The following is a 55886-nucleotide window of genomic DNA, read 5'->3' as shown; positions in this document are numbered from 1 at the left end:
AGAGAGGCGCAGCCGGAACTCTCCGGCGCCCTCGACTCCGGCTCGCCGCCCCCGGCCGCGGATCCGCTCGATGTGGCGGCCGCGGCCTACGTACTGCGGCCCGCGGGCTGGGTGAAGCTGGTGACCGCGGCCGGCGAGGAGGCGCAGCGCGCCGACGCCGAGCGGGCCGACGAGGAGAGCCGCGCCGAACTCGAGCGGCTGCGCGCGGAGCTGGACCAGGCCCGCGAGCAGACCCGTACCGAGACCGAACGGCTGCGCGCCGAGGCGGAGTCGGCCAAGCGGGAGGCGGAGTCGCTGCACCGCAAGCTGCGGGCCGCGCTCAGCGACGTCAAGCGCGGCGAGGCCGCGTTGCGCAAGGTCCGCGGCGAGATCGACGCCGTGCGCGCCGAGGGGCACGCGCAGCTCTCGGCCGCGGAGAGCGAGTCCCGGCGGCTCAAGGCGCGCCTGGGCGAGGCGGAGGCGGCGCTGGAGGCCACCCGCCGGGCCGCCCGCGAGGGCCGCAGCGTGGAGGACATGCGGGTCCGGCTGCTGCTGGACACCCTGCTGGACGCCGCCCAGGGGCTCCGGCGCGAACTCGCCCTGCCGCCGGTCTCCGTGCGCCCGGCCGAGACCGTGGACGCGGTCGAACCGGGACGGATGACCCCGAAGGACATCGCGGCCCGGGCGCTGTCCGAGAACGACCCGGCGATCCTCGACCAGTTGCTGGCGCTGCCGCAGGCCCATCTGGTGGTCGACGGCTACAACGTCACCAAGACCGGCTATCCGCAGATGCCGCTGGAGAAGCAGCGGCTGCGTCTGCTGGGCCAGCTCTCGGCGCTCGCCGCGCAGACCGGCGCCGAGGTGACCTGTGTCTTCGACGGGGCCGAACTGGCCGCGCCGGTGCTGCTCGCGCCGCCCCGCGGAGTGCGGGTGCTGTTCTCCAAGCCGGGCGTCACGGCGGACGAGCTGATCCGCCAGCTCGTGCGCGCCGAGCCGCCGGGCCGTCCGGTCATCGTCGCCTCGACCGACCGGGAGGTGGCCGACGGGGTGGCCCGCGCCGGGGCCCGGCCCGTCGCCTCTGCGGTACTTCTGAAGCGACTGTCCTGAACGTGCAACGCGCATATGCATTGCCCGAATTGGCCGTATCGTCACGCAACGTAGCGTCAATCGGGCATCACCGCACGTGAGTTGTGTGCAAAGAATGCGTTGCGTCACCGGATTTTTCGCCGCGGGGATTTGAACTGATCACAACTGGGTCACTAAGGTCTGGGCTCGAACCTCCGAACGGGTGATCACTCACAAGAAGGAGATCGTCCCTCGTGGCGTCCCATCGTCGACCCAAGCAGCCCAGCCGCACGCGTGTCACCGTGCTGACCACCGCGGCCGCCGCCGCCGTCGTGCTGAGCGCGAACGCCGCCAACGCCGCTCCGAGCGAGAAGCTCGGCAAGGACGAGGTCAAGGCGAAGGTCGACAAGCTCTACGAGCAGGCGGAGCAGGCCACCGAGAAGTACAACGGGGCCAAGGAGAAGCAGCAGAAGCTGCAGAAGGAAATCTCCACCATCCAGGACAACGTGGCCCGCGGCCAGGAGGAGCTCAACAAGCTCCGCGACGGCCTGGGTTCGCTGGCCACCGCGCAGTACCGCTCCGGCGGCATCGACCCCTCGGTCCAGCTCTTCCTGTCCGCCGACCCGGACGACTACCTCGACAAGGCCTCCACGCTCGACCAGTTGAGCGGCCAGCAGGTCGAGGCGCTGAAGAAGATCCAGGACAAGCAGCGCGAACTCGCCCAGGAGCGGGCCGAGGCCACGGAGAAGCTCAAGGACCTGGCCTCCACCCGTACCGAGCTGGGCAACAAGAAGCAGGAAGTCCAGGGCAAGCTCGCCGAGGCGCAGAAGCTGCTCAACACCCTGACGGCCAAGGAGAAGGCGGCCCTCGCCGCCGAGCAGCAGCGGGCCAACCGCTCCTCCACCGACCGGGTGGACCTGGGCAACGACTCCTCCGCCTCCGGCCGGGCCGCCGCGGCCTTCTCCGCCGCGCAGAGCAGGATCGGCTCGCCGTACGTCTACGGCGCCACCGGTCCGTCCTCCTTCGACTGCTCGGGCCTGACCTCCTGGGCCTACGCCCAGGCCGGCGTCTCCATACCGCGCACCTCCCAGGCCCAGGCGGGCTACGGCGCCCACCTGTCGCAGAGCCAGCTCCAGGTCGGCGACCTGGTGTTCTTCTACGGCGACCTGCACCACGTCGGCCTCTACGCCGGCAACGGCCAGGTGCTGCACGCCCCGCACACCGGCGCCGTGGTCCGCTACGAGTCGATCAACAACATGCCGTTCCAGTTCGGCGTCCGCGTCTGACCCCGCCCGGCGCCGGTCCCGGAGCGCCCGAACGGGCGAATCCCGAGTACCGCGACTGACCCTCCGCCCCGCCCTGACCTGCGTCAGCGGCGGGGTGCGGTGGTTGTGGGGCCGTTGACGGCCTTTGGCCGCCGTCCTCCCGCACGGTTACTGTCTGCCGCGTTTCCCCGGCGCGGGGGTCTCCCCGTCCCCCGCGCCGGAGAGACCGCTCCTGTCCGCCAGCAGAAGGACCGCCGTGGGTTCCCATCGCCGTCTCGCACCGTCCGGGTTCGACCGGGGCGCCTCGGTCGCCCTGTGCGCGCTGTCGGCCGCTGCCGCCGCCCTCGGGGCCGCACCGGCCGGCGCGGCGCCGCACCACGACACCCGTGCCGAGGTGGACCGCCTCTACGAGGAGGCGGAGAAGGCGACCCAGGCCTACGACAAGGCCGACGAGCGGGCCGACGCGCTGCGCCGCGAGGTCCGGGACGCGCAGGAGCACATCGCGCGCCGGCAGCAGCGTGTCAACACCATGCGGGAGCGGCTGGGTTCGCTGGCCGGCGCCCAGTACCGCTCCGGCGGCCTCGACCCGGCCGTCGCCCTCCTCCTGTCCGACGACCCGGACGACTACCTCGACCGGGCCGCCACCCTCGACCGCATCGGCGTCCAGCAGGCCGGACAGCTCCGGGAGTTGCGCGGCGAGATGCGGCGACTCGCCCAGGAGCGGGCCGAGGCCGCCGGGAAGCTCGCCGAGCTGGAGCGCAGCCGCAAGGCCGTCGGCACCCACAAGCGGATCGTGGAGCGCAAGCTCGCCCGGGCCCGGCAGCTGCTCAACTCCCTGCCCGCCGCCGAACGCGCCGCCTACGACCGCGCCTCCCGCGCCGGCCGCGCCGATCTGCCCGGACTGCCGGACCTGGCCGGCGCCGTCGCCCCCGACGCCCGCGCCGCGGCCGCCGTCGCCGCCGCCCGCTCCGCCCTCGGCCGCCCCTACGTGTGGGGCGCCAGCGGCCCCTCCGGCTTCGACTGCTCGGGCCTGATGCAGTGGTCGTACGCCCGGGCCGGCGTCCATCTGCCGCGCACCTCCCAGGACCAGCGGCACGCCGGCCGGCAGATCCCGCTGTCCCAGATGCGCCCCGGCGACCTGGTCGTCTACCGCTCCGACGCCAGCCACGTGGGGATGTACGTCGGCGACGGCCGGGTGATCCACGCGCCCTACCCGGGCGCGCCGGTGCGCTACGACCCGGTCGGCATGATGCCGATCTCCTCCGTCACCCGGCCCTGACCCTCCGGGGCCCCGGCCCGATCCGTGGGACGCACCCCGTGTCACGCGCCGTACGATCGGCGGGTGACTGTTCGTGGACGGGCCCGGCGGACGTGGCGCGCCGCGGCGGCGGGGCTCTGCCTGCTGCTCCTGCCACCCCTGGCCGGGTGCGCCGGACGGACGGCCGCCGACCCGGTCACCGCCGAGGTGCAGCGGGTCCTCGACAAGCGGTCGGCGGCCCTGCTCGGGCACGACGAGAAGGCCTTCGGCGCGACCGGCGCCCGCACCGCCTACGTCCGGCTGCGCGCGCTCCCCCTGGCCTCCTGGGCGTACCGGGTGACGGACCTGCGCCGCCGCGGCGGCGGCGCCACCGCCGACGCCGAGCTGCGCTACCGGGTCGCCGGCTACGACCGGGCTCCGGTCAGCGTCCGCCGCACCCTCACCCTGCGCCGCGCCGACGGCGCCCGGTGGTACGTCACCGGCGACCGGCCCGCTGGGAAGTCCGGTCAGCAGCTCTGGGACCAGGGCCCGGTCACCGCCGTCAGGGGCGCCCGCAGCCTGGTCCTCGGAACCGGCCAGGGCGCCGCCGAGCTGCGCCGCTACGCCCGGCTCGCCGACCGCGCCGTACCGGCCGTCTCCGCGGCGTGGGGGACGTCCTGGCCCCGGCGGCTCGTCGTCCTGGTCCCGCGCAGCCTGGAGGGCATGGCGGGACTCCTCGGCTCGCCCGCCTCCGGCTACCGGGGCATCGCCGCGGTCACCACCGGCGAGGCCGGCAGCCCGGGGAGCGCGCCTGCGGACCGCGTGGTGGTGAACCCGGAGGCGTACGCGGTGCTGGGGGAGACCGGCAAGCAGGTGGTGCTCACGCACGAGACCACCCATGTGGCCACCCGGGCGCACACCACCGCCGCCACCCCGCTCTGGCTTTCCGAGGGCTACGCCGACTGGATCGGCTACCTCGGCACCGGCCGCACACCGGCCGAGGCCGCTCCGGAACTGAGCCGCGCGGTCCGGGACGGCAAGGTGCCGGCCGCCCTGCCCACCGACGGCGACTTCGCCTTCAGCGGCGACCCCGACCGCCTCGCGCAGGCCTACGAGGGCGGCTGGCTGGCCTGCCGGATGATCGCCGCCCACTGGGGCGAGAGCCGCCTCGGCGCCTTCTACCGTGCCGTGGGCGCCCACGGCGAGCGCGCCGGCGCCCTCGACGAGGCCCTGCGCAAGACCCTCGGCACCACCCCGAAGGCGTTCACCGCCCAGTGGCGCGACTACGTGCGGGATCAGCTGGGCTGACCGGCACCGGCGCGGCGCCCGCCGGGACGGTGGACCGCCACAGGGTGCGGGCCGCCGAGAGGGCCGCGGTGACGAGCAGGGCGTTGCGCAGCAGGAGCAGGGCCACGCCGTAGGCGTCGCTCTGGATGACGTGGACGAAGCCGACGGGGAACTCCAGCAGCGTGACGAGGGCGGCCGCCAGGACCAGGGCGGCGGGCCGGCCCGTCCGGCTCGCCGGGAAGCACCCGCAGACGGCGGCCAGCCCGATCAGCCACACCAGGTACTGCGGGCTGAGCACCCGGCTGGTGACGGTGAGGAGCAGCACCGCGGTGAAGGCCGCGTCGGCGAGTGTGTGCGGCTCGAACCGGACCGCCCGCAGCCGCCACAGCAGCAGCCAGCACAGGGCGCCGGCGCTCAGCGCCACCGCGGCCTTGCCGATCAGCCCGGCGTACGGGCCGAGGAACTCCACCGAGCCGTAGTTCAGCACCACTTCGCCCGGCCAGCCGAAGCGCCGGGCCACATGGAGGACCAGGCCGCCCAGCGACTCCACCTCGGTGCCCCGGTCCCGCTGGAAGGCCAGGAAGGCGAAGGCGCCCGGCATCGTCACCGCGAACAGCGCCGCGCCCCCGCCCGCGGTCACCGCCGCCGAGAGCCACGCCCGCAGCCGGGTGGCGCCCACCAGCAGCAGTACGGGCCACACCTTCAGCAGCGCCCCGAACGCCGCCAGCGCGCCCAGCACCCGCGGGTGGCGGGTCCCGGCGAGCAGCGCCGCCACGGCCACCGCCGTCACCATCAGGTCGTACCGGGCGTACGCCGTCGGGCCGAGCAGCGGCAGGCCCGCCACCCAGATCCACGCGCCGCGCGACGACCGCCCGGGCCGCCGGCCGGCGTACGCCAGCAGCCCGGACACGGCCAGGTCGGCGAGGCAGGTCAGCACGAAGAAGGCGGGCGCGTAGCCGAGGAACGGCAGCAGGGCGGGGGACAGGATCGCCAGCGCGGCCGCGGGCGGGTACTGCCAGGTCACGTCGTTCAGCGGGAACGAGCCCTGGCGCAGCACCTCGGACCAGCCCTGGTAGATCACCGACACATCGGTGGTGACGTCCGCGCCGGGCAGGGAGACCACCCGGAAGACCAGCAGCAGCAGCGCCAGCCGGGTGGCGCACCAGGTCCACGGCAGCGCCGCCGGCCACCCGCCCGTCCTCTTCACCCGCGCTCCCGTCCGTCCGCCGTCCAGGGTCAGGGAACCATGATTCCCCAGCGGGCCGCGGGCGCGCGGTAGGGTCGGCGGCGATGCACAAGACCCTCATCGTGACCAACGACTTCCCGCCCCGGCCGGGCGGCATCCAGGCCTTCCTGCACAACATGGCCCTCCGGCTGGACCCCGAGCGGCTCGTCGTCCACGCCTCCACCTGGAAGCGCGGCGAGGAAGGCGCCCGAGCCACGGCCGCCTTCGACGAGGAGCAGCCCTTCACCGTCGTACGCGACCGTACGACCATGCTGCTGCCGACGCCCGGGGCGACCCGGCGGGCGGCCGGGCTGCTGCGGGAGCACGGCTGCACCTCGGTGTGGTTCGGGGCGGCGGCGCCGCTCGGCCTGATGGCGCCGGCCCTCACGAAGGCGGGCGCCCGGCGGCTGGTGGCGACCACCCACGGGCACGAGGCGGGCTGGGCCCAGCTGCCCGCCGCCCGGCAGCTCCTGCGCCGCATCGGCGAGTCCACGGACACCCTCACCTACCTCGGCGAGTACACCCGCTCCCGGATCGCCGCCGCCCTCACCGAGGACGCGGCCCGGCGCATGACGCAGCTGCCGCCCGGGGTCGACGAGAAGACCTTCCACCCGGACTCCGGCGGTGACGAGGTGCGGGCGCGGCTCGGGCTCACCGAGCGGCCGGTGGTGGTGTGCGTCTCGCGGCTGGTGCCGCGCAAGGGCCAGGACACCCTCATCCAGGCCATGCCCCGGATCCTGGCCGCCGAGCCGGACGCCGTGCTGCTGATCGTCGGCGGCGGGCCCTACGAGCGGGACCTGCGGCGGCTGGCCCGGGAGACCGGCGTGGAGGCCTCGGTCCGCTTCACCGGCGCCGTGCCCTGGGCCGAGCTGCCCGCGCACTACGGCGCGGGCGACGTCTTCGCCATGCCGTGCCGCACCCGGCGCGGCGGACTGGACGTGGAGGGGCTCGGCATCGTCTACCTGGAGGCCTCCGCCACCGGGCTGCCGGTCGTCGCCGGCGACTCGGGCGGCGCGCCCGACGCGGTGCTGGACGGCGAGACCGGCTGGGTCGTCCGGGGCGGCGAGCCCGCCGAGGCGGCCGAGCGGATCACCGCTTTGCTCGGCGACGCGGGGCTGCGCCGCCGGATGGGCGAGCGCGGCCGCCAGTGGGTCGAGGAGAAGTGGCGCTGGGACCTGCTCGCGGAGCGGCTCAAGGCGCTGCTCTAGCCGAACCGCCGCGCACGGCGCGGGCCCTTACCGGACCACCGCGCACGCGCGGGCTTTCCCCAACCACCACGCACGGCGCGGGCCCTCACAGGAGGACCCGCGCCGTGACGCTCGTTCAGCAGGCGGTCTACTTCGCGTAGATCGCCTCGATCTCGTCCGCGTAGTCCTTCGCCACCACGTTCCGCTTCAGCTTCAGCGACGGGGTGAGGTGGCCCGACTCCTCGGTGAACTGGGCGGGCAGGATGCGGAACTTGCGCACCGACTCGGCCTTCGACACCGCGGCGTTGCCGTCGTCGATCGCCGCCTGGATCGCCGCCCGCAGGTCCGGGTCCTCGCTCAGCGACGCCGCGGTGCAGCCGGCCGGCTTGCCGTGCTCCGCGGCCCAGCGGCCCAGGAACTCCTCGTCGATGGTGACCAGCGCGCCGACGAACGGCCGCCCGTCGCCCACCACCATGCACTCGGCGACCAGCGCGTGCGCCCGGATGCGGTCCTCTATCACGGCCGGGGCCACGTTCTTGCCGCCCGCCGTGACGATGATCTCCTTCTTGCGGCCGGTGATCCGCAGATAGCCGTCCTCGTCGAGGGTGCCTATGTCACCGGTGTGGAACCAGCCGTCCGCCAGCGCCTCGGCGGTCGCGCCCGGGTTGTTCCAGTACTCCTTGAACAGGTGCTCGCCGTGCAGCAGCACCTCGCCGTCGTCCGCTATCCGGACCACCGAGCCGGGCAGCGGCTGGCCGACCGTGCCGATCTTCTGCCGGTCCCAGGGGTTGAACGCGGTGGCCGCGCAGGACTCGGTCAGGCCGTAGCCCTCCAGCACCGTGAAGCCGATGCCCCGGAAGAAGTGGCCGAGCCGCTCGCCCAGCGGGGCGCCGCCGGAGATCGCGTACTCGCCGCGGCCGCCGAGGACCGCGCGCAGCTTGCCGTAGACCAGCCGGTCGAAGACCTTGTGCTTGATCTTCAGGCCGAGGGACGGGCCCGAGGGGGCGTCCAGCGCCTTGCTGTAGGCGATCGCGGTGTCGGCCGCCTTGTCGAAGATCGCGCCCTTGCCGTCCGCCTGCGCCTTGGCGCGGGCCGTGTTGTAGACCTTCTCGAAGACCCGGGGCACGCCGAGGACCAGGGTCGGCCGGAACGCGGCCAGTTCGTCGGTGAGGTTCTTGATGTCCGGGACGCAGCCCAGCTTGATCGGCGCCATCATCGGGGCGATCTGCACCAGCCGGCCGAAGACGTGCGCGAGCGGCAGGAAGAGCAGCACCGAGCACTCGCCGGTGCGGAACAGCGGACGCAGCCGCTCGACGATGTTGCCGCACTCGGCGAAGAAGCTCCGGTGGGTGAGCACACAGCCCTTGGGGCGGCCCGTCGTGCCGGAGGTGTAGACGATGGTCGCCGGGTCGTCGGCCCGGGCGAGCGAGCTGCGCTCCTCCACGGTCGCGTCCGCGACGCCCTGGCCGAGCCGGGCCAGTTCCTCCAGGCCGCCGGCCTCGATCTGCCAGACGTGCTTCAGCGCGGGCAGCGAGGCCCGCACCGACTCCACGGCCTCGGCGTGGCCGTCCAGCTCCACGACACAGGCGGTCGCGCCCGAGTCGGACAGGATCCACTGCACCTGCTCCGGCGAACTGGTCTCGTACACCGGCACGGTCACCGCGCCCGCGCTCCAGATCGCGAAGTCCATCAGCGTCCACTCGTACCGGGTGCGGGACATCAGCCCCACCCGGTCGCCCGGCTGCACTCCGGCGGCGATGAGGCCCTTGGCGGCGGTGTGCACCTCGGCGAGGAACCGGGTCGCCGTCACGTCCTGCCAGACGCCGCCCACCTTGCGGGCGATGACGGCGACGTCGGGATGCTGCGCGGCGTTTCTGCGGACGATGTCGGTCAGGTTGCCGTCGGCAGGGACCTCGTACAAAGCCGGAAGGCTGAACTCGCGCAAGACTGCTGCTCCTCATAGGGCGCCGGCGCCACGACTCTGTGTGATGCGACGGTGCGGTCCAAGGCTCGGGAGTGCTCCGGAGATCACATGCGGATTCACATGTTGAAATCCTGAGCACGACTGGACGGCCCGGACGTTACCCGCCGGTATGGCTTCTACGACAGGGGGTCCCGGTGAGATGTTCGCTGCGTCACACAGGTTGGCGTTCCTTCGCGCACAGTAGTCCACGGCACAACCGACCGGCGAGTAACCGCAGGCCGGACCGGCACTGTTCACAAGGGCCGCGCGCCGCCTACGCTTGATCGCCATGGCACCCACACCGACCGGCGGCCGCAGGACACGGGTCCACGTGGTCAGCGACGTGCACGGCAACGCCCGCGATCTCGCCCGCGCCGGCGAGGGTGCGGACGCCCTGATCTGCCTGGGCGACCTCGTCCTCTTCCTCGACTACGCCGACCACTCGCGCGGGATCTTCCCCGACCTGTTCGGCGAGGAGAACGCGGACCGGATCGTGGAACTGCGCACCGCCCGCCGGTTCGAGGAGGCCCGGGCCTTCGGCGCCCGGCTGTGGTCCGGGATCGGCGCCGACCGGGCCGCCGCGATCGAGCGCGCGGTGCGCAAGCAGTACGCCGAGCTGTTCGCCGCGTTCCCCACACCGACGTACGCCACCTACGGCAATGTCGACATGCCGCCCCTGTGGCGGGAGTACGCCCGGCCCGGCACCACCGTGCTGGACGGCGAGCGGGTGGAGATCGGCGGCCGGACCTTCGGCTTCGTCGGCGGCGGACTGCGCACGCCGATGCGTACGCCGTACGAGATCGACGACGAGGAGTACGCGGCGAAGATCGAGGCGGTCGGCGAGGTGGACGTGCTGTGCACCCACATCCCGCCCGAGGTGCCCGAACTGGTCTACGACACGGTCGCCCGCCGCTTCGAGCGGGGGAGCCGGGCGCTGCTGGACGCCATCCGCCGCACCAGGCCGCGCTTCGCCCTGTTCGGGCACGTCCACCAGCCGCTGGTGCGCCGGATGCGGATCGGCGCGACCGAGTGCGTGAACGTGGGGCACTTCGCGGGCACCGGCCGGCCGTGGGCGCTGGAATGGTGATCGGAACGCCGACGCGGACGGGGTGAAGGCGGCAGGTCGGGGGCGCGGTAGCCTTCACGCTGCACACACGTGCGCGGCCCGCGCACGGCAAGAGTCTCTTCGGTCCGTATCTGGAGGAGCCACGGCGATGGCGGAACACACCAGTTCGAGCATCACGATCGAGGCGGCTCCGGCCGACGTCATGGCGGTGATCGCCGACTTCGCCCGCTACCCGGACTGGACCGGCGAGGTCAAGGAGGCCGAGGTGCTGGCGGCCGACGAACGGGGCCGCGCCCAGCAGGTCCGCCTCGTCATGGACGCCGGCGCCATCAAGGACGACCAGACGCTGGCCTACACGTGGACCGGCGAGAACGAGGTCTCCTGGACCCTGGTCAAGTCCCAGATGCTCCGCTCACTCGACGGCTCGTACATCCTCAAGCCGACGGGACCGGGCGCCACCGAGGTGACCTACCTGCTGACGGTGGACGTCAAGATCCCCATGCTCGGCATGATCAAGCGCAAGGCCGAGAAGGTCATCATCGACCGCGCCCTGGCGGGTCTGAAGAAGCGCGTGGAGTCGGGGGAGAAGTAGTCACCCCGTCCGGAGCCCGCGCACTCCGTTACCGTTCAGCCTCATGCGCACCCTCCTGATCACGGGCCCGGGCGGCAGCGGCCGTACGACCATCGCCGCCGCCACCGCACAGCGCGCCGCGGCCGCCGGCACCCGCACCCTGCTGCTCGGCGCCGACCACACCGACACCCTCGGCGCGGCGCTGGGCACCGGGACGGGACCGGCCCCCGCCGGGGCCGCCGAGAACCTCACCGTCTGGCGGCCCGACGCGGCCGACCGGTTCCGGCAGGACCTCACCGCCTTCCAGTCCCGGGCCGCGAACGTCCTGAACCTCCTCGGCGCCGCCCGGCTGGACGCCGAGGAGGTCACCCCGCTGCCCGGCGCCCAGGAACTCTCCTTCCTGCGGGCCCTGCGGGACGCCGCCCTCTCCGAGCGCTACGACCTCCTCGTCGTCGACCTGCCGCCGCTCCCGCAGGCCCTGCCCCTGCTCGCCCTCCCCGAGGAACTGCGCCGCTACCTGCGCCGGCTGCTGCCCCCCGAGCGGCAGGCGGCCCGCGCCCTGCGCCCGGTCCTCGGCCGGCTGGCCGGCGTGCCCATGCCCGCCGAGTGGCTGTACGAGACGGCGGCCCGCTGGGACATGGAACTGGCCGCCGTGGACGCGGTGCTCACCGACCGGCACACCTCCGTACGCCTGGTCGCCGAACCGGGCCCGGCCGGCGCCGACGCCGTACGCGCCGCCGGCCTCGGCCTCGCCCTGCGCGGCCTGCGCCTGGAGTCCGTGGTCGCCAACCGGGTGCTGCCCGACACCGTGCCCGACACCTGGCTCGCCGGACTCCTCGCCCAGCAGCTCAAGACACTCGCGGAGTGGCAGACGGAGCACGACGTCCACCGCGTCCCGCACCTCGGCCGCGACCCGCACGGCGCCGACGACCTCGACGCCCTCGCCGTGCCCGGCGTCAACCCGGCGCCCGCCCCGGTCGAGTGGCCCGTCACCGACGCCCTCGCCGCCGACGGGGTGCTGGTCTGGCACATCCCGCTGCCCGGAGCCGTCCGGGACGACCTGGACCTGATCCGCCGCGGCGACGAACTCGTGGTGACCGCGGGCCCCTTCCGGCGGATCGTTCCGCTGCCCTCCGCCCTGCGCCGCTGCACCGTCGCCGGCGCCGGGCTGCGCGAGGGCGAGCTGCGCGTCCGGTTCGCCCCCGACCCCGGGCTGTGGCCCGGCGCGGGCCGGTGAACCGGGTAGGCCGTTCGGGTAACGTCGTAGGGGCGAACCGTAGTCAGGAGTCCGCCATGAGCGAAGAGCGTCCCGCACCCGATCCCGCCGCGGAGGTCCACGAAGAAGGGGCGGCCGACGCCGACGCCTGGTCCACGGCCTGCGCCGAGGACCTCGCCGCCGAGCAGGCCCGCCGCCGCTTCGAGCAGGGCCCGCCTCCCGGCTCCGCCGCCGAGGAACTGCGCAGGCTCGTGGACACCGTGGCCGACAAGCTGTCCGGCCTGCAGTCCCCTCTCCTCGGGGGCCTCGCCGGACCCGCCGCCCAGCAGGCGGTGCGCCAGGTCGTCCAGCAGGCGAAGGCCGCCGTGGAGCCCGTCCTCGAACGCAACCCGGACGTGTTCGACCACCTCGCGGCCGCCGGCAACGAGCTGCTCGCCGCCTACCGGTCGGCCGTCCAGAACCAGGAGCGCCGCTGGACCTCCGGCTCGGCCGGCGCGAAGGACGAGTGGCCCGACGGCCCCGGCCCGGACGAGGACGGCGGTCCGGGGGAGCGCATCGACCTGGACTGAAGCCCTCCCACGGCGGGGCCTCGGGTACGGTTGGCCGTAGCGGGGCTCGACCGAACTGAGGGATTCATGGGACTCACCATCGGCGTCGACATCGGCGGCACCAAGATCGCGGCCGGCGTGGTCGACGAGGAAGGCAACATCCTCTCGACCTTCAAGGTGCCGACCCCCACCACGCCCGAGGCCATCGTGGACGCCATCGCCTCGGCGGTGGAGGGCGCGCGTGCCGGGCACGAGATCGTCGGCGTGGGCATCGGTGCGGCCGGGTACGTGAACCGGCAGCGCTCGACGGTCTACTTCGCGCCCAACATCGACTGGCGCAACGAGCCGCTCAAGGAGAAGGTCGAGGCCCGCGTGGGCCTCCCCGTCGTGGTCGAGAACGACGCCAACGCGGCGGCCTGGGGCGAGTACAAGTTCGGCGCCGGCAAGGGCCACCGCAACGTCATCTGCATCACGCTCGGCACCGGCCTCGGCGGCGGCATCATCATCGGCAACAAGCTGCGCCGCGGCCACTTCGGCGTGGCCGCCGAGTTCGGCCACATCCGGATGGTGCCGGACGGCCTGCTGTGCGGCTGCGGCTCGCAGGGCTGCTGGGAGCAGTACGCCTCCGGCCGCGCCCTGGTGCGCTACGCCAAGCAGCGCGCCAACGCCACCCCGGAGCGCGCCGAGGTGCTGCTCTCCCTGGGCGACGGCACCCCCGACGGCATCGAGGGCAAGCACATCTCCATGGCCGCCCGCCAGGGCGACCCGGTCGCCGTCGACTCCTACCGCGAGCTGGCCCGCTGGGCCGGCGCCGGTCTCGCCGACCTCGCCTCCCTCTTCGACCCCTCCGCGTTCATCGTCGGCGGCGGCCTCTCCGACGAGGGCGACCTGGTCCTGGACCCGATCCGCAAGTCCTACAAGCGGTGGCTGGTGGGCGGCAACTGGCGCCCGGTCGCCGATGTGATCGCCGCCCAGCTCGGCAACAAGGCGGGCCTGGTCGGCGCCGCCGACCTGGCCCGGGAGCCCGACCCGATCATGTGACGAGCCCGTACGACAGTGCCCGCCGAGTCCGGTCCCCGGACGGCGGGCATCGTCGTATGTTGATCGTCATGGCAACCCCGACGCTCCCCAACTCCCGCACCGAACCGGACGGTTCCGCCGTCATCCGGGTCCTCGCCTACAACGTCCGCTCGCTGCGCGACGACACCGACGCGCTCGCCCGGGTGATCACCGCCTGCGCCCCCGACCTGGTCCTCGTCCAGGAGGCCCCGCGCTTCTTCCGCTGGCGCAAGAAGCTGGCCCGGCTCGCGGCGGCCTCCGGCCTGACCGTCCTCACCGGGGGCGCGACGGCGGCGGGCCCGGCGATCCTGTGCTCGCTGCGGGCCACGGTCGAGCGCACGCAGGACGTGCTCCTGCCGCTCACCCCGGGTCTGCACCGGCGGGGTTTCGCCACGGCCGTCGTCCGGTTCGGCGACGCCCGCCTCGGCGTCCTGAGCTGCCATCTGAGCCTGCGCCAGGACGAGCGGTACGAGCAGGGCGGGATGCTCCTCGACCGCCTGGCCGCGCTGGGCGTGGAGCACGCCGTGGCGGGCGGCGACCTCAACGAGCGCCCCGACGGCCGCACCTTCCGCCGCCTCGCCGCCGCCCTGCGGGACTGCCGGGCCGTGAGCCCGTGGGGCGGCGAGTTCACCTCCCCCGCCGCCGGCCCCCACCAGCGCATCGACGCCGTCTTCGCCACCGAGGGCGTCGAGGTCCTCGGCTGCGGGGTGCCGCTCGGCCTGCCGGGCGTGCGCGAGGCCGATCTGCGGAGGGCCACGGACCACCTCCCGGTCCTGGCCGCCCTCAGGATCCCGGCGGCCTAGCGCGGGCCGGCGGGCCGGCGGTCAGACCACGGCCCCGCGCCCCGGGTCGTCCCCGTCCTCGTCCGTCCGCATCCGCGCCACCAGCGTCACGAAGCCGCCGAGGAACCCGCCGATGCCCAGGGTCGCCAGGTACCAGGTCATCTCCCAGCCGAGCAGCACGGCGAGCAGGAGCAGGACCGGTCCGCCGACCACCCCCAGCCAGGCGAACCTGGCGGTCGTGTCGGCGGTCGGCAGCGGAGGCGGCTCCGGCGGCACGAAGTGGCCCTCGTCGTCCTCGCCGAGGTCGTCGTCGGAGGGCTCGGCCACACGGTAGTCGCGCGGCCCCACCCCGGGCGCGAACGAGACCGAGCTGCCCACCGGCCGGTCGGGCCGCGGCTCGCTTTCCTCGGCGTCCTCGCCGGCGGGTTCCTTCTCGAGCAGCGCGAGATCCTCGACCGGCTTGTAGGGCCGGGCGCCCGGCGGGTCCGGCGGCTCGGCGCCGTAACCCGCGACGATCGCCTGCCAGGCGGCCTCCTCGTCGAGGGGGACCCCCTTCTCGTCCGGTTCGCGATCCCCGCGGTCGGAGTCGTGCTCAGCCAACTGCGGCCGTCCCTTCCTTGCCGGTCATGGGTGCGAGCCGGCCGATGAAGGCGAGGCTCTCCTCGAAGATCCGGTCCGCGTCGTAGTCCAACGTCGCCACATGGCGGCTCTGTTCCAGCACGATCTCGGTGACGTCCCTGGAGGACACCCGGCTCAGCACGCGCGCCGCGTCGGCCGCCGGGACCACGTGGTCGTGGGCGCCGCGCAGCAGCAGCAGCGGCTGGGTCACCTGGGGCAGCTCGCCGTCCAGCCGGCGCAGGAACCCCCGCAGGGAGTGCGCCGCGTGCAGCGGAACCCGGTCGTAACCCAGCTCAGTGACGCCTTCCTTGGCGATGTCACCGGTGACGCCCCTCGTCGTGCGCACCGCGTGCCGGGCCACCGGGAGGGCGTGCGCCGACAGCCCGTGCACCCGGTTCACCGGGTTGACGGCCACCACGCCCGCGACCTCGTCACCGTGCTTCGCGGCGAGCCGCAGCGCCAGCGCCGCGCCCATGGAGAGGCCGCCGACGAACACCCGCGAGCAGCGGCCGGCCAGCAGCCGCAGCTCGCGGTCCACCTCCGCGTACCAGTCCTGCCAGCCGGTGACCTGCAGGTCCTCCCAGCGGGTGCCGTGCCCGGGCAGCAGCGGCAGCGACACGGTCAGACCGTGTGCCGCGTGGTGCTCCGCCCAGGGGCGCAGCGACTGGGGCGAGCCGGTGAAGCCGTGACAGAGGAGGAGACCCACCTCCCCGCCCTCGTGGCGGTACGGCTCGGCTCCGGGAAGAACCGGCACCTTTCGGGCTCCTGTTCCTGAGAAAGGCGTGAAGAACTGGCGGATGTGGTTCACCGTACGCGACCGCACTGACACCGACCAGGGTCGTCGGGCCCATTGGCGGCACTCCGGGTTATGGTCTGACCGTCGGAAACAGGAGGCACGCGGGTGTTGTACGGCACGATGAAGGTCGCCATCGGAGGGCCGCTGAAGGTCGCCTTCAGGCCCTGGGTGGAGGGACTGGAGAACATTCCGCCCGAGGGCGCCGCCATCCTGGCGAGCAATCACCTCTCGTTCTCGGACTCGTTCTTCCTGCCCGCGGTCCTCGACCGCAAGGTCACCTTCATCGCGAAGGCCGAGTACTTCACCACCCCCGGCGTCAAGGGCCGCCTCACCGCGGCGTTCTTCAAGGGCGTCGGACAGCTCCCGGTGGACCGTTCCGGGGCGCGCGGCGCCGGCGAGGCGGCGATCAGGAGCGGGATAGAGGTGCTGGAGCGCGGAGAGCTGTTCGGGATCTACCCCGAGGGCACCCGCTCGCCCGACGGCCGGCTGTACCGGGGCAAGCCCGGCGGCCTCGCGCGCGTGGCGCTCGCCACCGGCGCGCCGGTGATCCCGGTCGCGATGATCGACACCGAGAAGATCCAGCCGCCCGGCCAGGTGATGCCCAAGCTGATGCGCCCGGGCATCCGCATCGGCAAGCCCCTGGACTTCAGCCGCTACCACGGCATGGAGCACGACCGGTTCGTGCTGCGCGCGGTGACCGACGAGGTCATGTACGAGATCATGAAGCTCTCCGGCCAGGAGTACGTCGACATGTACGCGACCGCCGCCAAGCGGCAGATCGCGGAAGCGGCGAAGGCGGCCAAGGAGGCCGAGAAGGCGGAGAAGAAGCAGACCGGGAGCTAGCGGGGAACCGGGGGATCGGGGGGCGGGGCCATGCCCAGGCGCGAGCGGGTCATGAGGATGTCGGTCGAACTGCCGCTGTGGCGCGCGCTCACCGGCTACCGCGTGCTGTCGATGCTGTACGCCATCGGCCTGTGCGCCACCGCGTACGACCACTTCGTACGCCCCTGGGTCGCCGTCGGCTACTACGCCGTCCTGGTCCTGTGGACCCTCGCCACCCTGCCCAGGGTGGCGAACGCGGCGAGCTGCACCCGGGGCTTCCTGGCCGCCGACCTGACGGTCGCGCTCACCGGCATCCTGCTCACCCCGCTCGCCGACAGCCACGAGCGGATCGCGGGCGGCGGACCGACCCTGCCGTCGATATGGACCGCAGGCGCGGTGCTGGCCTTCGCCATCAAGGGCGGCTGGCGCTGGGCCGCCGCGGCCTCGACGGCCGTCGCGGTCGCCAATCTGGTGGAGCGCGGCAGCCCGGCCCGGGACACCGTGCACAACGTGATCCTGGTCTGGGTCGCCTCCATCGCCATCGGCTACGTCGTGGAGGTCGCCCGCGCCTCCGAGCGCACCCTCGCCCGCGCCCTGGAGATCGAGGCGGCGACCCGCGAACGCGAGCGGCTGGCCCGGGACATCCACGACGGCGTGCTCCAGGTCCTGGCGATGGTGCAGCGGCGCGGCGTGGTCATCGGCGGCGAGGCCGCGGAGCTGGGGCGGCTGGCCGGCGAGCAGGAGGTGGCCCTGCGCACGCTGGTCTCCGGCGGTCTGCTGCCGGTGTCCCGGGTCTCGGAGGACGCCGCGGCCGGGGCCGTCGTACGCGCCGTCGACGAGCCGTACGACGACGCACCGGACGGACCCGTCGACCTGCGCGCCCTGCTCGCCCCCCACGCCGGCGCCCGGACCAGCCTCGCCGAGCCCGGCGCCCCGGTCGAACTGCCGCGGCCGGCCGCGCGGGAGCTGGCGGCGGCGGTCGGGGCGGCCCTGGACAACGTGCGCGAGCACGCCGGAGCCGAGGCCCGTGCCTGGATCCTGGTCGAGGACGAGCCGGACGAGATCGTGGTGACCGTGCGGGACGACGGCCCCGGCATCCCCGAGGGCCGGCTGGCCCAGGCCGAGGGCGAGGGCAGGCTGGGCGTGGCCCAGTCGATCCGCGGCCGGCTGCGCGACCTCGGCGGCAGCGCCGAGCTGATCTCGGTGCCCGGACAGGGCACGGAAGTCGAGTTGAAGGTACCGAAGGGCGCCGCTGGGGCGCGGGGGAAGGCGGAGCGGCGATGACGCAGGCAGAGGGTCCGATCAGGGTCATGGTGGTCGACGACCACCCCATGTGGCGCGACGCGGTCGCCCGGGACCTCGCCGAGTCCGGCTTCGAGGTGGTCGCCACCGCCGGCGACGGCGAACAGGCGGTCCGCCGCGCCAAGGCCGTGGCCCCGGACGTCCTCGTGCTGGACCTCAACCTGCCCGCCAAGCCCGGTGTGACGGTGTGCAAGGAACTGGTGGCCCACAACCCCGCGCTGCGCGTCCTGGTGCTCTCCGCCAGCGGCGAGCACGCCGACGTGCTGGAGGCGGTGAAGTCCGGCGCGACGGGCTACCTGCTGAAGTCGGCCTCCACCGCTGAGCTGCTGGACGCGGTGCGCCGTACCGCCGTCGGCGACCCGGTGTTCACGCCCGGCCTCGCCGGACTGGTCCTCGGCGAGTACCGGCGCCTGGCCGCCGAGCCCGCCCCCGCCCCGGACGCCGACTCACCCGGGGCGCCCCGGCTGACCGAGCGGGAGACCGAGGTGCTGCGGCTGGTCGCCAAGGGCCTGAGCTACAAGCAGATCGCCGAACGCCTCGTCATCTCCCACCGCACCGTCCAGAACCACGTCCAGAACACCCTCGGCAAACTCCAGCTCCACAACCGGGTCGAGCTGGTGCGGTACGCCATCGAGCGCGGCCTCGACGAGGAGTGAGACCGCCTGGCCGAACGATCGCCCGACATTTCACCGGAATCGCCCTCCCCGCCTCTCGCCGTGTGACACGCATCACCATTACCGTGAGTGAGCGTCAGGTAACCGCGGTGAAGGGACGTGTGGCATGCGGGTGGGAGTACTGACCGGAGGCGGGGACTGCCCCGGGCTCAACGCCGTCATCCGGGGCGTCGTCCGCAAGGGCGTGCAGGAGTACGGATACGACTTCGTCGGCTTCCGGGACGGCTGGCGGGGGCCGCTGGAGAACTACACGGTCCGCCTGGACATCCCCGCGGTGCGCGGCATCCTGCCCCGCGGGGGCACCGTCCTCGGCTCCTCGCGGACCAACCCCCTCAAGGTGGAGGGCGGCATCCGGCGCATCAAGGAGAACCTGGCCAAGCAGGAGGTCGACGCGCTCGTCGCGATCGGCGGCGAGGACACCCTGGGCGTCGCCGCCCGTCTCTCCGACGAGTACGGCGTGCCCTGCGTCGGCGTGCCGAAGACCATCGACAACGACCTGTCCGCCACCGACTACACCTTCGGCTTCGACACCGCGGTCGGCATCGCCACCGAGGCCATCGACCGCCTGCACACCACCGCCGAGTCCCACATGCGGGTCCTGGTCTGCGAGGTGATGGGCCGTCACGCCGGCTGGATCGCCCTGCACTCCGGACTGGCCGGCGGCGCCAACGTCATCCTCATCCCCGAGCAGCGCTTCGACCTCGACCAGGTATGCGCCTGGATCACCTCCCGCTTCAAGGCCTCGTACGCCCCGATCGTCGTCGTCGCCGAGGGCGCCATGCCCAAGGACGGCGAGATGGTCCTCAAGGACCAGTCGCTGGACTCCTTCGGGCACGTCCGGCTGTCCGGGGTCGGCGAGTGGCTGGCCAAGGAGATCGAGAAGCGCACCGGCAAGGAGGCCCGCACGACCGTGCTCGGGCACATCCAGCGCGGCGGCACCCCCAGCGCCTTCGACCGCTGGCTCGCCACCCGCTTCGGCCTGCACGCCGTCGACTGCGTGCGCGACGGCGACTTCGGCAAGATGGTCGCCCTGCGCGGCACCGACATCGTGCGCGTCCCGATCGCCGAGGCCACGGCCCGGCTGAAGACCGTGGACCCGAAGCTGTACGAGGAGGCCGGGGTGTTCTTCGGCTGACGGCATGTCAAGGCCCGCGGGCCCGGGGACCGGCCCACGGTTCCCGGGCCCCGCCCGCGGCCGTCAGCCCGCCGCGCTCACCCCGCGCAGCCCGCCGATCAGCTCCCGCACCACCGCCGCCCCGTCGAGGGTCAGCACCGACTCCGGATGGAACTGCACCCCGGCGAACCCCGGGCCCCGCAGCGCGTGCACCTCCCCGTTCGCCGCCCGGCTCACCTCCACGTGGTGCGCGGCCAGCTCCCGGGCGGCCTCGTCGTCGCAGCGCGCGGTGAAGCTGTTGTAGAAGCCGACCGTCTCCGGCCGCCCGAACAGGTCGATCGTGGTCTGCGCCCCCTGGTACGGGACCTCCTTGCGGACGATCTCGAGCCCCAGCTCCGCCGCGATCAGCTCGTGCCCCAGGCAGACCCCGAGCACGCCGTGCGGGTGCTCCCCGAGCACGGCGGCGGCCAGGTCCCGCAGGACGCGCATCTTCGGGTCGGCCGCGTCGGCCGGGTCGCCCGGGCCCGGGCCCAGCACCACCGGGCCCTCGTGGGCGAGCACGGTCCGCCGCAGCCCGGGCTCGTCGTACCGCCGGACCGTCACCTCCAGCCCGGCGGAGCGCAGCACGTGCGCCAGCATCGCCGTGAAGGTGTCCTCGCCGTCGACGACGAGCGCGTGCCCCGTGAGGGCCCCGGAGCGCTCCTGCATCCGCAGCCAGAACGGGGCGAGGGAGGCCCGGCGCCCGTCCAGCGCGGCCCGCACCCGGGGGTCGTCCGCCAGCCGGGGACGCTCGCCCTCCGTGCGCGGCGCGGACGGCCGTACCCCGAGGGCCGCGAGCACTCCCGCCGCCTTCGCGTGCGTCTCCGCCACCTCGCCCGCCGGGTCCGAGCCGCGCACCAGCGTCGCGCCGACCGCGACGCGCAGCCGCCCGGCGGCGTCGATGTCGGCGGTGCGGATCAGGATGGGGGAGTCCAGCGTCTGGGCGCCGCCGGAGTCCCGCCCGAGCAGGGCCAGCGCGCCCGCGTAGTAGCCGCGCCCGCCGGTCTCGTGCCGCTCGATCACCCGGCAGGCGTTCTGCACCGGGGACCCGGTGACCGTGGCCGCGAACATGGTCTCCCGCAGCACCTCCCGCGCGTCCAGGGAGGACTTCCCGCGCAGCTCGTACTCGGTGTGCGCGAGGTGCGCCATCTCCTTCAGACGCGGCCCGACGACCACCCCGCCCATGTCGCCGACGGTGCACATCATCTTCAGTTCCTCGTCGACGACCATGGACAGCTCCTCGATCTCCTTGCCGTCGGCGAGGAAGTCCAGCAGGTGCTCGGGCGTCGGCCCCCCGGCGGGATAGCGGTACGTGCCGCTGATCGGGTTCATCACGACCGTCCCGCCCGACATCCGCACGTGCACCTCGGGACTGGCGCCGACCAGGGTCCGCTCCGGGGTGTGCACCAGGAACGTCCAGTACGCGCCCCGCTCGCCCGCCAGCAGCCGCCGGAACAGGGCCAGCGCGTCCGCCCGCCCGAAGCCGAGGATCCCGCCCTCGTACGTCCGCCGGATCACGAAGTTGGCGCCCTCGCCCCGGCCGATCTCCTCGCGCAGCACGCGCCCGACGATCTCGCCGTACTCCTCGTCGCCGACGTCGAAGCCCCCGCCCTCGACCCTCACCTCGTGGCCGGGCAGCGACCGCAGGGCCTCGGCGAGCGGGAACTCGTACGACTCCTCGGGGGTCAGCACCAGCAGCGGTGTGCCGTCGTCCCGGACGTCGAAGCCGCGCTCGCGGATCTGCCGGAACGGGACCAGCGCCAGGCCCTCGTCGGGCAGGTCGGCCAGTCTGTCCCGGGCGGTGACGGGGCCGAGCAGCAGCTCCACCGGGTGCTCGTCCCGGCCCGGGACGCGCCGGCGCAGCAGGGCGAAGGGGCGGTGGTCGGACAACAGGTCCTGCAGGTTCACGGGTGGGGCTCCTTCTCGGTCGTCTGTCGGACGGAGAGGAACGGCCCCGGGAAACGCGGAAGGCCGCCCCTCGGGCGGCCTTCGCGAAGTCTTGCGTACGCGCAGTCAGTGGGCCGCCGGATGAGCGGTCCACCACCAGTTCTGGATCGAAAGCGCGAACATGCCGGGAACCCTACCGCACCGGTCCGGCGTCCACGGGGCAAACCGTCCGTCTCACCTTTCGAGCCGGACCGAGAGCATGCGACACGACCCCGTAATGTTTGAGGGGTGACCGTGAACGCTAAGACCAGCGCGAGCGCTGGCAACACCTGGCGAGACCTGCCCGCGGCGCAGCAGCCCGAGTACCCCGACACCGAGGCTCTGCGCGCAGTGATCGCGGACCTCGAGTCGTATCCGCCGCTCGTCTTCGCGGGCGAGTGCGACCAGCTGCGCGCCCGGATGGCGGCCGTCGCCAAGGGAGAGGCGTTCCTCCTCCAGGGCGGCGACTGCGCCGAGGCCTTCGACGCGGTGTCCGCCGACCACATCCGCAACAAGCTGAAGACGCTGCTCCAGATGGGCGCCGTCCTGACCTACGCGGCCCGTGTGCCCGTGGTGAAGGTCGGCCGGATCGCCGGCCAGTACTCCAAGCCGCGCTCCAAGCCGACCGAGACCCGCGACGGCGTGACGCTGCCCACCTACCGCGGCGACTCCGTCAACGGCTTCGACTTCACCGAGGAAGCCCGCGTCCCGGACCCCGAGCGGCTGAAGCGGATGTACAACGCCTCGGCCTCCACGCTGAACCTGGTGCGCGCCTTCACCACCGGCGGCTACGCCGACCTGCGCCAGGTGCACGCCTGGAACCAGGACTTCGTGAAGTCCTCCCCGTCCGGGCAGCGCTACGAGCAGCTCGCGCGGGAGATCGACAGCGCGCTGAACTTCATGCGGGCCTGCGGCACCGACCCGGAGGAGTTCAAGACCGTCGAGTTCTACTCCTCGCACGAGGCGCTGCTGCTGGACTACGAGTCCGCCCTGACCCGGGTCGACTCCCGCACCGGCAAGCTGTACGACGTCTCCGGGCACATGGTGTGGATCGGCGAGCGCACCCGGCAGCTCGACGGCGCGCACATCGAGTTCGCCTCGCGCATCCGCAACCCGATCGGCATCAAGCTCGGCCCGACCACCACGGCCGAGGAGGCGCTGCGGTACATCGACCGCCTCGACCCCGAGCGGGAGCCGGGCCGGCTGACCTTCATCGTCCGCATGGGCGCCGACAAGATCCGCGACCGGCTCCCCGAGCTGGTCGAGAAGGTCACGGCGTCCGGCGCCACGGTGGCCTGGGTGACCGACCCGATGCACGGCAACACCTTCGAGGCGGCCTCCGGCCACAAGACCCGCCGCTTCGACGACGTGCTCGACGAGGTCAAGGGCTTCTTCGAGGTCCACAAGGGGCTCGGCACCCACCCGGGCGGCATCCACGTGGAGCTGACCGGCGACGACGTCACGGAGTGCGTGGGCGGCGGCGACGAGATCTTCGTCGACGACCTGCACCAGCGCTACGAGACGGCCTGCGACCCGCGGCTGAACCGCAGCCAGTCCCTCGACCTGGCGTTCCTCGTCGCGGAGATGTACCGGGACCAGTGAGTGATCTGGGGCGCGGATCACACCGGATCCGCGCCCCACGTCTTTCGGCATTCCGACGCTGTGGGTAAGGTTAGGTTTGCCTCACCGGGAAACGGGACGGCATGACACCAGCGATCCCGTCGGGAGGTGAACCCGCGTGTACGTCTGCAGCTGCTTCGGCATCACCGAGGCTCAGGTCAAGCAGCACGCGGAGGACGGCGCCGGCACCCCCCGCCAGATAGCCTCCGCCTGCAAGGCGGGCACGGACTGCGGCGGCTGCGTACGGCGCATCCAGGCACTGCTCGGCCGGGGAGCCTGCCCCCGCCGCGAGCTGGTGGACCGGCGCGCGCCGGCGCTCGGCCGGCTGGACGACGCCGCCTGACACCCCGCCGGGCTCTGCCCCGCGTGGGCCGCTCAGCCGGTGGAGAAGCCCCCGGTGCCCGGTCCGGAGGAGTCGGGTTGGCTCTGCTCGATCACGGTCGACAGGTAGAGCGCCTCGCCCAGCTTGTCCACGAGTTCGAGCTGCGTGTCCAGGTAGTCGATGTGGTGCTCCTCGTCGGCCAGGATCGCCTCGAAGATGTTCGCCGACGTGATGTCGTCCTTCTCGCGCATGACCTGGACGCCGCGGCGCAGCCGGTCGATGGCCTCGACCTCGATCTGCCGGTCGGCCCGGAACATCTCGGCCACCGTCTGCCCGACCTGCACATGGAAGAGCCGCTGGTAGTTCGGCAGGCCGTCCAGCAGCAGGATGCGGTCGGTGAGGACCTCCGCGTGCCGCATCTCGTCGAACGACTCCGCCCGGGTGTACTGGGCGAGCTTCGTCCATCCCTTGTGGTCCTGCAGCTTGGCGTGCAGGAAGTACTGGTTGATCGCGGTCAGCTCGGCGGTCAGCTGCTCGTTGAGCAGTTCGATGACCTCGGGGTCGCCCTGCATCGCGATGGACTCCTTCGGGTGGTCGAGCCATGTGCTAGCGCCGCATGATTTCACCGGCCGAGAAGATCGTCCAGTAAGTGCGTACTAATAACGTAAGTGGCGTCTTGCTGGCATTTGTCCCTTGTGTGAGCGGGTGGTCAAGGGCACTGCCCGAGGTCTGTCAGGATGGATACATGGGTCATCCGGTGGAGCGAGCGTCTGGAGAAGCGGCAGGGCCCGAGCTTCCGCCGGGGCAGCGGCCGCAGCGTGGCTGGCCGGTGACGCACTACGGTCCGGTGCCCAAGTTCCGGCCCGAACGCTGGGAGTTCCGGGTCTTCGGCGCCACCGCCGACGGCGACAAGCACACCTGGGACCACGAACAGTTCACGGCGCTGCCGTACACCACCGTGGTGGCCGACCTGCACTGCGTGACGAAGTACAGCATGACCGGCGCGGAGTGGGGCGGCGTCCCGGCGGCCGCGGTCCTCGACCTCGCCCCGCCGGCCGCGGACGTCACCCATGTGATGGTGTGGGCGGAGTACGGGTTCAGCTCCAACCTGCGGCTCGCGGACTTCGCCTCCGACCGCACGATCTTCGCCACCCACAAGGACGGCGAACTGCTCACCGCCGAACACGGCTTCCCGGTCCGCCTGATCGTCCCCCACCTGTACGCCTGGAAGGGCCCCAAGTGGGTCCGCGGCGTGGAGTACATGACCGCCGACCGCCGCGGCTTCTGGGAGGAGCGCGGCTACCACAACGTCGGCGACCCCTGGAAGGAACAGCGCTACTCCTACCAGGAAGAGCCCGGGGAGGGCCCCGAGCTCTGATCCTGGCGTCCGTGCCGGGTCAGTGGTGGTACTGGTGCACCACCGCGTGCCCCTTGCCCCGGCCGATCGTCCACTTGTTGACCGGGGTGGTCACGACGAAGGCGATCACCAGGGAGACGGCCAGCGAGATCCAGAACAGCGCGTCGGCGAGCGTGGCGTCCATCGCGGCCGGCCAGACCAGGATCACCCCGTTGTCGATCAGCTCCATCACGGCGATGGACAGGGTGTCGGCGGCCAGGGCCACGCGGATCGCGGTCCGCAGGTCGACTCCGGCCCGCAGGACCCCGCGCATCGTGAGCGAGTAGCCGAAGAGGAAGGCCAGGACGATCGCGAGCAGCGTGGTCGGCAGGTTCCCCCAGCCGGCCGCGGTGCCGACGACCATGCCGAGCACCTCGCCGACGGCGCAGCCGGTGAGGCAGTGCAGAGTGGCCTGCGCGGCCATCGCCCAGCTCGCCGAGCCGTGGCCGTGACCGGCTCCGTGGTCGTGCGCCTGACCCTGCTGCCGCTCGTGGTGCTGCTGCTCGTGGTGCTGGTGCTCGGTGTGTGCCGTGTGGTCCATGAGGTCCCCCAATGCCGGACGGGCGGTTCTCGTGCACTCATCAGAACCACATACCCCGAGGGGGTATTCCCGTGGGGGTCAGGAATCCCGGAGCTTCTTCAGTCGCTCCACGTCCGCCGAGTGCCCCGCCTGGCCGCCGGGAGTCTCGATGACGAGCGGCACGCCCTCCGTCGCCGGGTGGCTCATCAGCGCGCGGAAGGGGTCCTCGCCGATGTGACCGGCGCCGATGTTCTCGTGCCGGTCCTTGTGCGCCCCGGCCACGTCCTTGGAGTCGTTGGCGTGGATCAGCTTCAGCCGGCCCTCGCCGACGGTGCCGACCAGCAGATCGAGGGTCCGGTGCATGCCGTCGGGACCGGTCAGGTCGTGCCCGGCGGCGAAGATGTGGCAGGTGTCCAGGCAGACGCCGAGCCTCGGGTGGGCGTCCAGCGCCTCGAAGTACGGCCCGAAGTCCCAGGTGCGCGAGCACAGCGACGCGCCCTGCCCCGCGGTCGACTCCAGCAGCAGGAACGGGTCGTCGTCGTGGGTCAGCTCGTCCAGCAGCGGCAGCAGCCGCTCGCGCACCTGCCTCAGCGCCACCTCGCGCGGCCGCCCGCCGGTCGCGCTGCCGGTGTGCACCACCACGCCGAGCGCCCCGATCTCCCGGGCGCGCCGCAGCGAGTGCCGCAGCGACTCCACCGAGCGCTCCACGGTCGCCTCGGTGTGCGAGCCGAAGTTGATCAGATAGGGGGCGTGCACGTACGCCGGGACCGACTCCGCGGCGCACGCCTCGCGGAACGCCTCGTCCTGCCGCGGGTTCCCGGCCGGCGTGGCCCACCCGCGCGGGTTGGCGACGAAGACCTGCACGGCCTCGGCCTTCAGTTCGCGGGCGTAGGAGAGCCCCACCGAGTGCAGACCGCCGGCCACCGGGACGTGGCCGCCGACCGGGTTGCGGGCGGGACCGGGAAGGAGCGGGGCGGCGGGACGGCACGGCTGGGATGTCACCCGTTCAGGGTGTCACGCCGTCCCCCGCCGCCGGACCGCGGTCCCGGGTGACCCCGCTCACCGGGTCAGCGGATGGTGATGGTGATCGTCGATCCCTTGGGCGCCTTCCTGCCCGCGTCCACCGACTGCTCCTTCACAGTGTCGCCGAACAGCCCGAGCAGGCCCCGGTCCTCGTCCACCTCGAAGCCGGCGGCCTCCAGCCGCTGCGTGGCGTCGTCCACGCTCGACCCGACCACGTCCGGCACCGTCACCATGACCGGGCCCTTGGACAGGGTCAGCGTCACGGTGTCGCCCTCGGCGGCCTGGCCGCCGGCGCCCGGGGTCTGCCGCGCCACCTGGCCCTTGTCGTACTCGGAGTTGACCTGCTGTGCGGCGATCCGCACCTTCAGGCCCGCGTCCTCGAGGTCCTGCCGGGCGCTGGCCTGGTCCTCACCGGTGACGTCCGGCACGTCGACCGGGCTGCCCTTGCTGACCACGAGCGCGATCGCCGAGCCCGCGTGCCGCCTGACGCCCGTCCCCGGCTCGGTGCTGATCACCGAGCCCCGGTCCACGCTGTCGCTGAAGGCGCGGCTGACCATGCCCGGCTCCAGTCCGGCCGACTTCAGGCGCGAGCGGGCCTCGCCCAGCGGCACCCCGTTCAGGTCGGGCACCTTCACGATCTCCGGGCCCCGGGAGATGACGAGGGTCACCGAGCCGTTGCCCCGGATACGGGCCCCGGCCGTCGGGTCGGAGCTGATGACCGTGCCGCTGCCGACCGTGTCGCTGTACTCGCGCCTGATCTCCTTGACGTGCAGCCCCGACGACTTCAGCCGCGCCGTCGCCTGCTCCTCGGTCTTGGCCAGCAGCGGCGGCACCTTGGTGAACTGCCCGGAGTTGATGTACCAGACCCCCGCGCCCACGCCGAGGACCACGAGCACGGCGGCGACGAGCGCGGCGAGCCGGCGTCCCGGCCGCAGCGGCGCCCGCCGGGCGGGCGCCGGCGGGCTCTGCAGCCGGCTGGTGTGCCGGACGTCCGCCGGGCCCTCGTCCTCGTTGACGGGCAGCGGCCGGGGCACGGTCAGCGAGCGCGGGATCACGCTCGTACGGTCCCCGGCGTTGTCGTGCTCCGCGGACAGCGCCTGCGGCGGCACCGCGTCGAGCTGACCGGCGCTGAGCCCGGCCCGGGCCCGCAGCACCTGCCCGAGCAGCGCGGCGGCGTCGTCCGGCCGGAGGTCCGGGACGCGCGCCGTCGCCGAGGCGACCAGCTCGTCCAGCTCCGGCGGCAGCCCCGGCACGAGCGCGGAGGGCGGCGGCACGTCCTCGTGGATGTGCTTGTACAGGATCTGCGCCGGGGAGTCCCCGGAGTGCGGCTTGCCGCCGGTCAGCATCTCGTAGAGCACGACACCGCAGGCGTACACGTCGACGCGCGGGTCGGCGGCGCCCTGCTCCATCTGCTCGGGCGCGAGGTACGACACGGTGCCGAGGACCGCGCCCGTGGTGCTGGTCACCGTGTCCACCGACCGCACCAGCCCGAAGTCGGCGACCTTGACCCGCCCGTCGTCGCCTATCAGCACGTTCTCGGGCTTCATGTCCCGGTGCACGAACCCGGCCCGGTGCGCGGCGCCGAGCGCGGCCAGCACCGGCTCCAGGATGTCCAGCGCCGCCCGGGGCTGCAGCGCCCCGCGCTCGCGCAGCACGTCCCGCAGCGTGCACCCGGCGACGTACTCCATCGCCAGGTACACGTAGGACGCGTCGGTGCCCTGGTCGAAGACCTGCACCACGTTGGGGTGGGCGAGCCGGGCGACCGACTTGGCCTCGCGGATGAACCGGTCGACGAACGACCCGTCGGCCGCCAGCGCCGGGTGCATCACCTTGAGCGCGAGCACGCGGTCCAGGCGGGTGTCCAGGGCCCGGTAGACCGTGGCCATCCCGCCGACCGCGATCCGCGCCTCCACGCGATAGCGTCCGTCGAGCACCTGCCCGACGAGCGGGTCCTGAAGGGTCGTATCCACGCAGGCGAGTGTACGAGGACCGGCCGACACCGCCGCGCGCTGCGCCGTTCCGGTGACGTACTGCAGCAGACCTGTGACTGTCCCGTCAGGCGGGCGCGGACCGGAACGCGGGCCGCTCGGGGTCCAGGTCGGCGCGGCCCCGGGCGGGGGAGGAGGCCTCGGCGAAGTGCCTGCGCGGGATCCGGCCCGCCAGCCGGGCCAGCCGTCCCGCCTCCACCGCGTGCCGCATCGCCGCGGCCATCGTCTCGGGCCGCTGGGCGCGGGTCACGGCGGAGGCGAGCATCACACCGGCGCAGCCCAGCTCCATCGCCAGCGCGACGTCCGAGGCCGTACCGGCGCCCGCGTCCAGGATCACCGGCACGCGCGCGTGCTCCACGATGAGCTGGAAGTTGTGCGGGTTGCGGATGCCCAGCCCGGAGCCGATCGGGGAGCCGAGCGGCATCACCGCCGCACAGCCCACGTCCTCCAGCTTCCGCGCGAGCACCGGATCGTCGTTGGTGTACGGCAGCACCGTGAACCCGTCGTCGACCAGCGTCTCCGCCGCCTCCAGCAGTTCCACCGGGTCCGGCAGCAGGGTGCGCTCGTCGGCGATGACCTCCAGCTTCACCAGGTCGGTGCCCAGCGCCTCGCGCGCCAGCCGCGCCGTCAGCACGGCCTCCCCGGCGGTGAAGCAGCCCGCGGTGTTCGGCAGCACCCGGATGCCCAGCCGCTCCAGCACCGACAGCACCGAGCCGTGCACCCCGGGATCGACCCGCCGCATGGCCACCGTGGTCAGCTCCGTGCCGGAGGCGACCAGCGCGCGCTCCAGCACGTCCAGGCTGGGCGCGCCGCCGGTGCCCATGATCAGCCGGGACCCGAGGGGCACCCCGCCCACCACGAAGGGATCGTCGGTCATGGTCAGCCTCCCTGCACGGCGGTCAGGACCTCGACACGGTCGCCGTCGAGGAGCGTGGTGGCCGCCCACCGCGCGCGCGGTACGACGGTCTCGTTGACGGCCGCGGCCACCCCGGAGGGCGCCGCGGTCAGGGTCCGCACCAGCGCGTCCAGCGCGGTGCCCGGGGCGATCTCCCGGCGTTCTCCGTTGACCGAGACGCGGATGTTCATACGGGCTGCTCCACGAGTGCGGCGCCGAAGCGCTCCGGGGTGAACGGACGGGCCGCCTCCGGCAGCTCGCCGCCGGCCAGCAGCTCGGCCATGACGTCCCCGGTGACCGGCGTGAGCAGCACACCGTTGCGGTAGTGCCCGGTGGCCAGCAGCAGCCCGTCGAGCCCGGACGGGCCGAGCAGCGGGGCGTTGTCCGGGGAGCCGGGGCGCAGACCCGCCCGGGTCTCGGTGAGGGGCAGCTCGGTGATCCCCGGGACCAGCTCGTGGGCGTCGCGCAGCAGCTCGTACACGCCCCCCGCGGTCACCGTGGTGTCCCAGCCCAGCTCCTCGCTGGTCGCGCCGACGACCAGCTCGCCGTTCTCCCGGGGCACCAGGTAGACCTGGCTGCCGCGCACCACGGCCCGCACGGTGCGGCTCAGGAACGGCGCGTACCGCCGGGGCACGGTCAGCCGCAGCACCTGTCCCTTCACCGGCCGCACCGGGGGCAGCAGGTCCTGCGGGACGCCCGCGAGCCGCCCGCTGAGGCTGCCGCCCGCGAGCACCACCCGTCCCGCGCCCAGCCGGGCGCCGTCCGCGGCGGTGACGCCGGTGGCCCGGCCCCCGGCGACGTCGAGCCGCTCGGCCCAGCACCGGTGGAACACCACCCCGGCCCGCTCGCACGCCGCCACCAGGGCGGACGCCAGCCGTCTGGGATCGATCTGGTGGTCGCCGTCGACCCGCAGTCCGCCCCGCACCCCGGGCGCGAGCATCGGTTCGAGGCGCCGGCACTCCCGCCCCGACAGCCACACCGAGTCCAGTCCCGAGCGCCGCTGCAGGGCGTGCAGCTCCCGCAGATGGGCGCGGTCGTCGGAGTCGAGCGCCACCGCGAGCGTCCCGCAGCGCCGGTAACCCAGGTCATGGCCGGTCAAGTCGGTCAGCTCGGCCGCGAAGTCCGGGTAGCGGCGGGCCGATTCCAGGTTGAGGGCGAGCAGTCTCTCCTCGCCGTAGTGCAGTTCGGTGACCGCGGCCAGCATCCCCGCCGCGACCCGCGCGGCCCCGCCGCCGGGCTCGGGGTCCACCACGGCCGTGGCGAGCCCGCGCTGCGCGGCCCGCCAGGCCGTGACCAGGCCGATGATCCCGCCCCCGATGACGAGGACGTCGGACGTACGTGACGGCATGGGCGTCCAGCCCCTCCCTTCGCCGGCATGACCCGGATCAGGTTCGTACGGTCGGAGGCCGCCAGCCTCCCTCTCAGCCCGGTGCGTCCGGGCTCCCGCGAGTGCTTGTACGGTGGCCACCCTAGCCTTCGGCCCCCCGACCCCGTAAGGAGCCCCGCCCCATGGCCCCCTCGCTCGACGGACTCGTCCTCGCCCCCGTCGCGGACCAGGCTCCGGGCCAAGTGGGTACGCGCACCCGCTTCGCCTACCACGAGGAGAACGGCGAGATATGGGCCGAGTACGCGGGCGGCGACGTGGTGCGCGGCCACCTGGTCGGCACCCGGGAGGGCGACCGGCTGGACTTCCGGTACGTCCAGCTCAAGCAGGACGGGACCACCTCCTCGGGGCACTGCGAGTCGACGGTCGTCGAACTGCCGGACGGCCGGGTGCGGCTGGAGGAGACCTGGGAGTGGGAGTCGCAGGAGGGCGCCGGGACCAGCGTGGTGGAGCAGGTCGCCGAGCACGCCCGCTGACTGACGCTCCGTCAGTTGTCTAAGGTGATCGGGTGAGCGAGCAGACAGCACAGCAGGGCACGCCGGAACGGCGCGTGGTGGTCGCCGGCGCGGGCATGGCCGGGGTGCAGACCGCGGTGGCCCTGCGGGAACAGGGCTTCACGGGCGCCGTCACCCTGATCGGCGCCGAGCCCCACCAGCCCTACGACCGGCCGCCGCTGTCCAAGGCCGTGCTCCTCGGCACGGCCGAGGGCTCCGCCTTCGACGTGGACTTCGAGTCCCTCGGCATCGAACTCAGGCTCGGCTGCGAGGTGCTGGGCGTGCGCCCCGCCGACCACGAACTGGACACCGAGGCCGGGCCCGTGCCGTACGACGTCCTGGTCCTCGCCACCGGCGCCGAACCGGTCACGCTGCCCGGCACCGAAGGCGTGCCCGGCGTGCACCTGCTGCGCACCCTGGACGACGCCGAGCGGCTGCGGCCGGTGCTGGCCCGGCAACACGACATCGTGGTCGTCGGCGCCGGCTGGATCGGCGCCGAGTTCGCCACCGCCGCCCGCGAGGCCGGCTGCGCCGTGACCGTCGTGGAGGCCGCCGACCGGCCGCTCGCCGGTGCGCTGCCCGCCGAGGTGGCCGCGCCCATGGCCTCCTGGTACGCCGACAGCGGAGCCGTACTGCGCACCGGCGCGCGCGTGGCGGGCGTGGAGCCCGGCGCGGTGCTGCTGGACGACGGCACCCGGCTGCCCGCCGGCGCCGTCGTGGTCGGCATCGGCGCCCGCCCCGCCACCGGCTGGCTGGCCGGCTCCGGCGTCGAGCTGGGCGAGCACGGCGAGGTGCTGGCCGACGAGCGGCTGCGCGCCTCCGCCGAGGACGTGTACGCCGTCGGCGACTGCGCCTCCTTCCCGTCCGCCCGCTACGGCGCGCGGCTGCTGGTCCACCACTGGGACAACGCCCTCCAGGGGCCGCGCACGGTCGCCGCGAACATCCTCGGCGAGATCCCCGCGGTCTACGACCCGGTGCCGTACTTCTGGTCGGAGCAGTTCGGCCGGTTCGTGCAGTACGCGGGCCACCACGCCGCCGCCGACCGCATGGTGTGGCGCGGCGGGCCGGAGGGACCGGCCTGGTCCGTCTGCTGGCTGCGCGAGGACCGGCTGGTGGCCCTGGTGGCCGTGGGCCGGCCCCGCGACCTGGCCCAGGGCCGGCGGCTGATCGAGGCCGGCCGCCGCATGGACGCCGAGGACCTGGCCGACCCGGCGCGGCCCCTGAAGACCGCCACCCTCGACTAGCGGGAGCCCCCGCGCGGACCGGCCTGGCTTCCGACTGTCGGTGGCGGATGGCAGGCTAGATCCCGTGACCGAGATTGACGCAAAGATCGATGCACTCGTCCCCGGCTGGCTCACCCTCCCCGACATCGCCGAACAGCTCGATGTCGAGGTGACGCGCGTGCGGCAGCTGGTCAAGGAGGGCCAGCTCATCGCCGTACGCCGAGGTGAGAACCGGGCGCTGCACGTCCCCGCCGCCTTCATCGACGGGGACAAGGTCGTCAAGGGCCTGTCCGGGACCCTGACGCTGCTGCGTGACGACGGCTTCACGGACGAAGAAATGATCGAGTGGCTCTTCACCCCCGACCCGACCCTGCCCGGCACGCCCGCGCAGGCCCTGAGCGAGAATCGCGGCACGGAGGTGAAGCGGCGCGCCCAGGCGCTCGCCGTCTGAACCGACCCGCACCGCGCGGGTGGCGTACCGGCCGCAGCCGCGGCGCCACCCGCACGCCCAGGACACCGACCCGGGGGGACCCACGCATGTCCGACACCGCTCGCGACCGACTCGCCGACGCCCGCCTCTACCTCTGCACGGACGCCCGCAGGCGGCAGGGCGACCTCGCCGAGTTCCTGGACGCGGTCCTGGCGGGCGGCGTCGACATCGTGCAGCTCCGCGACAAGGGCATGGAGGCCGCCGAGGAGCTGGAGCACCTCCAGGTCCTCGCGGACGCCTGCGCCCGGCACGGCAGACTGCTCGCGGTCAACGACCGGGCCGACGTCGCCCACGCCGCCCGCGCCGACGTGCTCCACCTGGGGCAGGGCGACCTCCCCGTGCCCGCCGCCCGCGCCGTCCTCGGCGACGGCGTGCTGATCGGCCGCTCCACGCACACCGAGTCCGAGGCCGCGGCGGCCGCCGTCCAGCAGGGCGTGGACTACTTCTGCACCGGCCCGTGCTGGCCCACCCCGACCAAGCCCGGCCGGCCCGCCCCGGGCCTCGGCCTGGTGCGGTACACCGCGGCCCTGGGCACCGACCGCCCCTGGTTCGCCATCGGCGGCATCGACCACGGCAACCTGGAGCAGGTGCTGGACGCGGGCGCCCGCCGGGTGGTCGTGGTCCGCGCGATCACCGAGGCCGACGACCCGGGGGACGCCGCCGCGCGGCTCGCCAAGCGGCTGCGGCAGCGGTAGCGGCGCCGCGGACGGACGCGCTCCGGGGGCCTCTGTCCGGGTTTCTGTCCGAGGGGTGGACGGGGAAGCGACAAAAAGGGCAAATGGGCGGCGTCCGGTTGGGGTACCGCCCACCCCTGACTAACCTGCGGGTATGGCCCTCGGAACCGCATCCACCAGGACTGATCGCGCACGCACCGTGCGCGACATCCTCGCCACCGGCAAGACGACGTACTCGTTCGAGTTCTACGCGCCGAAGACGCCCCAGGGCGAGCGGAACCTGTGGAACGCGCTGCGCAGGGTCGAGGCGGTGGCGCCGGACTTCGTGTCCGTCACCTACGGCGCCGGCGGCACCACCCGCACGACCACGGTCCGGGAGACCCAGCAGATCGTCGTCGACACGACGCTCACACCGGTCGCCCACCTCACCGCGGTCGACCACTCCGTCGCCGAACTGCGCAACATCATCGGCCAGTACGCGGACGCCGGCATCCGCAACATGCTCGCCGTGCGTGGCGACCCGCCCGGCGACCCGATGGGCGAGTGGGTCCCGCACCCCCAGGGCCTGGAGTACGCGGCCGAACTCGTGCAACTCATCAAGGAGTCGGGCGACTTCTGCGTGGGCGTCGCCGCGTTCCCCGAGATGCATCCGCGCTCCGCCGACTGGGACACCGACGTCCGGCACTTCGTCGACAAGTGCCGCGCGGGCGCCGACTACGCCATCACACAGATGTTCTTCCAGCCGGAGTCGTATCTGCGGCTGCGCGACCGGGTCGGGGCCGCGGGCTGCGAGACGCCCGTGATCCCCGAGATCCTGCCGGTCACCAGCGTGCGGATGCTGGAGCGGGTGCCCAAGCTCAGCACCGCCCTGTTCCCGGACGCCCTGAAAGAGCGGATCCTCACAGCGAAGGACGATCCGGCGGCGGTACGCTCCATCGGTATCGACTTCGCCACGGAGTTCTGCGCACGGCTGCTGGCCGAAGGAGTGCCCGGACTGCACTTCATCACGCTCAACAACTCCACGGCGACCCTGGAAATCTACGAGAACCTGGGCCTGCACCACCCCCCGCAGGCCTAGACCGGCCGCACCGCGATACGACACACTGCGTAGCGGCCACTGGGAGAGGGGCGTACATGGGCTGGACGGTCCTCTACATCGCGTTCGGCGTCGTCGCACTGTGGTTGCTCGGTGAGGTGCTGCTGCAGTACAAGGCGCGGCTGCGCTGGCGGCTGCTCGCCTTCGCCGGCTTCCTCGGCGTCGTCGTCGGGGTGCTGATGCCATCGGTCGTCGTCATCGGCGCGGGCGCGATCGCCTTCGCGCTCGGCCAGACCTACGTCACGCTGTCCTTCCGCCGCGGCTTCGCCGCCGGCTGGGCGGTCAAGCGTCCGGAGGACGAGGCGGTGAACGGCGGCAGCAAGCGCCGTCGCGGCAGGGCGGAGCGCCAGGACCCGACCCTCGAGGTCTCCGACCCGGAGGCGGCCGAGGGCCACGACGACGCCGGCTACGCACAGGAGCGGCTCGCCCAGAGCGACGACTACGACCACGACGACGTCTTCACCCCGGCCCGTTCCGCCGAGCCGTCCGCCGCCGAGACCACCACCGTCTACGAGCCCCAGCCGCTCCCGGACGACACCGGCTCCTACGGCGTCTACGGCGAGAACGCCTACGCGGCCGCCGCCCAGCAGCCCCAGGGCGCCGACCAGAACTACGCCTACGACTACTCGGGCTACGGCCAGCAGAACTACGGCTACGACGCCGGCGGCCAGCAGGGCTACGCCAACTACTCCGACCCGTACGTCGGCAGCCAGGGCTACGGCGGCACCGCCTACGACGCCGGCTACGGCCAGCAGCAGTACGGCCAGCAGGGCTACGCCCAGGACCAGTACGCCACCGGCGGCTACGGCGAGACCCCGGCCGGCGGGGTCTGGGTCCCGCAGCAGCGCAGCGACGAGTCCTACGGCGGCGAACTCCCGCAGGAGCAGCCGTACCCGTACCAGGGCAACGGGCAGCAGCAGCCCGGAGCCGGGTACGACGAGCAGTACCGCTTCTGACGCCCGGCTCCCGGCTCCCGCCTCACTGGGAGCCGCGGAACCCGGGCCCCTCCACGATCAGACCGGCCACCAGCGCCCCCGACATGCCGGCGTGCGGCAGCCCGCCGCCGGGATGGGACCAGCCGCCCACCCGGTACAGCCCCGGCAGACGCGTGGTGTTCCCCGGGTACAGGTAGCGGCCCCGGCCCGCGGCGAGGGCGGGAGCGGGCACGGCCCCGGACCGGGCGCCCGTCTCCCCCTCGGTGTGCACGGGTGTGCGCACCTCGTGCCACAGCAGGCGCTCCCGCAGCCCCGGCACCGCACGCTCGGCGGCTCCGAGCAGGAAGTCCGTGTAGCACCGGACGGTGCCGTCGTCCTCCCAGGCGGCCTCGGCCGACACCACGGCGGACACCACCACGGACTCGTGCGCGCCGTCCGGGGCCAGCGCGGGGTCGTCCGGGCGCATGACGGTCACCGTGGGGCACACCGGCCGGTCGCCCCCGGGCGACGCCAGGAAGTCCAGCTCGGCCTGGGCGTCCGGCGCGTGGACCACCGTGCGGTGGACGGCCCCCGGCTCGCGTCCGCCCCGCAGGGCCAGCAGGGCCGTGAACCGCCCGGGCCGAGGCAGGACCGGATCACCGGCCCGCACGTCCCCGTCCGCGTCCAGCGGACGCTCCGTCAGGGCCCGCAGCCGCGCCGGGTCCACGCCCGCCACCACGTGGTCCGCCCCGGCCGTCGAACCGTCGGCGAACTCCACCCCCGCCGCCCGGCCGTCCTTCTCCAGAATCCGGGTCACCTCGACGCCGAAGCCGAACTCGACCCGCCGCCGCAGGCACCGCTCGTACACCGCGCGAGCCAGCTCCCGCATGCCCCCGCGCACGTACCAGGTGCCGAAGGCGTGGTCCATGTACGGCAGTACGGCCGCGCTCGCCGGAACGGTCCGCGGATCGAGGCCGTAAGCGAGCACCTGGCTCTCCAGGAGGGCCGCCAGCCGCTCGTCGCGCAGCTCCCAGGCGCCGATCTCGGCCGGGGTGCCCGCCCGGCGGGTGCGCAGCAGCCGCTTGTGCGGCACCGACGGATAGGGGTCGCGCTCGGCCAGCACCTGCCAGTTCGGCCACAGCGGCTCCTCCAGCAGCGGCCGCCGGGTACGGTCCCAGGCCTCGCGGGCCCGCACCAGGAAGTCGCCCCAGCGCTGCCCGGCGCCCGCGCCCAGTGCCTCGTCCAGGGCGGCGACCACACCCGCGCGGGAGGCGTTCGGCAGGGCCACCTCGGTGCCGTCCGCGAAGACGTGCCGCGCGGAGGGGTCGACCTGGACCAGCTCGACGACGTCCTCCAGCGCCTCCTTGCCCGTCTTGACGAACAGGTCCCGGTAGACGGCGGGCAGCGGCAGCAGCCCAGGCCCGGTGTCGAAGGCGAACCCGTCCCGCTCGAAGCGGCGCACCGCCCCGCCGTACGTCCCGTCCCGCTCGTACACCGCCACCCGGTGGCCCGCGACGGCCAGCCGGGCAGCGGCCGCCATCGCGCCCATCCCGGCGCCGATCACCGCAATCCGTGCCATGACCGCGACTTTATCCACCGGCGCCGGCAGCCCGGCCGACGGGCCGCCCGGAGCGGATCAGCCCGGCGGTCCCGGCACCCGGGAGGCCATCCGCCGCTCCTCCCGCCGCTGCGCCCGGCGCCGCAGGAAGCGCCGGATCCGGGACACCAGGAACCACAGCACGACCAGCCCCGCGGCCAGCAGCACCGCCGCGATGATCGCGGCCGCCTCGGGATGGAACATCGCGAACGACACGATGCCGGCGACCCCCAGGTCCTCGGCGGTGCTCAGCACGAAGTTGCTGAACGGCTCCGGCGAGGTGTTGACCGCCATCCGGGTGCCTGCCTTCACACCGTGGCTGGCCAGCGCCGTCGAACCGCCGAGCAGCCCGGCCGCGACCTCCGGCAGCGAACCGCTCTGCCCGGCCAGCAGCGCCCCGATCCAGGCGCCCGCGAGCGGCCGTACGACGGTGTGCGCGGTGTCCCACGCCGAGTCCACGTACGGGATCTTGTCGGCGACCGCCTCGCACAGGAACAGCACGCCCGCCACGATCATCACCTCGGGCCGCTGCAACGCCTGCGGGACGTCGTCGCTCACCCCCGTCCTGCCGAACAGGCCGAGCAGCAGCACCACCGCGTAGGCGTTGATGCCGCTGGCCCAGCCGCTGGTGAAGACCAGAGGGAGTACGGACACGCAAGGGATCGTAGCCACCCGCCGGGCCGGCGTCCCGGGCACGCGCGCGCGGCGGTGAGTATCCGTACTCAGACGGCCAGATGAGTACGCGCACGGATGGGCCGCGGCCGCAGGGCACGGGAGAGTGGAGCCACGGCAGGGGGCGCGGACCGGTACCGCCGGCACGGGGCGGCGGAACGGCGCCCGCGCCCCGGCCGCTCCTTCCGCCGACGCCGTCGGCGGAAGCGAGGCACGGGGGACCCGCGGCGGACCGCCACGGGGGAAAGTCGGGGGAGAACCGTACGGGGGAGCCCGGGGGAGTACGGGCAGTACGGGGGAGTGGGAAGGCGCCGGTCCGGCAAGGGACCGGCGCCTTCTCCGTGTTCCCGGCGCCTTCGGCACCCGGCGCCTTCCGGGTGCTCCGCGCGGGCGTCAGCCCTTGCCGCTCACCCGTCCCTGGAGCAGCCGGGACAGGGCCGCGTGGACGTCGTCGAGCGAGCGCTCCGGCTGGAACGACTTCCAGTCGAGGGCGGCCACCAGCACCATGCCGACCAGGGCGGCCGCCGTGAGCTGGACGTCGATCTCGTCGCTGAACTCCCCGGCCGCCACACCCTCGCGCAGCACCCCCTCCACGACGGCGACGGCCTCCTGCCGGACCACCATCAGCGTGGACTGCCAGGCGCGGTTGGTGCGCCACAGCTCGGCCACGTAGAGCTGGGTGAACGCCGGATAGCGGTCGATGAAGACCAGGCCCGCGCGGACCATCGCGTCCAGGGCGTCCACCTTGCCGCGGCCCTCCGCGGCGGTCCGCTCGGCCGCCTCCCTGAGGGAGGCGGTGAGCAGGCTCACGCCGTGCCGCAGCAGCTCCTCGAAGAGGACCGACTTGCTCGCGAAGTTGTAGTAGACCGTGCCCTTCGCGACCCCGGCCCGCTCGGCGATCTCGTCCACGGTGGTGGCGGAGAAGCCCTGCTCGGCGATGAGCGTGACGGCGGCCTCGTAGAGCTTCTGCCGGGTGGCCTCGCGGCGCGTGCTGCCGCCGGAGGTGGCGCTGCTGCTTTCCATGGCCCCGATTGTCACAGGTACGCGCGCGTGCGGGGACGTCCCGGGGATCACAGGCTCAGCTCCGGGTGCAGCCGGTCCAGCGTCCACACCTGGCGGCGCCGGGCCGCCAGGGCGGTCAGCGCGAGCGCGCCCGCCGTGAAGGCGGCCAGCACGCCGCACGCCTGCCAGACCGGGCCGAGCCCGCCGCCCGTGATCAGCCGGCGCAGGGCCTCCACGATGTAGCTCATCGGCAGGAACGGGTGGATGGCGTTGAAGAAGCCCGGGCTGGTCTGCACCGGGTAGGTGCCGCCCGCCGAGGTGAGCTGGAGCATCAGCAGCGCCAGCACCAGGATCCGGCCCGCCGCGCCGAAGCGGGCGTTGAGCCACTGCACGATCGCCGCGAAGCACGCCGCCACCAGGAACAGGAACCCGACCGTGCCCGCCGCCCGCGTCATCTGCAGCCCGACCGCCCAGTGCAGCACGGCCATCAGCGCGGCCGTCTGCAGCACACCCACCGCGGCCACGGGCAGCCAGCCGGCCAGCGCGATCCTCCAGGCCGGCGAACCGGCCGCGAGCGCACGCCGGTTGAGCGGCGGGATCAGCATGTACGCCACCATCGCGCCCACCCACAGGGACAGCGGTATGAAGTACGGGGCGAAGCCGGTGCCGTAGTTGGGCGCCTTGTGCAGGTCGTGGGAGGCGAGCTGGACCGGGTCGGCCATCACGCCGGTGCGCCGGTCGCGGTCCTGCTTGTCGTAGTCGGGGATCTTCTTCGCGCCGTCGTGCAGCCCGCCGGCCAGCCTGCCGGAGCCGTCGACCAGCTTGTACATGCCGCCGCTGAGGGTCTGCGCGCCGGACGCCGCGGTTCCGATGCCCTTGTCGAGCTTGTCCGCGCCGGTGCCGGCGGTGCCGATCCCGGCGTGCAGCTTCTTGGCGCCGGCGGCGACCTGGGCCGCGCCGTCGTTCAGCGCGTTGATCCTCTTGACGGCGTCGTCGACGTCCTCGTAGAGGTGCGGGGCGCGCGCGGCGAGCGCCTCGGCCTGCTTCTGGAGCGTGGCGAGGTTGGCCCGCATGGTCTTCAGGGAGCCGTCCTGGTCGGCGATCAGCGTGTTGAGGTCGTCGGCCACGGTGGCCACGTCGGCCGCCGCCTGCTTGGCCTTCTTCAGGTCCGGGCAGGCCGGGTCGTCGATCACCGCCTTCTCGCAGCGGGTGCGGTAGACCTCGTCCAGCGCGGCCGAGGAGGCGTGGGCGGTCCTTGCGGCGCCGGGCGCGAGCTTCACCATGACCCCGAGGTTGCGCCGGACGGTCCTGGCCGAGTCGGCGACCAGCCGGGCGGTGTCCCCGATGGTCTTCTCGTTGTCCTTGAGGAACGGACCGGCCTGCTTGTAGACGCCGTTGACGTTGTCCGCGAGGGTCTGGGTGCCGTCCGCGACCCGCCGGGAGCCGTCCTCCACCCTGCCCGCGCCGGTGTCGAGCTTCTTGAGCCCCTTGGCCAGCTTGCCGCTGCCGCTCTTGGCGTCCTTCAGGCCGGCCGCGAGGTCCTTGGAGCCCTTCTCCGCCTTGCCGATGCCCCCCTTGAGGCGGTCGGCGCCCTTGGCGGCGGTCACGGTCTTGCCGTGGATGTCGGAGAAGGAGATGAAGATCCGGTCCAGGAAGGTCCGGGACGCCTTGCTGGAGGCGGCCGACCGGACCTCGTTGAAGACGGTCCGGGAGATCTGGCCGACGATGTAGTTGTTCGCGTCGTTGGTGCGCACCCGGAGCGCGCTCGTCTCGGGGGAGTCTCCGGAGCTGGACGCGATGCGGCCGCTGAAGTCGGCGGGCATGGTCAGCGACAGGTAGTAGGTGCCGTCCTCGACGCCCTTGCGGGCCTCGGCGTCGCTCACCTCGTGCCACTCGAAGGTGCGGCTGTCGCGCAGGCCGGCCGCGATGTCGTCGCCGGCGGTGACCTTCTTCCCGCCCGCCGTGGCGCCCTTGTCGTCGTTCACCAGGGCGACCGGGATACGGTCCAGACGGCCGTAGGGGTCCCAGAAGGACCACAGGTACAGGGCGCCGTACAGCAGGGGCAGCACGAGCAGCGCGACCAGGGCGGCGCGCGGCAGCTTCCCCCGTCCGAAGCGCCTCAGCTCAAGCGCGGCCAACCTGGGGGTGCGCATCCGCCTCCTCCTTCCGGTCGTCGTCGGCGGCGGTGTCCGCGGTGTCCGCGGTGTCCGGGGTGGCTTCGGGGGTGGCGTCGTCGGTCGCCGGGGCGCCGTCGCCGGCCGGCTCGGGCCCGTCGGCGCCGTCGCTCTCGCCTACGGCCGCGGTGGAGACGGTGAGGCAGTCCGCGGGGGCGGTGCGGCACACGGCCACCACCGTCGTGCCCGCGCGCGTGAGGGACCGCAGCAGGTCCCAGATGCCCTCGCGCTCGGCGTCGGAGAGCTTCATGTCGATGTCGTCCACCCCGAGCAGCCGCGGCCGGCTGAGGAGGGCGAGCGCGATGGACAGCCGCAGTTCCGCCGGCCGCTCCAGGTCCCGCACGGCGGTCCTGGACCCCTTGGGGAGCGTCTCCGGATCGAGTCCGGCGGCGGCCAGGGCCGCGTCGACGCGCAGCCGGGCCTCGTGGGCGCGGTCCCGGCGGGGCCGCAGCACGTCCCGCAGCGAGTCGCCGAACCGGTGCTGCAGCAGGGCCCGTTCGCGCAGGTGCTCCCCGACGGTCAGGGCCGGTTCCAGATCGGTGACGCCGGCGACGTTGGCCACGGCGCCGACCCGGCGCACGGCGGCCATGTGCCGGGGGAGTTTGAAGCCGGCCACCGCGGCCACTCCCTCGGTGGGCTTCATCCGTCCGGTGAGCGCGAGCAGCAGACACGTGCGGCCGGAGCCGGACGGTCCCTCGATCGCGATCAGTGAGCCGGGCTCCGCGTCGAGCGTGACGTCCCGGAAGACCCACCCCCGGGGTCCCTTGAGCCCGAGGCCCTCGGCGATGAGATGCGCGCCGTCCACAAGCCTCCCCCTTGCTCGTCCTGTTTTTGCACTGACTGGTCAGTACAAAACTACTCCCGAACCCCTGATCGAAGCAAAGCGGCAGGTCAGAACGGATTGTCAGTGCCATACCTCACGATGGGCACATACGGCACCCGTGCCGTCACCAGACGACAGGAGGTTCGTCATGGCCAACCCGTCCGCAGCCGCCCACCGGCGCCGCGCCACCGGCCCTGCCCCCTCACTGACCGGCCCGGCGAGCGACGTGCACCCCGTGCTCCGCCGGGCCACGGCCCCGCCCGCCGTCCTCGACCTGCTCGCCCAGGCCACCGCCGGACTCGAGGAGGCCGGCCGCCTTGAGACGCCCAACGAGCGTTACGCGACCGCCCATCTCGCCGCCCTGCGCACCGCCGCCGCGGTGCTCGCGGCCCGGGGCCGTCCCGAGACCTCCCCGCGCCGCCGGGCCCGGATCCGCAGCGCCTGGGAGGTGCTGCCCGAGATAGCCCCCGAACTGACCGAGTGGAGCGCGCTCTTCGCCTCCGGCGCCGCCCGCCGGGCCCGCGCCGAGGCGGGCATCCAGGGCGCCGCCGGCCGGCGGGACGCCGACGACCTGATACGCGACGTGGCGATGTTCCTCCGCATCGTCGAGCGGATGCTGGTGCTCCAGCCCGTCCTGCCCCGGCCCCGTCAGGACGCCGGGGAGCCGCCGGGCCCACCCGCCCGCGACGACCTCCCGGACGCGGGCTGACCTCGGCCGTCCGCCCTGCGAGACGGACACGGCCCACCCCACCGCGATGACCGGGTACGGCGGCGGAGGCAATAGGGTGGAGGCGCCTGAAGCCTTCCCTCCTCCCGCACCCGGGCCGGGGAGGCACCCCGTTCGCGCCGCCGGGCAACAGGCGGTGCCGCGCCGAGGAGTCAACTGCCGTGTCGGACCCGATGCGCCCCCGTTCCTCCCTCCGTACCGCAGTGGTCTGGGAGGTACTCCAGGACGCCCTCGACCGCCGGATCAAGGCCACGGGGCGGGAATCGCTGGACGTCCTCGACACCGGGGGCGGCAGCGGCAACTTCGCCGTGCCCCTGGCCGGCCTCGGCCACCGGGTCACCGTCGTCGACCCCAGCCCCAACGCGCTGTTCGCCCTCGAGCGCCGCGCCGCCGAGGCCGGTGTCGCCGACCGGGTCAGGGGCGTCCAGGGCGACGCCCACGGCCTGTTCGACGTGGTCGAGCGCGGCGGCCACGACGTGGTGCTGTGCCACGGGGTGCTGGAGTACGTGGACGACCCGGCCGAGGGCGTGCGCAACGCGGTGGCCGCGCTGCGCTCCGAGGGTGTGCTCAGCCTGCTCGCCGCCGGCCTCGGCGGAGCCGTGCTCGCCCGGGCCCTGGCCGGCCACTTCAAGGAGGCCAAGCAGGCCCTCCAGGACCCCGAGGGCCGCTGGGGCGCCGGGGACCCGGTGCCGCGCCGCTTCACCGCCGAGCAGCTCACCGCGCTGGTGGAGGGCGCGGGCCTGCGGGTCGGCGCCGTGCACGGCGTACGGGTCTTCGCCGATCTGGTGCCCGGCGTCCTGGTGGACACCGAGCCCGGCGCCATGGACGCCCTGCTGAAGCTCGAGGCGGCGGCCGCCGAGCTGCCCTCGTTCCACTCGGTCGCCACCCAGCTCCATGTGCTCGGCGAGACGCGGGCGGCCGCCGAGGCCTGAGTGCTCCCTGTGACGAGCCGCTGATCAGGGGCTCGGCGGCGGATGGAGTACGCCACAAGACACCCGATCGAGCGGTTTGCGCCGTATGATCGAGGTACGCCGTCCGGCATGACGGGTCGGCCGCCGGGGAATGGAAGCCTCAGCGAGCCGGGACGGCCAGGATGGATTCCGGTTGGCCAATTGGCGCAGAGGGGCGGGTTTCACGGGGGCGATTCCCTGCCTATCCTGAAGGGACCCCCCGGGTCGCCCCGGCGACTGCACGATGAGGAGGACTCCGTGCCGCTCTCGGAGCACGAGCAGCGCATGCTCGAGCAGATGGAGCGAGCGCTGTACGCCGAAGATCCCAAGTTCGCGTCGGCGCTTGAGGGAAGTGGGCTGCGGACGTACACCCGGCGGCGGGTCTACCAGGCGGTCGTGGGCTTCCTCGTGGGTATCGCGCTCCTCATGGCCGGAATGGTCGCGCAGCAGATCTGGGTCAGCGTGGTGGGCTTCCTGGTGATGCTCGGCTGCGCCGTGCTCGCCGTCACCGGCTGGCGCAAGGCGCCCAAGCCGGGCGAGCAGCCCGCGGCCGCCCCCCGCCGCCAGGTTCGGCAGAAGCGCTCCATGATGGACCGGATCGAACAGCGCTGGCAGCGCCGCCGCGACGAGCAGCAGGGCCACTGACCGCCCGCGCCCTACCGGGCCGCGCGGGCACGGAGGCGGCCGACTTCGGCGACGGACATGCGTGAGGGGTGACCACCGTCCGGTGGTCACCCCTCACGCATGCCCCGGAGCCGCCGGCCGGCGGCTCCGCCGGTCTCAGCCCCGCTGGCCCGACGGCCGGAGCCACGACGGCCGGGCCGCCACCGCCCGCTCCCTGAGCGCCGCCCACCGGTCCGACGCCGCCCACAGCACCCGCACGGCCGAACGCGGCGCGAACAGCGCCCGCAGCCTCGTCCCCCGGCGCACACCTCCGTGCAGGGCGGCGACCACCCGGCGCACGTCCTCGGCGAGGCCCGCCACCGGCCGCGGCCGCGGCGCGTACAGCACCTGCTCCAGCGCGTCCGCCACCCGGTTCACCGCGGCCCCGGCGGCCGCGTCGAGACGGCCCAGCCGCACGATCCTGGCCGCCGCGTTGCGCGGGGTCAGCGACTCGTCGGGGAGGATGCCGAGGTCCCAGGCGCTGTCGGTCAGCTCCTGCCAGGCCAGCAGCGCGTGGGCGGCGGCGCCGTCCGCCGTCCGCGGGTGCCCGCCCAGCCGGACGGCGCGCAACCTGGCCCGCCACAGCAGCGGCAGGAACGGCAGCGCGAGCACGGCCAGGACACCGAGCCCGGTCAGCCCGAGCCACAGCAGGTCCCAGCCGCCGCCCCCGTCGCCGGGACGCGCGACCGCCGCGGCCGGGCTGTCGCACGCCTCCAGCTTGCGCAGCTGCGCCGAGCAGCTCTCGCTCGGCGAGGCCGCGGCCGAGGGCGCCTGCGACGCCCCGCGCGACGGCAGGACCTCGTCGGGCTGCGACGTACCCGGCGTGTCCGACTGGGTGTACGAGGGAACCGTGCCCCGGGTCGGGGTCGGCTCGAAGCGGGTCCAGCCCACGCCCTCGAAGTACAGCTCGGGCCAGGCGTGCGCGTCCTTCAGCGACACCGAGACCGAGCCGTCCCCCTGCGGGGTGCCGGGCGCGAAGCCCACCGCGACCCTGGCCGGGATGCCCAGCGTGCGGGCCATCGCGGCCATCGCGAAGGAGAAGTGCACGCAGAAGCCCTGCTTCTTGCGCAGGAAGTTCGCGATCGCGTCCGGGCCCTGGCCGACCTCGACCTCGGTGTCGTACTGGAAGCCGCCGTTCACCGCGAACCAGTCCTGGAGCTTGACCGCCTCGTCGTAATGGCTGGAGGAACCGGCGGTGATCTCCTCGGCGGTCCTGGCCACCACCTTCGGCAGCCTGGACGGCACCTTGGTGTACTCGCGCCGCAGGGCCGCGGGCGCCTGCGGGGCGTCGGCCAGTTCGGCGGCGGTCGGCCGCACGTCGAGGCTGCGCACCTCGTAGACCTCGCCGCGTGTGTTCTGGCCGTGGTCGCCGACGAGCGTCATGCCGACCGGCTCGTACCGCCAGTTGCCGCTGATGCTCACCCTGCTCGGCGGGTACGGCATCGGCAGCCAGTCCTGGGCGTACCAGTCCGCCGCGGTGATCCTGGTGCGCACCGTGCCGCGCTTGACGTCCGCGCCCAGGCCGGCGGGGGACGGGAGGACGTCGGGCACGGCGACGATGTGCCGCTGGGACGGCTTCCAGGTCGTGCCGTCGAAGTCGTCCAGGGACACTATCCGCAGGTACATGTCCGACAAGTCGCCCGCCGTGGTCCGCAGCGACAGCACCTGGCGGTCGTTCTCCACGTTCAGGCTGTCGCGCAGCGACACCAGCGGGTTGACCGCGGAGATCGTGCCGCCCCCGCCGCGGCCCGCGCCGACGCCCGTCCCCGTGGCGTCCAGCAGTCCGCCCTGGATCGAGAACAGCGGGATGGCCGGCACCAGCACGGCGACGCCGAGGGCCACCGCGCCGAGCCGGCGCCCGGCGCGCACCGGCGCCACCGCCCCGCCCTCCGGCCCTCCCGGCTCACGGGAGGCGCCCCCGAAGACACGGCCCCACTGGGCCAGCCGGTCCCGGCTCTCGGCGAGCAGCAGCATCAGATACCCGGCCGCCGCGAACAGGAAGGACAGCCAGTCGGTGCCGCTGTCGGACAGCCCGGCGGCCACCGAGTACAGCGCGAGCAGCGGCAGCCCGGCCGGGGCCGCGCTGCGGAAGGTCACCGCCAGGGTGTCGACCAGCAGGCCGATCACCAGGACCCCGCCGATCAGCATCAGCTCGATGCCGTCGGTGAGCGGCGCCGGTATCGCGTACCGGCTGACGTCGTCCGAGCCCTGCTGGAGCAGGTCGCCGAAGTACCGGAACGCCTCCGGGCCGGGGATCAGCCCGCCGGCCGCCTGCCGCCGGGCGAAGACCAGGGTCAGCAGCATCAGCGTGACCAGGGCCTGCGCCGCCACGGTCAGCGGCCGCGCCAGCGGCACCCGCCGGGCCGCCGCGCCCACCCCCGTCTGCACGCCGACCAGCAGGATCGTCGTGAACAGCCACGTCGGCTGGTCGACGAGGGGCAGCAGCGCGCACGCCGTCATCAGCGTGGCCGCGGCGGCGTACAGGGCCAGTCGGGCCCGCCCGCTCATCACAGTGCCTCCCCGCCGACGCCGGTCAGCCCCGAGCGCTCCCGGTCCGCCTGCCGCCACAGATCGTTCAGCGACGCTCCGCGCGGTACGCCCAGTGCCGTCCAGCCCGCCTCGCGGAGCATGCGCAGCCGCTCCCGGTGCCGGCCGCCGGGAGCCCGCGCACCGGTCGTGTCCCGCACCCACGCGTCCGGGTCCAGGACGAACGCCAGCGCTCCGCCGCTGCGCTGGCGCATCTTGGCGACCACCGCGGCCTGTTCCTCGTCCAGGTCGCCGAGGAAGGCCACCAGCAGTCCCTCGTTACCGCCGCGCAGCGAGTCGTAGGCCCGGGACAGGTTCGTGCCGTCGGAGTGGTCGATCACCGCGAGGGTGTCCATCATCAGCCCGGCCGCGTCCGCGCTGTCCGGTCCGCTGCCCGCGAACCCGTCGGCGCCCTCGCCGGGCACCGACGTGCCGCCGTCCGTCAGCAGGCGCACGGAGAAACCCTGTTCGAGCAGGTGCGTCAGGACCGAGGCGGCGCCGGAGACGGCCCACTCGAACGCCGAGTCGGGGCCCGCGCCCTCGTAGCCGATCGCCCGGGTGTCCAGCAGCACCGTGCAGCGCGAGCGCCGCGGCTGCTCCTCGCGGCGCACCATCAGCTCGCCGTAGCGCGCGGTGGAGCGCCAGTGCACCCGGCGCAGGTCGTCGCCGTACCGGTAGCCGCGCGGGATCACGTCGTCCTCGCCGGCCAGCGCCAGTGACCGCTGCCGTCCGTCGCCGTACCCCTTGGCCTCGCCGCTGAACCGGACCGGTGACAGCGGCTCCGTGCGCGGTATGACGGTCAGCGTGTCGTACGTCGAGAAGGACCGCGTCAGCTCGCACATCCCGAACGGGTCGGTCAGGCGCAGTTGCAGCGGACCCAGCGGATAGCGGCCGCGCAGGTCCGAGCGGACCCGGTACGACACCTCGCGGCGCCCGCCCGGCTCCACCCGGTCCAGCACGAAGCGGGGCCGGGGCCCGAGGACGTAGGGCACCCGGTCCTGGAGCATCAGCAGGCCGGTGGGCAGCCGGGAGACGTTGTCCATCCGCAGGTGCACCCGCGCCTCGCCGGCGGCGGGCACGCGCGCGGGGGAGAGCCGGCGGCTGCCGGCCACCCGGTAGCGCGTGCGGTACAGCACGGCCGCGCAGAGCAGGGGCAGCACCGCCAGCAGCAGGCCGACCCGCAGCAGATCGCTCTGGCCCAGCACGTACGCGCAGACCGCGGCCGCGACACCGGCCGCGAGGAAGGAGCGTCCGCGCGTGGTGAGCCCCGCCAGGGCGGTACGGACGCCGCCCGCGTCCCCGCGGTCCGGCTCCGCCCGCCCCGCCCCCCCGGTGCTCATCAAAGTCCCCGCGGGGGCTGCTGGGGGTAGGCGGGCATGGTCCGGCCCAGCGAGCCGAAGCCGCCGTGCCGCTGCGGCGACGCGGGCACGGCGGTGTGCTGCAGGATCTCCAGCACCACCTGTTCGGCCGTGCGCCGGTTGAGCTGGGCCTGCGCCGTGGGCAGCAGCCGGTGGGCGAGGACCGCGACGGCGAGCTCCTGCACGTCGTCCGGGAGCGCGTAGTCCCGGCCGGCGAGGGCGGCGGACGCCTTGGCGGCGCGCAGCAGATGCAGGGTCGCGCGCGGGGACGCGCCGAGTCTGAGATCGGGGTGGGTGCGGGTGGCCGCGACCAGTTCCACCGCGTACCGGCGCACCGCCTCGGCCACGTGCACCCCGCGCACGGCCTCGATCAGCTTCACGATGTCGTGCGCGTGCGCCACCGGCTGCAGGTCCTCCAGCGGGCTCACCCCGCCGTGGACGTCGAGCATCTGCAGCTCGGCCTCCACGCTCGGGTAGCCGACGGAGACCCGGGCCATGAAGCGGTCGCGCTGGGCCTCGGGCAGCGGGTAGGTGCCCTCCATCTCCACCGGGTTCTGCGTGGCCACCACCATGAACGGGCTGGGCAGTTCGTAGCTCTGCCCGTCGATGGTGACCTGCCGTTCCTCCATGGACTCCAGCAGGGCCGACTGGGTCTTCGGCGAGGCGCGGTTGATCTCGTCGCCGATCACGATCTGGGCGAAGATGGCGCCCGGCTTGAACTCGAAGTCCCGGCGCTGCTGGTCCCAGATGGACACGCCCGTGATGTCCGAGGGCAGCAGGTCGGGCGTGAACTGGATACGCCGCACCGAGCAGTCGATGGACCGCGCCAGCGCCTTGGCCAGCATCGTCTTGCCCACGCCGGGGACATCCTCGATCAGCAGGTGTCCCTCGGCGAGCAGCACGGTCAGCGAAAGCCGTACGACCTCGGGCTTGCCCTCGATCACACCCTCCACCGAACTGCGGACACGCTCCGCAGTGGCGGTCAGATCCGTGAGGCTCGCTCGATCGTCATAGGTCGTCACCCGGCCCTCCTCGGCCCGTTCTTACTCGGGCCGACGCTCTGTGCTGCGAAACCGGCCCACCCCGAAACACGGGCATCGCGCCGGAAGGGTTCCGGACGACGCCACACCCCGCATTCTTGCCGCCGTTACCGATTCGTGTCACTCGCCTGTGGACAACTGCCCGCACTATGTCGGTCTTACGGCCTTTTCGGCCGCCGTTCTCCAGGTGCGGCGACGGAAGCGCCCGCGCGACGCGGGGTGCCCGGGGCGGGCCGGTGCGCCCTCGTCAGGCGGGGTCGATCTCGCGCAGCCGGCCGGTCCTGACGTCGAACACGAAACCGCGCACGTCGTCGGTGTGCAGCAGGAACGGCGAGGTGCGCACGCGCTGCATCGACTGCCGCACGTCCTGGTCGACGTCCCGGAAGGCCTCCACCGGCCACGCGGGGCGCTGGCCGACCTCCAGCTCCAGCTCGTGCCGGAACTCCTCGGTGATGGACTCCATGCCGCATCCGGTGTGGTGGATCAGCACCACGCTGCGGGTGCCGAGCGCCCGCTGGCTGATGGTCAGGGACCGGATCACGTCGTCGGTGACGACCCCGCCCGCGTTGCGGATGGTGTGGCAGTCGCCGAGCTGCAGGCCGAGGGCCTTGTGCAGGTCGAGACGGGCGTCCATGCAGGCCACGACGGCGACACGCAGGACGGGCCGGGCGTCCATCCCGGGGTCGCCGAACTCGGCGGCGTACCGCTCGTTGGCCTCGAGGAGACGGTCGGTCACGGTGCCGTCACCCGCTATGGTTCCATCGGGCCCGTTGGCTGCTACAGAAGTCGTCATACCGAAGACCGTACTGGTCATCCCCCTTCCGGTCCTGCTGTGCAGAGCGGACAAAGAACGCCATTGTGGCTTGCTGTGAGCGACTCCACACGCAGCGCGAACCGCAATCGGGCCCGGTCGGGCGACGCGCAGGCCGGTTGATTGACCGCGCGACACGGTGGACTAAAGTGACGCGAAGCGGGAGGCGCGGCTCTCCCTGCTGGTGAATCCCCCGGAGACCCCGGCCCTCACCCGGACCGGCTCCCCACGTGCGCGGCGCGTACGTACGGCTCGGCCTCCTCCCGCTCCCGGCCGGCCGACGCTTCCGGCGCCGGCGGGCCTCCCCTTCACGGAGCGGGCGGGGACCCGGCGGTGCGTACGGCCCGCCGGAAACGAGAGGCCCCCTTGAGCGACAGTCGACACGTCCCGGTGATGCTCCAGCGGTGCCTGGACCTGCTGGCGCCCGCCCTGGAGCGGCCGGGAGCGGTGGTCGTCGACTGCACCCTCGGCCTCGGCGGCCACAGCGAGGCGCTGCTGAGCCGGTTCCCCGAGGCGCGGCTGATCGGCCTCGACCGGGACAAGGAGGCGCTGCGCCTGTCGGGTGAGCGGCTGGCGCCGTACGGGGACCGGGCCACCCTCGTGCACGCGGTGTACGACGAGCTGCCCGAGGTCCTGGACCGGCTCGGCGTCGCCCGCGTGCAGGGCGTCCTGTTCGACCTCGGCGTGTCGTCCATGCAGCTCGACGAGGCCGACCGCGGCTTCGCCTACGCCCAGGACGCCCCGCTCGACATGCGGATGGACCAGACGACCGGCATCAGCGCCGCCGAGGTGCTCAACACCTACCCGCCGGGCGAACTGGTGCGGATCCTGCGCGCCTACGGCGAGGAGAAGCAGGCCAAGCGGATCGTCTCGGCGATCGTCCGGGAACGCGAGAAGGAGCCGTTCAGCAACAGCGCACGGCTCGTCGAGCTGATCCGGGACGCGCTGCCGCAGGCCGCCAAGCGGACCGGCGGCAACCCGGCCAAGCGCACCTTCCAGGCCCTGCGCATCGAGGTGAACGGCGAGCTGTCCGTCCTGGAGCGGGCCATCCCGGCGGCGGTCAAGGCCATCGGCGTCGGCGGGCGGGTCGCCGTGCTGTCCTACCACTCCCTGGAGGACCGGCTGGTGAAACAGGTGTTCGCGGCCGGCGCCGCCACCACCGCGCCGCCCGGACTGCCCGTCGTGCCCGAGCGCTACCAGCCGCGGCTCAAGCTGCTCACGCGCGGTGCCGAACTTCCCACCGAGGAAGAGATCGCCGAGAACCGCCGGGCCGCCCCGGCCCGGCTGCGCGGCGCCGAGCGCATCAGGGAGGACGCCGAGTGAGCGGAACGGGTCGGCTGGGTTCCCGGACTCACCCGTCGGCGCACCGGAGCCACCGGAGGCCCAGTGAGTAGGAAACCCGAACTGAGGGGGAGGGCCGCCCGGCTCGCCCGGCTCCTCCCGGCCGGCCGCGCCCGAGCGGCCCGCGCCCCGTTCGTCCTGCTCGTCGTCCTGCTGCTCGGCGGCGGCCTCATCGGGCTGCTGGTGCTGAACTCCGCGCTCAGCGAGGGCTCGTTCCGGCTCGACGCCCTGCGCAAGCAGACGAAGAGCCTCACCGACGAGGAACAGGCGCTCCAGCGGGACATCGACGGCTACTCGTCCCCCGACGCCCTCCAGCGCCGCGCCCGTGAACTGGGCATGGTCCCCGGCGGCGACCCGGCCTTCCTGGACCCCGGCGGAACCGTCCGGGGCGTACCCGGCGCCGCGAGCCCCGAACCGGCCGCCCTCGAGGGCCCGGCCGCCCCGCGGACCGTCACCCCCGCCGCCGGCCCGCCGTCCTCGCCGGCGCAGAGCCCCGGCGCCACGGCCCCCGCGGGCCCGACGCCCACCCCCGCGGCCCCCACCCCGGTGACCACCGATCCGGCAGCGGCGGTGGCGCCGCTCTCCACCCTCCAGCCCGCCCCCACCCCGACCTCCGGCAGGTGACGGAAGTGTCCGACAGGGAACCGCCGCGCCGCCGCGTGCCCGGCCCCGCGAAGCCTTCCCCGAGTGCCCGGCCCCGCCCGGACCGGGCCGACCCCCGGGCGCGGGGCCCCGTCCGGCGGCAGCCCGGGCCCGGCACCCGTCAGGGCCGCAGGCCGGCCGGAGCCCGGCCCATGCCCCCGCCGCCGCTCCGGCTCGGCCGGCCCAGGCCCCGGCTGCGCATGGTGGGCCTCGCCCTCACCCTGGTGATGAGCGCCTTCGTCGTACGGCTGCTCCAGGTCCAGGCCGTCGACGCGCACGCCTACGCCGCCAAGGCCGAGCAGAACCGCTACGTCGTGCACACCCTGGCCGCGGACCGCGGCGGGATCACCGACCGCAACGGCGTGGCCCTCGCCATCAGCGAGGACGCCTACGACATCACGGCCGACCCCACGATGTTCAGCCGCAAGCAGCTGAAGATCGACGACGGGCCCGAGCAGGCGGCCGCCCTGCTCGCGCCGATCCTCGGCCAGGACCAGGAGACGCTTGTCGGGAAGCTCCGGCCCAAGAACAAGCTGTCCCGCTACGCCAAGCTGGCCGTGCGTCAGACACCGCAGGTCTGGAAGCAGATCAAGGACCTGAAGGCCGCCCTCACCAAGAAGGCCGGCTCCGACGGCAAGGCGCCGAACGTGCTCGCCGGCGTCTTCGCCGACCCCAGCAGCCAGCGCGTGTACCCCAACGGCGACCTCGCCGCCGGGATACTGGGCTGGGTCAACGCCGACGGCCGGGGCGGCGGCGGCATCGAGCAGGAGCTGAACGGGCAGCTGTCCGGCAAGGACGGCAAGATCCGCTACGCCCAGTCCGGCGGCCGCGAGGTGCCCACCGCGGGCTCGACCGAGACCCCCGCCGTACCCGGCAGCGACGTCGAACTCACCATCGACCGCGACATCCAGTGGGCCGCCCAGAACGCCATCTCGGAGCAGGTGAGGAAGTCCCGGGCGGACCGCGGCTACGTCATCGTCCAGGACACCCGCAGCGGCCAGATCCTGGCCATGGCCAACTCGCCCGGCTTCGACCCGAACGACCTGTCGAAGGCCGACGCGGAGGCCATGGGCAACGCGGCCGTCCAGGACGCCTTCGAGCCCGGCTCCACCGCCAAGGTGATGTCCATGGCGGCCGTGCTGGAGGAGAACGCGGCCACCCCGCTCACCCACGTCGTCGTCCCCAACCGGCTGCACCGGGGCGACCGGCTCTTCCAGGACGACGTCGACCACGCCACCTGGTACCTCACCCTCAACGGCGTGCTCGCCAAGTCCAGCAACATCGGCACGATCCTCGCCACCGGCCAGCTCGGCAAGTCCCAGCCCGAGGCCAACAAGGTCCTCTACTCCTACCTGCGCGAGTTCGGCATCGGCCGCCCCACCGGGCTCGGCTTCCCCGGCGAGACCAAGGGCATCCTCGCCGCCCCCGGGGACTGGTCGACCTCGCAGCAGTACACGATCCCTTTCGGCCAGGGTTTCTCCCTGAGCGCCATGCAGGCCGCCTCCGTGTACTCGACGATCGCCAACGGCGGCGTCCGCGTCGCGCCGACCCTGGTGCGGGGCACCCGGGGCGCCGACGGCCGCTTCACGCCCGCCCCCCAGCCCGCGAAGACCCGTGTGGTCAGCGCGAAGACGGCCAAGTCCGTCGCCCAGATGCTGGAGTCCGTGGTGGACGACGAGCAGGGCACCGGCATCAAGGCCCGCATCCCGGGGTACCGGGTCGCGGGCAAGACCGGCACGGCGAACCGAGTGGATCCGGCCACCGGCAGATACCGCGGATACACCTCGTCGTTCGCCGGGTTCGCACCCGCGGACAAGCCGCGGATCACCGTGTACTGCGCCATCCAGAACGCCACGTCCGGCAGCTACTTCGGCGGCCAGATCTGCGGCCCCGTCTACAAGCAGGTGATGGAGTTCGCGCTGAAGACGCTGCAGGTGCCGCCGACCGGCGCGAAGGCCGCGAACCTGCCCGTCGACTACAAGCCCTGATCAGCCTCGGAAAGACCAGGAACCACTCGTGACAACGATCACTCCCGACCCCGGCAACCAGGGCGCCCAGGAGCCCTCGCTTCGCTCCGGAGCCGGTACGCCCGGTACGCTCACCGCCGTGCCACACGCTGATCAGTCCCACATCACCCAGAAGGGCGCTTCCGTGACATATCCGGGACCGCCGCGACCGGTTCAGGTCTCCGCCACACCCCTCGCGGAGCTGGCCGATCAGCTGGGTACCGCCGCCGAGGGCGCCGCCGAGGTCACGGGCATCACCCACGACTCGCGCGCGGTCCGCCCCGGCGACCTGTACGCCGCCCTGCCGGGTGCCCGCCTGCACGGCGCCGACTTCGTCACCCAGGCCGCCGGCCTCGGCGCCGTCGCCGTGCTGACCGACCCGACGGGCGCCGAACGGGCCGCCGCGACCGGCCTGCCGGTCCTGGTCGTCGACGACCCGCGCGCGCGGATGGGCGCACTGGCGACCACGATCTACGGCGACCCGGGCCGCGATCTGCTCCAGATCGGCATCACCGGCACCTCGGGCAAGACCACCACCGCCTACCTGGTCGAGGGCGGCCTGAAGACCGCCCGCACCACGGGCCTCATCGGCACCGTCGAGATGCGCGTCGGCGACGAGCGCATCAAGTCCGAGCGCACCACCCCCGAAGCCACCGACCTGCAGGCGCTGTTCGCCGTCATGCGCGAACGCGGCGTCGAGGCCGTCGCCATGGAGGTCTCCAGCCACGCCCTGGTCCTCGGCCGGGTCGACGGCTGCGTCTTCGACATCGCCGTCTTCACCAACCTCAGCCCGGAACACATGGAGTTCCACTCCGACATGGAGGACTACTTCCGGGCCAAGGCGCAGCTCTTCACGCCGGAGCGCAGCAGGCTCGGCGTCGTCAACACCGACGACGAGTACGGCCGCCGGCTCGCCCGGGAGGCGACCGTCCCGGTCGTCACCTACTCCGCCGAGGGCCACCCGGACGCCGACTGGCGGGCGCAGGACGTCCAGGTCGGACCCATGGACTCGGCGTTCACCGTCCTCGGCCCGGGCGGCGAGCGGGTCCAGGCCAGGTCGCCGCTGGCCGGCCCGTTCAACGTGGCGAACACCCTCGCCGCCATCGTCGCCCTCGCGGTGGCCGGCCTCGACCCGCAGGCCGCCGCCGACGGCATCGCCGCCGTACCGGGCGTGCCCGGCCGCCTGGAGCGCGTGGACGCCGGGCAGCCCTACCTCGCGGTCGTGGACTACGCCCACAAGACCGACGCGGTCGAGTCGGTCCTCAAGGCGCTGCGCAAGGTCACCAAGGGCCGGCTGCACGTCGTCCTCGGCTGCGGCGGCGACCGCGACCAGACCAAGCGCGCCCCGATGGGCGCCGCCGCGGCCCGGCTCGCCGACACGGCCGTACTGACCTCCGACAACCCCCGTTCCGAGGACCCGCTGGCCATCCTCGCGACCATGCTCCAGGGCGCGGCCTCCGTGCCCTCCCACGAGCGCGGCGAGGTGCTCCTGTTCGAGGACCGGGCCGCCGCGATCGCCGCCACCGTCGCCCGGGCGCACGCCGGGGACACCGTGCTGGTCGCGGGCAAGGGCCACGAGCAGGGCCAGGACATCGCCGGCGTGGTCCGTCCGTTCGACGACCGCCAGGTGCTTCGCGAAGCTATCCAGAAGACCCAGGGATGAACTTGTGATCGCCCTCTCCCTCGCCGAGATCGCCGAAGTCGTCGGCGGGCAGACGCACGACATACCGGATCCGTCCGTCCAGGTCACCGGACCGGTCGTCCGGGACTCCCG

54 protein-coding genes and 1 riboswitch (2 of these 55 only partly in view) are annotated in these 55886 nt (G+C 73.6%); of the genes, 32 read left to right on the top strand and 22 right to left on the bottom strand.

Going from position 1 to position 55886, the window contains the following annotated elements; genetic code table 11:
* From ACZ7JA_RS34235 to ACZ7JA_RS34220, 4 genes are all read left to right on the top strand, one after another.
* On the top strand, positions 1-1086 hold the 3' portion of the coding sequence (locus ACZ7JA_RS34235) for an NYN domain-containing protein (protein ID WP_351673595.1). 258 nt of this gene lie to the left of the window's left edge; 1086 of the gene's 1344 nt are visible here — the last part of the coding sequence; its start codon lies beyond the left edge, outside the window; the stop codon is at positions 1084-1086.
* A 212-nt stretch (positions 1087-1298) separates the two neighbouring features.
* Positions 1299-2330 carry a C40 family peptidase gene (locus ACZ7JA_RS34230; RefSeq protein ID WP_389452162.1) on the top strand — a complete coding sequence of 344 codons (1032 nt, stop codon included), beginning with the start codon at positions 1299-1301 and terminating at the stop codon, positions 2328-2330.
* A 235-nt stretch (positions 2331-2565) separates the two neighbouring features.
* A complete protein-coding gene (locus ACZ7JA_RS34225; RefSeq protein ID WP_389452159.1) occupies positions 2566-3588 on the top strand; it encodes a C40 family peptidase in 1023 nt (340 codons plus the stop codon).
* Between the two features lie 63 nt (positions 3589-3651).
* Positions 3652-4854: a hypothetical protein gene (locus ACZ7JA_RS34220; protein WP_351672697.1), complete on the top strand. Its 1203-nt coding sequence runs from the start codon at positions 3652-3654 to the stop codon at positions 4852-4854.
* Here the strand turns inward: ACZ7JA_RS34220 and ACZ7JA_RS34215 are convergent.
* A complete protein-coding gene (locus ACZ7JA_RS34215) occupies positions 4811-6040 on the bottom strand; it encodes a glycosyltransferase family 87 protein (RefSeq protein ID WP_351672699.1) in 1230 nt (409 codons plus the stop codon). The genes ACZ7JA_RS34220 and ACZ7JA_RS34215 overlap by 44 nt on opposite strands.
* Positions 6041-6123: 83 nt before the next feature.
* Here ACZ7JA_RS34215 and ACZ7JA_RS34210 point away from each other — a divergent pair, with 83 nt between their 5' ends.
* Positions 6124-7266 carry a glycosyltransferase family 4 protein gene (locus ACZ7JA_RS34210; RefSeq protein WP_470812287.1) on the top strand — a complete coding sequence of 381 codons (1143 nt, stop codon included), beginning with the start codon at positions 6124-6126 and terminating at the stop codon, positions 7264-7266.
* Positions 7267-7393: 127 nt separating this feature from the next.
* On the opposite strand, the gene ACZ7JA_RS34205 is transcribed toward ACZ7JA_RS34210, so the two are convergent.
* Positions 7394-9190, bottom strand: a complete 1797-nt coding sequence (locus tag ACZ7JA_RS34205) for an AMP-dependent synthetase/ligase (RefSeq protein WP_389452156.1) — start codon at positions 9188-9190, stop codon at positions 7394-7396.
* A gap of 307 nt (positions 9191-9497) precedes the next feature.
* Between ACZ7JA_RS34205 and ACZ7JA_RS34200 the strand changes: the two genes are divergently transcribed.
* The 6 genes from ACZ7JA_RS34200 (at position 9498) to ACZ7JA_RS34175 (ending at position 14471) form a co-directional block, all read left to right on the top strand.
* Positions 9498-10295 carry a metallophosphoesterase family protein gene (locus ACZ7JA_RS34200; RefSeq protein ID WP_351672705.1) on the top strand — a complete coding sequence of 266 codons (798 nt, stop codon included), beginning with the start codon at positions 9498-9500 and terminating at the stop codon, positions 10293-10295.
* Between the two features lie 127 nt (positions 10296-10422).
* Entirely contained in the window at positions 10423-10866 is a 444-nt protein-coding gene (locus ACZ7JA_RS34195) for an SRPBCC family protein (RefSeq protein ID WP_351672707.1), read from the top strand.
* Between the two features lie 43 nt (positions 10867-10909).
* Positions 10910-12082: an ArsA family ATPase gene (locus ACZ7JA_RS34190; RefSeq protein ID WP_389452153.1), complete on the top strand. Its 1173-nt coding sequence runs from the start codon at positions 10910-10912 to the stop codon at positions 12080-12082.
* 56 nt (positions 12083-12138) lie between these two features.
* Positions 12139-12630, top strand: a complete 492-nt coding sequence (locus ACZ7JA_RS34185; RefSeq protein WP_351672711.1) for a DUF5304 domain-containing protein — start codon at positions 12139-12141, stop codon at positions 12628-12630.
* A gap of 66 nt (positions 12631-12696) precedes the next feature.
* Complete coding sequence (locus ACZ7JA_RS34180) at positions 12697-13650, top strand: ROK family glucokinase (RefSeq protein WP_351672713.1); 954 nt, start codon at positions 12697-12699, stop codon at positions 13648-13650.
* A 68-nt stretch (positions 13651-13718) separates the two neighbouring features.
* Positions 13719-14471, top strand: coding sequence for an endonuclease/exonuclease/phosphatase family protein (locus ACZ7JA_RS34175; protein WP_470812283.1), 753 nt, complete (start codon positions 13719-13721; stop codon positions 14469-14471).
* 21 nt (positions 14472-14492) lie between these two features.
* On the opposite strand, the gene ACZ7JA_RS34170 is transcribed toward ACZ7JA_RS34175, so the two are convergent.
* Together ACZ7JA_RS34170 and ACZ7JA_RS34165 are read right to left on the bottom strand one after the other, a co-directional pair.
* Positions 14493-15050: a hypothetical protein gene (locus ACZ7JA_RS34170; RefSeq protein WP_351672717.1), complete on the bottom strand. Its 558-nt coding sequence runs from the start codon at positions 15048-15050 to the stop codon at positions 14493-14495.
* Entirely contained in the window at positions 15043-15822 is a 780-nt protein-coding gene (locus tag ACZ7JA_RS34165; RefSeq protein ID WP_450750822.1) for an alpha/beta hydrolase, read from the bottom strand. The genes ACZ7JA_RS34170 and ACZ7JA_RS34165 overlap by 8 nt, the downstream gene beginning before the upstream one ends.
* 150 nt (positions 15823-15972) lie before the next feature.
* Here ACZ7JA_RS34165 and ACZ7JA_RS34160 point away from each other — a divergent pair, with 150 nt between their 5' ends.
* From ACZ7JA_RS34160 to ACZ7JA_RS34145, 4 genes are all read left to right on the top strand, one after another.
* Positions 15973-16707, top strand: coding sequence for a lysophospholipid acyltransferase family protein (locus ACZ7JA_RS34160; RefSeq protein WP_351672771.1), 735 nt, complete (start codon positions 15973-15975; stop codon positions 16705-16707).
* Positions 16708-16737: 30 nt separating this feature from the next.
* The gene (gene macS / locus ACZ7JA_RS34155) at positions 16738-17970 is read left to right on the top strand and encodes a MacS family sensor histidine kinase (RefSeq protein WP_470812281.1); all 1233 of its coding nucleotides are present in this window, start codon (positions 16738-16740) and stop codon (positions 17968-17970) included.
* Positions 17967-18644 (top strand): response regulator transcription factor, encoded by a 678-nt coding sequence (locus ACZ7JA_RS34150; protein WP_351672723.1) that lies wholly within the window; start codon positions 17967-17969, stop codon positions 18642-18644. Before macS ends, ACZ7JA_RS34150 begins: the two co-directional genes overlap by 4 nt.
* A 124-nt stretch (positions 18645-18768) precedes the next feature.
* The gene (locus tag ACZ7JA_RS34145; protein WP_389304175.1) at positions 18769-19797 is read left to right on the top strand and encodes a 6-phosphofructokinase; all 1029 of its coding nucleotides are present in this window, start codon (positions 18769-18771) and stop codon (positions 19795-19797) included.
* 63 nt (positions 19798-19860) lie between these two features.
* Here the strand turns inward: ACZ7JA_RS34145 and ACZ7JA_RS34140 are convergent, their stop codons facing one another.
* Entirely contained in the window at positions 19861-21723 is a 1863-nt protein-coding gene (locus ACZ7JA_RS34140; RefSeq protein ID WP_470812279.1) for an anthranilate synthase family protein, read from the bottom strand.
* Positions 21724-21828: 105 nt separating this feature from the next.
* On the bottom strand, positions 21829-21885 hold the full coding sequence (locus ACZ7JA_RS34135) for a trp operon leader peptide (protein ID WP_115913573.1): 57 nt from the start codon (positions 21883-21885) through the stop codon (positions 21829-21831).
* 105 nt (positions 21886-21990) lie between these two features.
* On the opposite strand from ACZ7JA_RS34135, the gene ACZ7JA_RS34130 reads away from it, so the two are divergent.
* Together ACZ7JA_RS34130 and ACZ7JA_RS34125 are read left to right on the top strand one after the other, a co-directional pair.
* On the top strand, positions 21991-23343 hold the full coding sequence (locus ACZ7JA_RS34130; protein ID WP_351672728.1) for a class II 3-deoxy-7-phosphoheptulonate synthase: 1353 nt from the start codon (positions 21991-21993) through the stop codon (positions 23341-23343).
* 136 nt (positions 23344-23479) lie between these two features.
* Positions 23480-23704, top strand: a complete 225-nt coding sequence (locus ACZ7JA_RS34125; RefSeq protein ID WP_470812277.1) for a (2Fe-2S)-binding protein — start codon at positions 23480-23482, stop codon at positions 23702-23704.
* Between the two features lie 32 nt (positions 23705-23736).
* On the opposite strand, the gene bfr is transcribed toward ACZ7JA_RS34125, so the two are convergent.
* The gene (gene bfr, locus ACZ7JA_RS34120) at positions 23737-24255 is read right to left on the bottom strand and encodes a bacterioferritin (protein ID WP_351672732.1); all 519 of its coding nucleotides are present in this window, start codon (positions 24253-24255) and stop codon (positions 23737-23739) included.
* 173 nt (positions 24256-24428) lie between these two features.
* On the opposite strand from bfr, the gene ACZ7JA_RS34115 reads away from it, so the two are divergent.
* Complete coding sequence (locus ACZ7JA_RS34115) at positions 24429-25061, top strand: sulfite oxidase-like oxidoreductase (RefSeq protein WP_351672734.1); 633 nt, start codon at positions 24429-24431, stop codon at positions 25059-25061.
* 19 nt (positions 25062-25080) lie between these two features.
* Here the strand turns inward: ACZ7JA_RS34115 and ACZ7JA_RS34110 are convergent, their stop codons facing one another.
* The 6 genes from ACZ7JA_RS34110 to thiO form a co-directional block, all read right to left on the bottom strand.
* The gene (locus ACZ7JA_RS34110; RefSeq protein WP_470812275.1) at positions 25081-25620 is read right to left on the bottom strand and encodes a DUF4396 domain-containing protein; all 540 of its coding nucleotides are present in this window, start codon (positions 25618-25620) and stop codon (positions 25081-25083) included.
* Between the two features lie 78 nt (positions 25621-25698).
* Complete coding sequence (locus tag ACZ7JA_RS34105; protein WP_351672736.1) at positions 25699-26601, bottom strand: deoxyribonuclease IV; 903 nt, start codon at positions 26599-26601, stop codon at positions 25699-25701.
* Between the two features lie 65 nt (positions 26602-26666).
* A complete protein-coding gene (pknB, locus tag ACZ7JA_RS34100) occupies positions 26667-28592 on the bottom strand; it encodes a Stk1 family PASTA domain-containing Ser/Thr kinase (protein WP_470812273.1) in 1926 nt (641 codons plus the stop codon).
* 85 nt (positions 28593-28677) lie between these two features.
* Entirely contained in the window at positions 28678-29487 is an 810-nt protein-coding gene (locus ACZ7JA_RS34095; RefSeq protein WP_351672740.1) for a thiazole synthase, read from the bottom strand.
* Positions 29488-29489: 2 nt separating this feature from the next.
* Positions 29490-29690 carry a sulfur carrier protein ThiS gene (gene thiS / locus ACZ7JA_RS34090; RefSeq protein WP_389304534.1) on the bottom strand — a complete coding sequence of 67 codons (201 nt, stop codon included), beginning with the start codon at positions 29688-29690 and terminating at the stop codon, positions 29490-29492.
* Positions 29691-29692: 2 nt separating this feature from the next.
* Entirely contained in the window at positions 29693-30853 is a 1161-nt protein-coding gene (gene thiO, locus ACZ7JA_RS34085) for a glycine oxidase ThiO (RefSeq protein WP_351672744.1), read from the bottom strand.
* Positions 30851-30962, bottom strand: a riboswitch (TPP riboswitch). It overlaps the preceding gene by 3 nt.
* Positions 30963-31014: 52 nt before the next feature.
* Between thiO and ACZ7JA_RS34080 the strand changes: the two genes are divergently transcribed.
* From ACZ7JA_RS34080 to ACZ7JA_RS34055, 6 genes are all read left to right on the top strand, one after another.
* Positions 31015-31365 carry an avidin-fold protein gene (locus ACZ7JA_RS34080; protein ID WP_351672746.1) on the top strand — a complete coding sequence of 117 codons (351 nt, stop codon included), beginning with the start codon at positions 31015-31017 and terminating at the stop codon, positions 31363-31365.
* Positions 31366-31397: 32 nt separating this feature from the next.
* Positions 31398-32627: an NAD(P)/FAD-dependent oxidoreductase gene (locus ACZ7JA_RS34075; RefSeq protein ID WP_470812270.1), complete on the top strand. Its 1230-nt coding sequence runs from the start codon at positions 31398-31400 to the stop codon at positions 32625-32627.
* Between the two features lie 64 nt (positions 32628-32691).
* Positions 32692-33057 carry an Rv2175c family DNA-binding protein gene (locus ACZ7JA_RS34070; protein WP_351672750.1) on the top strand — a complete coding sequence of 122 codons (366 nt, stop codon included), beginning with the start codon at positions 32692-32694 and terminating at the stop codon, positions 33055-33057.
* Between the two features lie 86 nt (positions 33058-33143).
* Positions 33144-33791, top strand: coding sequence for a thiamine phosphate synthase (gene thiE, locus ACZ7JA_RS34065; RefSeq protein WP_351672752.1), 648 nt, complete (start codon positions 33144-33146; stop codon positions 33789-33791).
* Between the two features lie 133 nt (positions 33792-33924).
* A complete protein-coding gene (gene metF / locus ACZ7JA_RS34060; protein ID WP_351672754.1) occupies positions 33925-34848 on the top strand; it encodes a methylenetetrahydrofolate reductase [NAD(P)H] in 924 nt (307 codons plus the stop codon).
* A gap of 56 nt (positions 34849-34904) precedes the next feature.
* Positions 34905-35822 (top strand): SCO2102 family sporulation regulator, encoded by a 918-nt coding sequence (locus tag ACZ7JA_RS34055; RefSeq protein WP_351672756.1) that lies wholly within the window; start codon positions 34905-34907, stop codon positions 35820-35822.
* A 22-nt stretch (positions 35823-35844) separates the two neighbouring features.
* Here the strand turns inward: ACZ7JA_RS34055 and ACZ7JA_RS34050 are convergent, their stop codons facing one another.
* The 5 genes from ACZ7JA_RS34050 to ACZ7JA_RS34030 form a co-directional block, all read right to left on the bottom strand.
* On the bottom strand, positions 35845-37359 hold the full coding sequence (locus ACZ7JA_RS34050) for a phytoene desaturase family protein (protein ID WP_389304188.1): 1515 nt from the start codon (positions 37357-37359) through the stop codon (positions 35845-35847).
* A 57-nt stretch (positions 37360-37416) separates the two neighbouring features.
* Positions 37417-38031 (bottom strand): DUF4126 domain-containing protein, encoded by a 615-nt coding sequence (locus ACZ7JA_RS34045; protein ID WP_351672760.1) that lies wholly within the window; start codon positions 38029-38031, stop codon positions 37417-37419.
* Between the two features lie 411 nt (positions 38032-38442).
* Positions 38443-39072, bottom strand: a complete 630-nt coding sequence (locus tag ACZ7JA_RS34040) for a TetR/AcrR family transcriptional regulator (RefSeq protein ID WP_351672762.1) — start codon at positions 39070-39072, stop codon at positions 38443-38445.
* 47 nt (positions 39073-39119) lie between these two features.
* On the bottom strand, positions 39120-41204 hold the full coding sequence (locus ACZ7JA_RS34035; RefSeq protein WP_470812267.1) for a YhgE/Pip family protein: 2085 nt from the start codon (positions 41202-41204) through the stop codon (positions 39120-39122).
* Positions 41176-42030 carry an ATP-binding cassette domain-containing protein gene (locus tag ACZ7JA_RS34030; RefSeq protein WP_470812265.1) on the bottom strand — a complete coding sequence of 285 codons (855 nt, stop codon included), beginning with the start codon at positions 42028-42030 and terminating at the stop codon, positions 41176-41178. The genes ACZ7JA_RS34035 and ACZ7JA_RS34030 overlap by 29 nt, the downstream gene beginning before the upstream one ends.
* 166 nt (positions 42031-42196) lie before the next feature.
* Here ACZ7JA_RS34030 and ACZ7JA_RS34025 point away from each other — a divergent pair, with 166 nt between their 5' ends.
* The 3 genes from ACZ7JA_RS34025 (at position 42197) to ACZ7JA_RS34015 (ending at position 44370) form a co-directional block, all read left to right on the top strand.
* The gene (locus tag ACZ7JA_RS34025; RefSeq protein ID WP_351672767.1) at positions 42197-42757 is read left to right on the top strand and encodes an SAV_6107 family HEPN domain-containing protein; all 561 of its coding nucleotides are present in this window, start codon (positions 42197-42199) and stop codon (positions 42755-42757) included.
* Positions 42758-42936: 179 nt separating this feature from the next.
* Positions 42937-43707 (top strand): methyltransferase, encoded by a 771-nt coding sequence (locus ACZ7JA_RS34020; protein ID WP_351672769.1) that lies wholly within the window; start codon positions 42937-42939, stop codon positions 43705-43707.
* 276 nt (positions 43708-43983) lie between these two features.
* Positions 43984-44370 carry a DUF3040 domain-containing protein gene (locus tag ACZ7JA_RS34015; RefSeq protein WP_145875246.1) on the top strand — a complete coding sequence of 129 codons (387 nt, stop codon included), beginning with the start codon at positions 43984-43986 and terminating at the stop codon, positions 44368-44370.
* A gap of 135 nt (positions 44371-44505) precedes the next feature.
* On the opposite strand, the gene ACZ7JA_RS34010 is transcribed toward ACZ7JA_RS34015, so the two are convergent.
* The 4 genes from ACZ7JA_RS34010 to ACZ7JA_RS33995 form a co-directional block, all read right to left on the bottom strand.
* Positions 44506-46896 carry a transglutaminase TgpA family protein gene (locus tag ACZ7JA_RS34010; protein ID WP_389452124.1) on the bottom strand — a complete coding sequence of 797 codons (2391 nt, stop codon included), beginning with the start codon at positions 46894-46896 and terminating at the stop codon, positions 44506-44508.
* Positions 46896-48254, bottom strand: a complete 1359-nt coding sequence (locus ACZ7JA_RS34005) for a DUF58 domain-containing protein (RefSeq protein WP_389452121.1) — start codon at positions 48252-48254, stop codon at positions 46896-46898. Before ACZ7JA_RS34005 ends, ACZ7JA_RS34010 begins: the two co-directional genes overlap by 1 nt.
* On the bottom strand, positions 48254-49294 hold the full coding sequence (locus ACZ7JA_RS34000; RefSeq protein ID WP_393431502.1) for an AAA family ATPase: 1041 nt from the start codon (positions 49292-49294) through the stop codon (positions 48254-48256). Before ACZ7JA_RS34000 ends, ACZ7JA_RS34005 begins: the two co-directional genes overlap by 1 nt.
* Before the next feature lie 265 nt (positions 49295-49559).
* The gene (locus ACZ7JA_RS33995) at positions 49560-50105 is read right to left on the bottom strand and encodes a beta-class carbonic anhydrase (RefSeq protein ID WP_470812262.1); all 546 of its coding nucleotides are present in this window, start codon (positions 50103-50105) and stop codon (positions 49560-49562) included.
* 384 nt (positions 50106-50489) lie between these two features.
* Here ACZ7JA_RS33995 and rsmH point away from each other — a divergent pair, with 384 nt between their 5' ends.
* The 5 genes from rsmH to ACZ7JA_RS33970 form a co-directional block, all read left to right on the top strand.
* On the top strand, positions 50490-51446 hold the full coding sequence (gene rsmH, locus ACZ7JA_RS33990; protein ID WP_351670541.1) for a 16S rRNA (cytosine(1402)-N(4))-methyltransferase RsmH: 957 nt from the start codon (positions 50490-50492) through the stop codon (positions 51444-51446).
* 63 nt (positions 51447-51509) lie between these two features.
* Complete coding sequence (gene ftsL / locus ACZ7JA_RS33985; protein ID WP_351670538.1) at positions 51510-52088, top strand: cell division protein FtsL; 579 nt, start codon at positions 51510-51512, stop codon at positions 52086-52088.
* A 5-nt stretch (positions 52089-52093) separates the two neighbouring features.
* A complete protein-coding gene (locus ACZ7JA_RS33980; RefSeq protein WP_470812260.1) occupies positions 52094-54094 on the top strand; it encodes a peptidoglycan D,D-transpeptidase FtsI family protein in 2001 nt (666 codons plus the stop codon).
* Between the two features lie 163 nt (positions 54095-54257).
* On the top strand, positions 54258-55775 hold the full coding sequence (locus ACZ7JA_RS33975; RefSeq protein WP_351670568.1) for a UDP-N-acetylmuramoyl-L-alanyl-D-glutamate--2,6-diaminopimelate ligase: 1518 nt from the start codon (positions 54258-54260) through the stop codon (positions 55773-55775).
* A 4-nt stretch (positions 55776-55779) separates the two neighbouring features.
* Positions 55780-55886, top strand: the beginning of a protein-coding gene (locus tag ACZ7JA_RS33970; RefSeq protein WP_351670532.1) for a UDP-N-acetylmuramoyl-tripeptide--D-alanyl-D-alanine ligase. It continues 1300 nt past the right edge of the window; the window shows 107 of its 1407 coding nt (coding positions 1-107); the start codon lies at positions 55780-55782; its stop codon lies beyond the right edge, outside the window.

This window comes from Streptomyces sp. NPDC038135 (assembly GCF_055601245.1).
Note: the sequence above shows the minus strand (reverse complement) of the source record. Positions and strands in the feature narration are given on the sequence as shown.

Excerpts from the sequence above, each read along its gene's own strand:
- ACZ7JA_RS34210 (WP_470812287.1), top strand. The coding sequence starts at position 6,124 with ATGCACAAGACCCTCATCGTGACCAACGACTTCCCGCCCCGGCCGGGC.
- ACZ7JA_RS34200 (WP_351672705.1), top strand. The coding sequence starts at position 9,498 with ATGGCACCCACACCGACCGGCGGCCGCAGGACACGGGTCCACGTGGTC.
- ACZ7JA_RS34195 (WP_351672707.1), top strand. The coding sequence starts at position 10,423 with ATGGCGGAACACACCAGTTCGAGCATCACGATCGAGGCGGCTCCGGCC.
- ACZ7JA_RS34190 (WP_389452153.1), top strand. The coding sequence starts at position 10,910 with ATGCGCACCCTCCTGATCACGGGCCCGGGCGGCAGCGGCCGTACGACC.
- ACZ7JA_RS34185 (WP_351672711.1), top strand. The coding sequence starts at position 12,139 with ATGAGCGAAGAGCGTCCCGCACCCGATCCCGCCGCGGAGGTCCACGAA.
- ACZ7JA_RS34180 (WP_351672713.1), top strand. The coding sequence starts at position 12,697 with ATGGGACTCACCATCGGCGTCGACATCGGCGGCACCAAGATCGCGGCC.
- ACZ7JA_RS34175 (WP_470812283.1), top strand. The coding sequence starts at position 13,719 with ATGGCAACCCCGACGCTCCCCAACTCCCGCACCGAACCGGACGGTTCC.
- macS (WP_470812281.1), top strand. The coding sequence starts at position 16,738 with ATGCCCAGGCGCGAGCGGGTCATGAGGATGTCGGTCGAACTGCCGCTG.
- ACZ7JA_RS34150 (WP_351672723.1), top strand. The coding sequence starts at position 17,967 with ATGACGCAGGCAGAGGGTCCGATCAGGGTCATGGTGGTCGACGACCAC.
- ACZ7JA_RS34145 (WP_389304175.1), top strand. The coding sequence starts at position 18,769 with ATGCGGGTGGGAGTACTGACCGGAGGCGGGGACTGCCCCGGGCTCAAC.
- bfr (WP_351672732.1), bottom strand. The coding sequence starts at position 24,255 with ATGCAGGGCGACCCCGAGGTCATCGAACTGCTCAACGAGCAGCTGACC.
- ACZ7JA_RS34115 (WP_351672734.1), top strand. The coding sequence starts at position 24,429 with ATGGGTCATCCGGTGGAGCGAGCGTCTGGAGAAGCGGCAGGGCCCGAG.
- ACZ7JA_RS34110 (WP_470812275.1), bottom strand. The coding sequence starts at position 25,620 with ATGGACCACACGGCACACACCGAGCACCAGCACCACGAGCAGCAGCAC.
- ACZ7JA_RS34095 (WP_351672740.1), bottom strand. The coding sequence starts at position 29,487 with ATGACCGACGATCCCTTCGTGGTGGGCGGGGTGCCCCTCGGGTCCCGG.
- thiO (WP_351672744.1), bottom strand. The coding sequence starts at position 30,853 with ATGCCGTCACGTACGTCCGACGTCCTCGTCATCGGGGGCGGGATCATC.
- ACZ7JA_RS34080 (WP_351672746.1), top strand. The coding sequence starts at position 31,015 with ATGGCCCCCTCGCTCGACGGACTCGTCCTCGCCCCCGTCGCGGACCAG.
- thiE (WP_351672752.1), top strand. The coding sequence starts at position 33,144 with ATGTCCGACACCGCTCGCGACCGACTCGCCGACGCCCGCCTCTACCTC.
- metF (WP_351672754.1), top strand. The coding sequence starts at position 33,925 with ATGGCCCTCGGAACCGCATCCACCAGGACTGATCGCGCACGCACCGTG.
- ACZ7JA_RS34055 (WP_351672756.1), top strand. The coding sequence starts at position 34,905 with ATGGGCTGGACGGTCCTCTACATCGCGTTCGGCGTCGTCGCACTGTGG.
- ACZ7JA_RS34050 (WP_389304188.1), bottom strand. The coding sequence starts at position 37,359 with ATGGCACGGATTGCGGTGATCGGCGCCGGGATGGGCGCGATGGCGGCC.
- ACZ7JA_RS34040 (WP_351672762.1), bottom strand. The coding sequence starts at position 39,072 with ATGGAAAGCAGCAGCGCCACCTCCGGCGGCAGCACGCGCCGCGAGGCC.
- ACZ7JA_RS34035 (WP_470812267.1), bottom strand. The coding sequence starts at position 41,204 with ATGCGCACCCCCAGGTTGGCCGCGCTTGAGCTGAGGCGCTTCGGACGG.
- ACZ7JA_RS34025 (WP_351672767.1), top strand. The coding sequence starts at position 42,197 with ATGGCCAACCCGTCCGCAGCCGCCCACCGGCGCCGCGCCACCGGCCCT.
- ACZ7JA_RS34010 (WP_389452124.1), bottom strand. The coding sequence starts at position 46,896 with ATGAGCGGGCGGGCCCGACTGGCCCTGTACGCCGCCGCGGCCACGCTG.
- ACZ7JA_RS34005 (WP_389452121.1), bottom strand. The coding sequence starts at position 48,254 with ATGAGCACCGGGGGGGCGGGGCGGGCGGAGCCGGACCGCGGGGACGCG.
- ACZ7JA_RS33995 (WP_470812262.1), bottom strand. The coding sequence starts at position 50,105 with ATGACGACTTCTGTAGCAGCCAACGGGCCCGATGGAACCATAGCGGGT.